The organism is Paraburkholderia sp. BR10872, assembly GCF_040965835.1.
Taxonomy (GTDB): Bacteria; Pseudomonadota; Gammaproteobacteria; order Burkholderiales; family Burkholderiaceae; genus Paraburkholderia; species Paraburkholderia nodosa_A.
The window spans coordinates 54,071-110,798 of the sequence record NZ_JBFRCN010000007.1 but is presented as its reverse complement, the minus strand read 5'-3'; the positions used below and the strand labels follow the sequence as shown (position 1 = coordinate 110,798).

General features: G+C 61.0%; 53 protein-coding genes and 2 pseudogenes (2 of these 55 cut by a window edge). 33 read left to right on the top strand and 22 right to left on the bottom strand.

The genetic code is table 11. The features are described from left to right. The 3 genes from AB4Y43_RS08300 to AB4Y43_RS08290 form a co-directional block, all read left to right on the top strand. Window positions 1-435, top strand: partial view of a D-glycero-alpha-D-manno-heptose-1,7-bisphosphate 7-phosphatase gene (locus AB4Y43_RS08300; RefSeq protein WP_368727455.1) — the 3' portion only. Its footprint begins 96 nt before the window's first position; 435 of the gene's 531 nt are visible here — the last part of the coding sequence; the start codon falls outside the window, past its left edge; its stop codon occupies window positions 433-435. Beyond that, window positions 432-1,148 (top strand): transaldolase, encoded by a 717-nt coding sequence (locus AB4Y43_RS08295; protein ID WP_368727454.1) that lies wholly within the window; start codon window positions 432-434, stop codon window positions 1,146-1,148. The genes AB4Y43_RS08300 and AB4Y43_RS08295 overlap by 4 nt, the downstream gene beginning before the upstream one ends. 263 nt (window positions 1,149-1,411) lie before the next feature. Continuing rightward, the gene (locus AB4Y43_RS08290) at window positions 1,412-3,700 is read left to right on the top strand and encodes a hypothetical protein (protein ID WP_368727453.1); all 2,289 of its coding nucleotides are present in this window, start codon (window positions 1,412-1,414) and stop codon (window positions 3,698-3,700) included. Between the two features lie 451 nt (window positions 3,701-4,151). On the opposite strand, the gene AB4Y43_RS08285 is transcribed toward AB4Y43_RS08290, so the two are convergent. Together AB4Y43_RS08285 and AB4Y43_RS08280 are read right to left on the bottom strand one after the other, a co-directional pair. Next, entirely contained in the window at window positions 4,152-6,416 is a 2,265-nt protein-coding gene (locus AB4Y43_RS08285) for a hypothetical protein (protein ID WP_368727452.1), read from the bottom strand. A gap of 503 nt (window positions 6,417-6,919) precedes the next feature. Further along, window positions 6,920-8,002 (bottom strand): class I SAM-dependent methyltransferase, encoded by a 1,083-nt coding sequence (locus tag AB4Y43_RS08280; RefSeq protein ID WP_368727451.1) that lies wholly within the window; start codon window positions 8,000-8,002, stop codon window positions 6,920-6,922. A 367-nt stretch (window positions 8,003-8,369) separates the two neighbouring features. Here AB4Y43_RS08280 and AB4Y43_RS08275 point away from each other — a divergent pair, with 367 nt between their 5' ends. The 3 genes from AB4Y43_RS08275 to AB4Y43_RS08265 all read left to right on the top strand — a co-directional run bounded on the left by AB4Y43_RS08275 (window position 8,370) and on the right by AB4Y43_RS08265 (window position 12,574). Then, window positions 8,370-9,353: an NAD-dependent epimerase/dehydratase family protein gene (locus AB4Y43_RS08275; RefSeq protein ID WP_368727450.1), complete on the top strand. Its 984-nt coding sequence runs from the start codon at window positions 8,370-8,372 to the stop codon at window positions 9,351-9,353. Next, on the top strand, window positions 9,350-10,372 hold the full coding sequence (locus AB4Y43_RS08270; RefSeq protein ID WP_368727449.1) for a glycosyltransferase family 4 protein: 1,023 nt from the start codon (window positions 9,350-9,352) through the stop codon (window positions 10,370-10,372). The genes AB4Y43_RS08275 and AB4Y43_RS08270 overlap by 4 nt, the downstream gene beginning before the upstream one ends. 318 nt (window positions 10,373-10,690) lie before the next feature. Beyond that, window positions 10,691-12,574, top strand: coding sequence for a polysaccharide biosynthesis protein (locus AB4Y43_RS08265; protein ID WP_368727448.1), 1,884 nt, complete (start codon window positions 10,691-10,693; stop codon window positions 12,572-12,574). 41 nt (window positions 12,575-12,615) lie between these two features. Here the strand turns inward: AB4Y43_RS08265 and cysC are convergent, their stop codons facing one another. Beyond that, a complete protein-coding gene (gene cysC / locus AB4Y43_RS08260; protein WP_368727447.1) occupies window positions 12,616-13,224 on the bottom strand; it encodes an adenylyl-sulfate kinase in 609 nt (202 codons plus the stop codon). A gap of 285 nt (window positions 13,225-13,509) precedes the next feature. Here cysC and AB4Y43_RS08255 point away from each other — a divergent pair, with 285 nt between their 5' ends. Continuing rightward, window positions 13,510-14,532 carry a class I SAM-dependent methyltransferase gene (locus AB4Y43_RS08255; protein WP_368727446.1) on the top strand — a complete coding sequence of 341 codons (1,023 nt, stop codon included), beginning with the start codon at window positions 13,510-13,512 and terminating at the stop codon, window positions 14,530-14,532. A gap of 177 nt (window positions 14,533-14,709) precedes the next feature. On the opposite strand, the gene AB4Y43_RS08250 is transcribed toward AB4Y43_RS08255, so the two are convergent. Beyond that, complete coding sequence (locus tag AB4Y43_RS08250; protein WP_368727445.1) at window positions 14,710-16,107, bottom strand: O-antigen ligase family protein; 1,398 nt, start codon at window positions 16,105-16,107, stop codon at window positions 14,710-14,712. Window positions 16,108-16,479: 372 nt separating this feature from the next. Here AB4Y43_RS08250 and gmd point away from each other — a divergent pair, with 372 nt between their 5' ends. Then, window positions 16,480-17,514: a GDP-mannose 4,6-dehydratase gene (gene gmd / locus AB4Y43_RS08245; RefSeq protein ID WP_368727444.1), complete on the top strand. Its 1,035-nt coding sequence runs from the start codon at window positions 16,480-16,482 to the stop codon at window positions 17,512-17,514. Continuing rightward, window positions 17,514-18,413: an NAD-dependent epimerase/dehydratase family protein gene (locus AB4Y43_RS08240; protein ID WP_368727443.1), complete on the top strand. Its 900-nt coding sequence runs from the start codon at window positions 17,514-17,516 to the stop codon at window positions 18,411-18,413. The genes gmd and AB4Y43_RS08240 overlap by 1 nt, the downstream gene beginning before the upstream one ends. A gap of 115 nt (window positions 18,414-18,528) precedes the next feature. Here AB4Y43_RS08240 and galE read toward each other — a convergent pair whose 3' ends face one another. After that, on the bottom strand, window positions 18,529-19,560 hold the full coding sequence (galE, locus tag AB4Y43_RS08235; RefSeq protein WP_368727442.1) for a UDP-glucose 4-epimerase GalE: 1,032 nt from the start codon (window positions 19,558-19,560) through the stop codon (window positions 18,529-18,531). A 32-nt stretch (window positions 19,561-19,592) separates the two neighbouring features. Further along, window positions 19,593-20,711 (bottom strand): glycosyltransferase family 4 protein, encoded by a 1,119-nt coding sequence (locus tag AB4Y43_RS08230; protein ID WP_368727513.1) that lies wholly within the window; start codon window positions 20,709-20,711, stop codon window positions 19,593-19,595. Window positions 20,712-20,985: 274 nt separating this feature from the next. On the opposite strand from AB4Y43_RS08230, the gene AB4Y43_RS08225 reads away from it, so the two are divergent. Further along, window positions 20,986-21,357, top strand: a complete 372-nt coding sequence (locus AB4Y43_RS08225; protein WP_069267653.1) for a CidA/LrgA family protein — start codon at window positions 20,986-20,988, stop codon at window positions 21,355-21,357. Continuing rightward, a complete protein-coding gene (locus tag AB4Y43_RS08220) occupies window positions 21,354-22,097 on the top strand; it encodes an LrgB family protein (protein ID WP_368727441.1) in 744 nt (247 codons plus the stop codon). Before AB4Y43_RS08225 ends, AB4Y43_RS08220 begins: the two co-directional genes overlap by 4 nt. Window positions 22,098-22,405: 308 nt before the next feature. Here AB4Y43_RS08220 and AB4Y43_RS08215 read toward each other — a convergent pair whose 3' ends face one another. Continuing rightward, window positions 22,406-23,227: a hypothetical protein gene (locus AB4Y43_RS08215; RefSeq protein ID WP_368727440.1), complete on the bottom strand. Its 822-nt coding sequence runs from the start codon at window positions 23,225-23,227 to the stop codon at window positions 22,406-22,408. Next, a complete protein-coding gene (locus AB4Y43_RS08210) occupies window positions 23,224-23,997 on the bottom strand; it encodes a cobalamin biosynthesis protein CobQ (RefSeq protein ID WP_368727439.1) in 774 nt (257 codons plus the stop codon). Before AB4Y43_RS08210 ends, AB4Y43_RS08215 begins: the two co-directional genes overlap by 4 nt. Window positions 23,998-24,979: 982 nt before the next feature. Between AB4Y43_RS08210 and AB4Y43_RS08205 the strand changes: the two genes are divergently transcribed. Both AB4Y43_RS08205 and traI read left to right on the top strand, forming a co-directional pair. After that, on the top strand, window positions 24,980-25,345 hold the full coding sequence (locus tag AB4Y43_RS08205; protein WP_342921499.1) for a hypothetical protein: 366 nt from the start codon (window positions 24,980-24,982) through the stop codon (window positions 25,343-25,345). Continuing rightward, window positions 25,314-27,155, top strand: coding sequence for a TraI/MobA(P) family conjugative relaxase (gene traI, locus AB4Y43_RS08200; RefSeq protein ID WP_368727438.1), 1,842 nt, complete (start codon window positions 25,314-25,316; stop codon window positions 27,153-27,155). The genes AB4Y43_RS08205 and traI overlap by 32 nt, the downstream gene beginning before the upstream one ends. A gap of 777 nt (window positions 27,156-27,932) precedes the next feature. On the opposite strand, the gene AB4Y43_RS08195 is transcribed toward traI, so the two are convergent. Continuing rightward, window positions 27,933-28,379: a hypothetical protein gene (locus AB4Y43_RS08195; protein WP_083245517.1), complete on the bottom strand. Its 447-nt coding sequence runs from the start codon at window positions 28,377-28,379 to the stop codon at window positions 27,933-27,935. A gap of 22 nt (window positions 28,380-28,401) precedes the next feature. Beyond that, window positions 28,402-28,917: a hypothetical protein gene (locus tag AB4Y43_RS08190; protein ID WP_368727437.1), complete on the bottom strand. Its 516-nt coding sequence runs from the start codon at window positions 28,915-28,917 to the stop codon at window positions 28,402-28,404. Window positions 28,918-29,004: 87 nt separating this feature from the next. Between AB4Y43_RS08190 and AB4Y43_RS08185 the strand changes: the two genes are divergently transcribed. The 6 genes from AB4Y43_RS08185 (at window position 29,005) to AB4Y43_RS08160 (ending at window position 31,924) form a co-directional block, all read left to right on the top strand. Further along, window positions 29,005-29,394, top strand: coding sequence for a helix-turn-helix domain-containing protein (locus AB4Y43_RS08185; protein ID WP_368727436.1), 390 nt, complete (start codon window positions 29,005-29,007; stop codon window positions 29,392-29,394). Between the two features lie 298 nt (window positions 29,395-29,692). Then, on the top strand, window positions 29,693-30,052 hold the full coding sequence (locus AB4Y43_RS08180; RefSeq protein ID WP_368727512.1) for a helix-turn-helix domain-containing protein: 360 nt from the start codon (window positions 29,693-29,695) through the stop codon (window positions 30,050-30,052). 97 nt (window positions 30,053-30,149) lie between these two features. Continuing rightward, window positions 30,150-30,680 carry a hypothetical protein gene (locus AB4Y43_RS08175; RefSeq protein ID WP_368727435.1) on the top strand — a complete coding sequence of 177 codons (531 nt, stop codon included), beginning with the start codon at window positions 30,150-30,152 and terminating at the stop codon, window positions 30,678-30,680. A gap of 93 nt (window positions 30,681-30,773) precedes the next feature. Beyond that, window positions 30,774-31,106 carry a helix-turn-helix transcriptional regulator gene (locus tag AB4Y43_RS08170; RefSeq protein WP_368727434.1) on the top strand — a complete coding sequence of 111 codons (333 nt, stop codon included), beginning with the start codon at window positions 30,774-30,776 and terminating at the stop codon, window positions 31,104-31,106. Between the two features lie 240 nt (window positions 31,107-31,346). Next, window positions 31,347-31,631, top strand: a complete 285-nt coding sequence (locus AB4Y43_RS08165) for a CopG family ribbon-helix-helix protein (protein WP_368616910.1) — start codon at window positions 31,347-31,349, stop codon at window positions 31,629-31,631. Further along, window positions 31,631-31,924: a type II toxin-antitoxin system RelE/ParE family toxin gene (locus AB4Y43_RS08160; RefSeq protein WP_083245514.1), complete on the top strand. Its 294-nt coding sequence runs from the start codon at window positions 31,631-31,633 to the stop codon at window positions 31,922-31,924. Before AB4Y43_RS08165 ends, AB4Y43_RS08160 begins: the two co-directional genes overlap by 1 nt. Before the next feature lie 96 nt (window positions 31,925-32,020). On the opposite strand, the gene AB4Y43_RS08155 is transcribed toward AB4Y43_RS08160, so the two are convergent. After that, window positions 32,021-32,227, bottom strand: coding sequence for a hypothetical protein (locus AB4Y43_RS08155; RefSeq protein WP_368727433.1), 207 nt, complete (start codon window positions 32,225-32,227; stop codon window positions 32,021-32,023). Window positions 32,228-32,256: 29 nt separating this feature from the next. Here AB4Y43_RS08155 and AB4Y43_RS08150 point away from each other — a divergent pair, with 29 nt between their 5' ends. Next, complete coding sequence (locus tag AB4Y43_RS08150; RefSeq protein WP_368727432.1) at window positions 32,257-32,517, top strand: hypothetical protein; 261 nt, start codon at window positions 32,257-32,259, stop codon at window positions 32,515-32,517. Between the two features lie 405 nt (window positions 32,518-32,922). Here the strand turns inward: AB4Y43_RS08150 and AB4Y43_RS08145 are convergent, their stop codons facing one another. Further along, entirely contained in the window at window positions 32,923-33,759 is an 837-nt protein-coding gene (locus AB4Y43_RS08145) for a glycosyltransferase (RefSeq protein WP_368727511.1), read from the bottom strand. Further along, the gene (locus AB4Y43_RS08140; protein WP_368727431.1) at window positions 33,759-35,021 is read right to left on the bottom strand and encodes an oligosaccharide flippase family protein; all 1,263 of its coding nucleotides are present in this window, start codon (window positions 35,019-35,021) and stop codon (window positions 33,759-33,761) included. The genes AB4Y43_RS08145 and AB4Y43_RS08140 overlap by 1 nt, the downstream gene beginning before the upstream one ends. A 247-nt stretch (window positions 35,022-35,268) precedes the next feature. On the opposite strand from AB4Y43_RS08140, the gene AB4Y43_RS08135 reads away from it, so the two are divergent. The 4 genes from AB4Y43_RS08135 (at window position 35,269) to waaA (ending at window position 40,369) form a co-directional block, all read left to right on the top strand. Continuing rightward, entirely contained in the window at window positions 35,269-36,663 is a 1,395-nt protein-coding gene (locus AB4Y43_RS08135) for a phosphomannomutase/phosphoglucomutase (RefSeq protein ID WP_368727430.1), read from the top strand. Between the two features lie 183 nt (window positions 36,664-36,846). After that, window positions 36,847-37,848: a lipopolysaccharide heptosyltransferase I gene (waaC, locus tag AB4Y43_RS08130; protein ID WP_368727510.1), complete on the top strand. Its 1,002-nt coding sequence runs from the start codon at window positions 36,847-36,849 to the stop codon at window positions 37,846-37,848. A gap of 243 nt (window positions 37,849-38,091) precedes the next feature. Then, window positions 38,092-38,976, top strand: coding sequence for a Kdo hydroxylase family protein (locus tag AB4Y43_RS08125; RefSeq protein ID WP_368727429.1), 885 nt, complete (start codon window positions 38,092-38,094; stop codon window positions 38,974-38,976). Between the two features lie 85 nt (window positions 38,977-39,061). Further along, complete coding sequence (gene waaA / locus AB4Y43_RS08120; protein WP_368727428.1) at window positions 39,062-40,369, top strand: lipid IV(A) 3-deoxy-D-manno-octulosonic acid transferase; 1,308 nt, start codon at window positions 39,062-39,064, stop codon at window positions 40,367-40,369. 148 nt (window positions 40,370-40,517) lie between these two features. Here waaA and AB4Y43_RS08115 read toward each other — a convergent pair whose 3' ends face one another. Then, a complete protein-coding gene (locus tag AB4Y43_RS08115) occupies window positions 40,518-41,630 on the bottom strand; it encodes a glycosyltransferase family 9 protein (RefSeq protein ID WP_368727427.1) in 1,113 nt (370 codons plus the stop codon). A gap of 217 nt (window positions 41,631-41,847) precedes the next feature. Further along, window positions 41,848-42,519 carry an isoprenylcysteine carboxylmethyltransferase family protein gene (locus tag AB4Y43_RS08110; RefSeq protein ID WP_368727426.1) on the bottom strand — a complete coding sequence of 224 codons (672 nt, stop codon included), beginning with the start codon at window positions 42,517-42,519 and terminating at the stop codon, window positions 41,848-41,850. 219 nt (window positions 42,520-42,738) lie between these two features. Between AB4Y43_RS08110 and AB4Y43_RS08105 the strand changes: the two are divergent. The 9 genes and pseudogenes from AB4Y43_RS08105 to AB4Y43_RS08065 all read left to right on the top strand — a co-directional run. Beyond that, window positions 42,739-43,120: pseudogene (locus AB4Y43_RS08105) on the top strand (3-deoxy-D-manno-octulosonic acid transferase); the annotation flags it as partial. A gap of 66 nt (window positions 43,121-43,186) precedes the next feature. Further along, entirely contained in the window at window positions 43,187-44,203 is a 1,017-nt protein-coding gene (locus tag AB4Y43_RS08100; RefSeq protein WP_368727425.1) for a glycosyltransferase, read from the top strand. Between the two features lie 123 nt (window positions 44,204-44,326). Then, window positions 44,327-44,651, top strand: a pseudogene (locus tag AB4Y43_RS08095) (3-deoxy-D-manno-octulosonic acid transferase); the annotation flags it as partial. A gap of 235 nt (window positions 44,652-44,886) precedes the next feature. Beyond that, on the top strand, window positions 44,887-45,735 hold the full coding sequence (locus AB4Y43_RS08090; protein ID WP_368727424.1) for a protein-L-isoaspartate O-methyltransferase: 849 nt from the start codon (window positions 44,887-44,889) through the stop codon (window positions 45,733-45,735). 400 nt (window positions 45,736-46,135) lie between these two features. Continuing rightward, complete coding sequence (locus tag AB4Y43_RS08085) at window positions 46,136-46,543, top strand: VOC family protein (protein WP_368727423.1); 408 nt, start codon at window positions 46,136-46,138, stop codon at window positions 46,541-46,543. Between the two features lie 101 nt (window positions 46,544-46,644). Next, window positions 46,645-47,052, top strand: a complete 408-nt coding sequence (locus AB4Y43_RS08080; RefSeq protein ID WP_368727422.1) for a VOC family protein — start codon at window positions 46,645-46,647, stop codon at window positions 47,050-47,052. 749 nt (window positions 47,053-47,801) lie between these two features. Next, on the top strand, window positions 47,802-48,851 hold the full coding sequence (locus AB4Y43_RS08075) for a YncE family protein (RefSeq protein WP_368727421.1): 1,050 nt from the start codon (window positions 47,802-47,804) through the stop codon (window positions 48,849-48,851). A gap of 174 nt (window positions 48,852-49,025) precedes the next feature. After that, entirely contained in the window at window positions 49,026-50,057 is a 1,032-nt protein-coding gene (locus tag AB4Y43_RS08070) for a crosslink repair DNA glycosylase YcaQ family protein (RefSeq protein WP_368727420.1), read from the top strand. A 3-nt stretch (window positions 50,058-50,060) separates the two neighbouring features. Further along, complete coding sequence (locus tag AB4Y43_RS08065; RefSeq protein ID WP_368727419.1) at window positions 50,061-51,329, top strand: MFS transporter; 1,269 nt, start codon at window positions 50,061-50,063, stop codon at window positions 51,327-51,329. A 362-nt stretch (window positions 51,330-51,691) separates the two neighbouring features. On the opposite strand, the gene ureG is transcribed toward AB4Y43_RS08065, so the two are convergent. The 7 genes from ureG to AB4Y43_RS08030 form a co-directional block, all read right to left on the bottom strand. Continuing rightward, the gene (gene ureG, locus AB4Y43_RS08060) at window positions 51,692-52,336 is read right to left on the bottom strand and encodes an urease accessory protein UreG (protein WP_342947844.1); all 645 of its coding nucleotides are present in this window, start codon (window positions 52,334-52,336) and stop codon (window positions 51,692-51,694) included. A gap of 16 nt (window positions 52,337-52,352) precedes the next feature. Next, complete coding sequence (locus tag AB4Y43_RS08055; protein ID WP_368727418.1) at window positions 52,353-53,033, bottom strand: urease accessory protein UreF; 681 nt, start codon at window positions 53,031-53,033, stop codon at window positions 52,353-52,355. Continuing rightward, window positions 53,020-53,673, bottom strand: a complete 654-nt coding sequence (gene ureE / locus AB4Y43_RS08050; RefSeq protein WP_368727417.1) for an urease accessory protein UreE — start codon at window positions 53,671-53,673, stop codon at window positions 53,020-53,022. Before ureE ends, AB4Y43_RS08055 begins: the two co-directional genes overlap by 14 nt. Before the next feature lie 9 nt (window positions 53,674-53,682). Beyond that, entirely contained in the window at window positions 53,683-55,389 is a 1,707-nt protein-coding gene (gene ureC / locus AB4Y43_RS08045) for an urease subunit alpha (RefSeq protein WP_368727416.1), read from the bottom strand. A gap of 41 nt (window positions 55,390-55,430) precedes the next feature. Next, on the bottom strand, window positions 55,431-55,736 hold the full coding sequence (locus AB4Y43_RS08040; RefSeq protein ID WP_368727415.1) for an urease subunit beta: 306 nt from the start codon (window positions 55,734-55,736) through the stop codon (window positions 55,431-55,433). A 17-nt stretch (window positions 55,737-55,753) separates the two neighbouring features. Further along, window positions 55,754-56,056: an urease subunit gamma gene (locus AB4Y43_RS08035; protein WP_069269271.1), complete on the bottom strand. Its 303-nt coding sequence runs from the start codon at window positions 56,054-56,056 to the stop codon at window positions 55,754-55,756. A 251-nt stretch (window positions 56,057-56,307) separates the two neighbouring features. Next, a protein-coding gene (locus tag AB4Y43_RS08030; protein ID WP_368727414.1) for an urease accessory protein UreD crosses the window boundary here: on the bottom strand, window positions 56,308-56,728 show its end. 485 nt of this gene lie beyond the right edge of the window; 421 of the gene's 906 nt are visible here — the last part of the coding sequence; the start codon falls outside the window, past its right edge; the stop codon is at window positions 56,308-56,310.

Here is a 56,728-nt window from a genome sequence, read left to right as displayed (position 1 = left end):
GAGATTCTGCCTGGCGTCGCGGATGCGCTCGTATCGCTGCGAGGCGCTGGATACCTGTTGATCGTAGTGACGAACCAGCCCGATGTGGTGCGCGGTACGACGTCCAAGGCTGCGGTCGAGGCAATCAACGACCATCTGAACGCGCATCTGGCGCTCGATGAGTTTCGGACGTGCTATCACGACAGCGGCGACGAGTGCGACTGCCGCAAGCCTCGCCCCGGATCACTGCTTTCGGCTGCTGCGCAGCATTCGATCGATCTGGCGCGAAGTTACATGGTTGGCGACAGGTGGCGAGACATTGAGGCGGGAACTCGCGCAGGCTGCAAAACGATATTTATCGACTACGGCTACGAAGAGAAGCAGCCGGAATCACCCGATTTCACGGTGACGTCTCTGCTGGAGGCGTCAAAAATTATCTTGAGGGAGGCATTATGAGCAAAGTTAACGATCTGAAGGTCAAGATCTTCGCGGACGGTGCAGACAAGGCCGGCATGCTTGAGATGTACGACAAGTCATTTATCAAGGGCTTGACCACCAATCCGACGCTGATGAAGAAGGCGGGCATCGCAGACTACAAAGCGTTCTGCAAGGACATCCTCGTCTCCATTAAGGACAAACCGCTGTCGTTCGAAGTCTTCTCCGACGATTTCGCGGAAATGGAGCGCCAGGCTATGGAAATCGCGAGCTGGGGCGATAACGTGTACGTCAAGATCCCGGTGACCAACACGAAGCAGGAAACTTGCTATTCGCTCGTGAAGAAGCTTGCGGCGCAGAAGGTCAAGCTGAACGTGACTGCGTTGATGACGCTGACTCAGGTCCGTGATGTGGTGGCTTCGCTCGATCCGAATGTGCCGAGCTATGTGTCGGTGTTCGCGGGACGTATTGCCGATACAGGGCGCGATCCCGTGCCTCTGATGGCGGCAGCCGTGGAGCAATTGAAGGTGGCGCCGGCGGCCGAGCTGATCTGGGCGAGCCCGCGCGAACTACTGAACATTTTCCAGGCGGATGCGGTTGGGTGTCAGGTCATCACGGTTACCAACGACATCCTGAAGAAGTTGTCGCTGGTTGATTATGATCTCGACCAGTACTCGCTCGACACAGTGAAAATGTTTTATAACGACGCGGTGGCGGCTGGGTTCAAGCTTTAAGTGTCATGGAACCACAGTGTTGCGGTCGCATCTTGTCAGCCGACGGGTTGATAGTCTTGGCCCAACAGCGTTCAATCGGTCCCAAGGCATATGCTAGTGCCTTTTGAAACAGCTGCGAAATGATCTGCGTGATTTAAATCGCGTAAGCAACCCGGAGCAACTTGGACCAGTTGCAGTTCATTGCGCTGGTCCGTTCACCCGTATGTTGAATCTTCCCTAGTTCATCAATATGAGTTTCGAGTCAACCTGAAAATAAATCTAAGATGGTACTAGCGCACATTTGGAGCATCGCGACAGGGACCTGCGCCGGTTTGGCTCTCATTGTCTGGCTTTACGCCCTATGCATCGCCTTGACGCCGTCGCGGCTGCATTCAGCGGTTCGTTCTGTGCCCCACGCAGTGGTGATAGGGGCATCGCTGGCTGTTATGTGGTTCTGGTACAGCCTCAAGTTCCATATTCCCGGGTCCACGGCCGCGAAAGTTCTGTTTGTCTTTACGATCATATTGTTGCTCTCTCGCTATAAAGCGATTTCGCGGTTTTTTGATCCAAAGATCGTCATCAACAGAGATTCTCTGTCTTGGGTTGGTCTTTATGTGATTTTTTATTCTGTAAACTACCTTTTTTTAATTCCACCCGTTACGCATGATCTACTTCCAATCTCCGGTATTGGCAATAATGATATATTTAACTATATTATAATATCGCAACGCCTTCAACATCTTGGGTCGCTTAGTGGTGCTGGGCTTCGTTTTGTAGATCCGTTCTCGACAGTGGTGCCTTTTACCCCATCTGCTTTTAACATCATCAACGGATTTGCAGTATTCTTCAATGCGGAGACGATGCGCGCAGCCATGCCAGCGATCTTTGCAATGGCGGCCCTCGCCAGTTGCACGACCGTGTGGATCGCTGGCCGCTATTTTCAGATACCGCGACTTCTGGCTGCGGGCGTGGGCATTGTTTTCGTTAGTGGACCGTTCCTTCGATACATTGTCGGAAACTATTTTCTTTCTAGCATTGTCGCCGAATTTTTTGTTCTTTTGCTTCTTGGTAAAACGGCGGAACTCGTCTTCTCAACTAACCAGCGGAAGTGGACAAACTTGGTATGCATCTTTGCTCCATACCATTTTTTGCTCTTCTTTTCGTATCCCCCGCTATACGTGATAGGTACAGGCTTGCAAGTCTGTTTCGTCCTGCTTTCGCTGATTTTGTTCAGCAGCAACAAGCAAGCTTCGAGCAATTCGTGGTTAATGAGAGCTCGGATCAGTAGCAAGTGGATCATGGCCATCGCAGCGTCGTCATTGATTCCGATGATTCTTGATCCGCAGCATACTCGCCGCATGCTGCAACTCCTCTTTTTTATATCTCAACCAGGGGTGGCTGGTTGGCCGCTCGACTTCATCGCCCCTGCGGCGATCATGGGGTTACCGACATCCATCGAAATCCACTCCCGTCACGCACAGATTAATAACATCATTATATCGGCGACGCTTTTCGTAATTGTTTTTTTTGCGACGCGCGCTGGAAAACCATTGAAAGGTGGGCGAGTTTTTCTGTTGTTGTCTGGATTGTCATTTTTATTGTACTTCGCATATTTTCTTCGGTCTGGTTCCTCGTATCAACAATGGAAAATCGCGTCGTATATTCCGCTATTTCTCGCGCCTTTTTTTTTATCTTCGGTGGCGAGTGCCATTTCAGAACAAGATGGTATGAGTCGACGTTTATCGCACCTCTTCATCTTTTGTCTCGGTCTTGTCATTGCCGGGAAGAACATGGCGTTTCACTGTAATGTCGAGCGGACCCCGAAAGAATTCCCGGCGAGCTACGCAAATTTGCGTGCGCTCGACATGCTAGGGGGAATCAAAGAAATATATATTGAGATGTCGACTTATTCGTCAACGTTTTTTCCGGTCTATTACCTGCAATCCAAAACTCTGCATCTGCTAAGTCCCAGCTACTATTCTCAGGAAACGTTCTCTCCACAAAAGATTACGGCAACAACGCCACTTTTTATTGAAGGTGATGCTTGTGATGCCAAGGCTTATTCAGTAACCATTGCAGGCGTCGGCTGTCTGCATTTCCAGACTCCGGGTCTCGAATTGAATATCCATTACCCTTTTAGTAAAAAAATTTCGGCGCTTTTCGTTAAATATGGGCTTAGCTTCGTCGAGCCCTGGGGACGCTGGAGCGATGGCAAGCACCTGAAAATGAGCATGCTAATGGACGGCGGGATTGCGGGCGCAGATAATGTGCGGTACTTAAATTTGAATGTTGTTCCTTTTGTCACACCCACTTCGGGAGTTCAAGACGTCACTGCGATTTGGGGGCGTGGAAAAAAATCGGAGACGAATGTTCGGGAACAGGAGTGGATCAGTATCCCGTTTCGGAAAAGCGATCTGTCCGGGTTTCAGAATCGGGAGCTGGTTCTGGAATTGGAATTGCCAGGTGCTATTTCACCCCATTCCGTAGAATCGACGAGCGAAGACAAACGGCAACTCGGTTTAGGGTTCAACGATCTTTCTATAACGGAGGTGCCGCTGGGCAGTGTCATTTAGTTCATCTCTTTATACACAAGTGTTGTTACCACCGTCATCGCGCGCCAAACGCATCGTTTCTACGGTGATATTAACTTTCGTGAGTCCCTTCCAGAAGGGTTCGGCGTCGCCCATGCGCGTGAGGAACGCGCTCACGCGTGCAACCAACTGCGACACTTCGTGTCTTGCGACAATTGCTCCTTCGGTAGCGACAACTAGATTTGCCGGATTCCAAGGGCCGAGCTGTTGAGGTTCAGGGCGTTGCTATCATGCGGCTCCTTCTGGAGCCGGTGTAGTGACTCAGCGAAACCTACACAGGTCAAGCCGCTTCACAGGTTCGGCCGCAAATGGGCGGGGGAAATACAAGCTACGACCTCGCGCGCAAACATCAGAATATCCACTGGCGTCCTTCGGGCGTCTAGCGGGAGGCTAAACACCAATCGAAAGGCCCAGGTTATTGAGCGGCCGCGCGCTACTGCCTGATAGCAAAGCTCGATATTGATAGCCCCAGTACGCGCGAATCTCCGGGAGGCGATATCGCATCCGGCAGCTCTATCTTTACGGAGATCTTTCCCGCCTCGCCGACACACGGCGGGGCTTCCAAAAGTATTTCGCTTTTGGCCATAGAAGCTAGGATTTTCGATTGCACAGGGGATCCGTTGACGATGAAGTTGACCCGCTGCCGGTCTACTTTCCCGGGAAGAAGATATGTTCCAGCGCTGAAAACAAGCTTGGTATTCTTTTTTGTCAGGTCGCAATCACACCGTAGCTCAAGGGATGCAGATTTTCCGTCTGTCCATCGACCCCAAGGCTCCGCCCCGGAAAATCCATGCAAAGTAAAGCAACTGGAATCGGGAGCCGACAGTGGAATGTCAACGCCGACCGGGACCGCGGCCCGCAGGGAAATTGTAGGGGCTCCAGTTGACAATGAATAGGAGGGCTCCTGTCTGGAGCTCGGACACGCTTCTCTGAAGACGGCGACCGTCTCATAAGGCAACGATTCACTCTTCGTACCTTGCCCGTAATTTGTCGGCCCTGAAAAGATGATTGGTTTGTTGTCGACATAGATCGCAGCGGCCATTTTCTCGATAATTTCTGGAACGTCGATATACACTGCTTGAGCGTTCTGAGCATTTTCGGCCTTAGCGACATCGCGAAGTCCTTCATGAAATGCGAAAGCTGGGACACTCCATTTGTTGAAATATTGCTCGATGTTCCCTCGGATGCAAACGAGTGCAGCTACGCAAGAGCAGGCTATCAAAATTCTGCGTGTGGCCAAATTACTTTGTTGTAGCATCGCAAATAGGGCATATGCGAGCACGACGAAGCCAAAGGGAGCAACGAGCGTAGTCGCGAACTTCCATTGTCGGTAAGAGGCGCCGTAATAATTCCAAGCCACAAGATATAGCAAGACGCCGGTCAGGAAGCAGATCAGAACGTATAGTCTCTGAGGCCGCGCCGGGAAGCGATCATATCGGCAGGCCACAGCCAACCAGACGATCCCAATCACCAACACAGGTATAACCTGCCCCGCTGCAGCTATCGCCGTCTCAGGTGTGTGCCAATCGCCTGGAAGCCCAAGAAGAAGTGTCAAGTTCACAAACGGCATAGGCCAGCCAGCGACCCCGTCTGCCGCGGCGAACATTATTTTTCTTGCGGCAATGATGTACCGGCTCGACCCTATCGCGAGATCGAAGATATTTGCAGCAAGAAAGATACTCACGAACGCGGACGCAGCACGGAGAAGGTTGCTGATCTTGATTGATCCGTTTCTGGCGATTAAGGCGGCTCCTAGAGCGGCTGACGTCAGCGCAAGATACTGCAAGAACCAGGGATGGTAGACGAACATCACGCAGACTGAGGCGAGAAGAATCGCCGCGACGGCCGCACGGAGTGAGCGCTCCGACTTTTCAGCCACTTCAGCTATATGCAGGAAGGACGCGAGAAGAATACCGATGAAGAGGATCTGCGCGAGGAAATAGTTGAGGACTATGTAGGAAAACAGAGGGGACGAAGTCAGCAGTGTGGCGACGATAATCGATAGCCAGGCGGGTAGCGCAAAAACGCGCTGGCAAAAATTCACCACGCAGAGGCTGATCAACCCAATGCCGAATCCCAACACCGGGATAGCGCATTTCTCGACCCCTGTTCGCAGGATAAAGGAAGATAAGGAGACAAGGTTGAATGAGCCGAAGACATCATCGCCTATGAAATCCCTCAGATCCGTCGTGCTGATTTGCGTAGCGGCGGCGGGCAGGTGCAGCAGAACATCCCCGAGCTTCAAATAGGCCAAGAGATCACCATTGCCGATTGTAAGCAATGGCAAAGTTCCAGTCCTGATCTTCGCAAAGCTCAAGAGGCTATATACGAACACGGGCGCGATAAAAGCCACTGACGCCATTGCGTAAGGCAGGACGACCGTCCGTCTAAACTCTGCGAATCCACCGCGCACGAGCAAAGCGGCAGAAAGAGCGGTGCCTACCGCGAGGAGAAACGAATAAACCCATGAGACTGGCATGCCGAAACGAAAAGCATACCAAGACAAGACACTCGCGCTGAACAATCCACAAATCAACTGAAGCGCTGGTATCGGAGTGGCGTCTTTGAAGTTGCAAGAGAGCATCTTTGTGACGGGGGCACCCATGACGAGCAGTGTGATCGCGATGATGGTGGACCGGACTGTGCCGGTTGCGGCATTGAGGACTAAGGTCCCTGCAGCCAGCCAATCAATAGTCATATGAAGTTCCGACCCACGGCGGTCGCATTATTTGAGATTGGGGTTGCGATAAAGATGGACCCCATCGACGGTAAATACTGGCTTAGCCGAATCGAGATTTGCCAAGGTCGGCTGCACTTTTCCATCAATCATCCGGCGTCGGTAAAGAGTTTGACGAGCTGGCCTTCAATGGATCGGGAGTGCGAGCCGACCAAGATGCCCGGGTTCGATAGTTAATCGCGCAAGCACCGGATTTTATTGATCTCGATTTTAAGAGGCGCCACTACAACAGCGCGAGCTGTCGCGGGGCGACCGGCTTTTTCACGTTCAGTGCATTTAGCACCTCGGATTGTTCGGCGCTGATGGTCGAGATGTCATAGGGTAGTGAATACGACGCACGGAGCAATCTTGCCCCTGAAATCTTTCACGATACCTCGGTCTTGTGTAAGCCGAGATATTACCTCATGGCGAAAGGGGGGCAGATTCTGTTTACCTTGACGCTGGCGCACGGTCTCATTGATGTGCTATCGCCTCAAAAGTTTGACGATTGCGCGTAGAGGTGCTGTGATCCTCCACGAAGTGGAGTTACGGAACGCTTCGATTAAGGCTTGCCGGTTGGCAGCAACTTCCGCAATCCCAGCGATTTGCAAAGCCTGTTCGGAAAGTTGCGCGTCTTGCGCCGTTATGCGGGCACGCTGCTGATCTACTTCGGCTCTCAACGCCAGCACTTCTGGATTCGGTATCTCGACAACCTTCGGATCGGTCTTGACGGCTTCCCACACGTTTGAGCCAAAGAAGTCGTGCGACTCATGTTTTGTCACGGCCCAGCCGCTGCGTGCCAATGCTTCGACGAAATAGCTTTCGGTGAACCCAAGTTCCAGCCATCCGTTCTTGCGGATAGCCCAAAGCGATTCGCCATCGAGACGGAGCCCCCACGGGATCGGAAAGCCCTCTGTGATTGGCTCGCCGCCGAAGTAGATTCGCCCTTCATCCTTGACTGCGTTACGGAGCGCCCGCAACAGCCGCATGTGATCGTCGCAGTGATGGAAGCACTCGAAGAACACGACAGCGTCGTACGGCACTGTGACTTGCTCGGCCCACATGAAGTCACTGTTTATGACTTCGATGTCGACGCCGTTGTGCGCGGCGCGGCGTTTGATCAGATCGCAATAGCGCGGTTCGATATCGACGGCGGTCACTTTGTATCCCGACATTGCCATCGCGAGCGTCGTATTGCCCCATCCCGGTCCGAACTCCAGGATTCGACCACCTAGCGGCACCTGAAGGCGTCGCAGCAGTGCGCCGATAGACATCAACTGATTGCCGACGACGCTTGAGCTGTCGGTCACATACGGGAACGGACGTAATACGGCAGCATCGACATCGAACGGCGTCATTTCATTGGTTACGGCATATGTTTTGCCAGCAACCCCTTCGTACAAGGCCATCTGTGCCTGGCGATACTCCGGGCTGAACGGATCGCCGGCAGCAATGATCGGCGCCATGCTGAACCGGGTGAACACATCGCGCAGTTCGGCGTCCGATCTCGCCGCGTCACACTCTTTAATCTTCTCGTCGAGTTCTTCGATGGTTGAGATTACTAGCACTTCGCCTCCATGATGTGAAACATCGAGCGGGCCGCTGGTCGGCGAAATCTTACCTCATAAACCTCGCGGTTCTGTAGGCTAGCCCGGCACACGTGGCCGGTGGTCGGCGAGATATGCTAAATACAATTCGCCGATCCTGTCGGCGTTTCTATCTTTCCGTTCAAAACACCGTTGTAAGTCATTGATCGCTTTGAAGCGAGACAGTGTGCGCGATCACGGTTCCGCACCCAGTACGATTTGCAAGTACTCCCCCGAGCGCGGGATCCGAAGAGGCGCTAACCACGCGTTAAACTAACGCCTTCCGCTGATTGAGCGTCTGATCATTGGGCGCATTTTTTTCTAGCCAACTTACCTGGAACTAACACCAATGCATGTCGTGGTAACGGGCGCGAATGGCTTCGTGGGCCGCGCCCTATGCCGTACCCTGATCGAAAACGGACACCGCGTAACCGGTATCGTCCGCTGTGCCGGCACAGCCCCGGCTGGCGTCGTGGAATGGGTTCATAGCACTCCGGAATTCGCCGATATCGACGTGCATTGGCCGGCCCCGACCGGCGATGTCGATTGTGTCGTGCATCTTGCCGCGCGCGTGCACGTCATGAATGAAGCGGAGAGCGACGAGACGCAGCGAGCCTTCAATGCGACCAACGTCGAAGGCACCCTGCGCGTCGCGCGCGCCGCGCAGCGCCATGGTGTGGGGCGTTTCATCTACGTGAGCAGCATCAAGGCAATCGCGGGGAGCGGGGGCACGCGCGAACCGCTGCGAGAAGACGCGCTCGCGCAACCCGACGACGCCTACGGCCGCTCGAAGCTTGCGGCGGAACGGTCACTGGCCGAGTTGCGCAGCAAGACGGGGCTCGATGTCGTGATCGTACGGCCACCACTCGTCTATGGCCCGGACGTCGGCGCCAACTTTCGCAAGATGCTCGATACCATCTGGCGCGGGACACCCTTGCCGTTGGGCGCCGTGGATGCCCGGCGCAGTCTGCTGTTCGTCGACAATCTGGCCGATGCGCTCATGCATTGCGCATCCGACGCACGCTCAGCAAACGGTTGTTTTCATCTGGCAGACGATGTCGCGCCTTCCGTCGCGGACCTGTTGCGTGCCATTGGCAGGCATCTCGGCCGCCCGACACGGCTCATACCGGTGCCCGTGTCGCTTCTCAAACTCGCCGGCAGACTCACGGGAAGAACCGCGCAGATCGAGCGTCTCACGGAAAGTCTGGTTCTCGATGCATCCGCGATCCGGCGACAGTTGTCGGGCTGGCACCCGCCGTACACGCTGGACGAGGGACTGCGCGCGACGGCCGACTGGTATCGCGCATGTCGCAAGGAGCAGGGGCGCGCATGAGGGAGGTTTTTGACGTAATCGCAACATCCGGTTGGATCGTGGTGCTTACGGCCGCGGCATCGGCTCTGGCAAGTTTTCTGATCCTGCGGGGCTTGCTTTCGAGCGGTCTCGCCTGGCGTATCGCGACGGATGTGCCGAATTATCGCTCGCTTCACGTCAAGCCGATTCCGCGCGTGGGCGGTTGGGGGATCGTACCGGTCGGCCTCGCGGCGCTTTTATGGCACGTATCGCAGATGTGGTTGATCGCGGCGGGAGCGGCGGCGCTCGCCGTGGTATCGCAGATCGACGATCGTCGCGATTTGCCCGCGCGCATCCGGTTTGCCGTCCATTTCGCAGCAGTGGTCGCGCTGGTCGTCATCTGGCCGGCGGACGCACCTTGGTGGCTGCTCGCAGGCATCGGCTTCCTGATGCTCTGGCTGATCAACCTCTACAACTTCATGGACGGCGCCGATGGCCTCGCGGGCGGCATGGCACTGTTTGGTTTCGGGGCCTATGCGGCGGCGGCGCTGGCTACAGGGCATCCTTCGCCGGCGTTGGCGCAGACCGGCGCCGCCCTCGCCGGGGCATCACTCGGCTTCCTGTTCCTCAATTTTCACCCGGCGAAATTGTTCCTGGGTGACGCCGGCTCGATCACGCTCGGCTTTCTGGCGGGCGCACTCGGCTACTGGGGCTGGCGCGGCGCCGTCTGGCCGCTCTGGTTTCCAGCCTTGATTTTTTCCCCGTTTATTGCGGATGCGTCGATTACATTGCTGAGGCGTGTGTGTCGTGGGGAAAAATTCTGGCAAGCGCATCGGGAGCACTACTATCAACGCATGGTGCGCTCGGGCATCGGTCACAGCCGCACCGCAATCTGCTGGTATGCCGTGATGTTTGCCGGTGTCATCGTCGCGCTATGGGCGCTGGGGCGGCCGATGTGGGAGCAATGGCTGATTTTTGCGGCGTGGTACGGCGTTCTGGGGTGCTGTGCCGTCGTCATCGATAGGCGTTGGCGAAGCTTTCAGAATTCTAACGAGAAATAGCCGAGCTTTGCGGTTGATTCTTCCCTTTAAATGCTGACGCATCTGTAACACGGCTGAGACGTTTGTTTCTTCAGGAAAATTCCTGCGGCGCGGCACAAGCATTAAGATCAGCGCGGTGCGCTGCGATCGTTTGGTACCCCGTCAGGCTTGCGGGCATAATAACTGCTGCGGCGCCGCGGCATGGAGCGGGTCCCTGTGGCAGCAATGGCCAAGTTTAGGTGCGTGGTATGGAGATTTGCCTCCCGGGAGATCGTCATCGATCTTCATAGGGAAGGCTCCCCAGAATCCGACGCGAAATAATTTCGAGGTTTGCCGCCAATGTTGCGATCCAAGGCATCTTGGTTGTCGTTCGGTGTTTTCTTCTTTGACATGCTAGCCGCAGTGGCGGCGTGGCTCGTCGCGTACGTCGTCCGCTTCAACGGTGAAATACCGGTTGCCTTTTTTAAGGGCGCATGCGTTGCGCTCCTCTGGGTCCTTCCCGTCTACGGCGCGATGTTTCGCACCTTCGGCTTGTATCGTGGCTTGTGGGTCTTCGCGAGCCTGCCCGACCTGATGCGCATTGCGAAGGCGATCGTGGTCGGTGCGCTCGTCGTCATGATTGGCGCGGTCATGTTTCAGCCGAAGCCGATCATTCCGCGCTCCGTCCTCCTGCTTACGCCGATGCTGCTGTTCCTCGCAATGGGCGGCGCGCGAGCGATCTACCGGGCCAGTAAAGAGTTCTATCTGTACGGCGGCCTTGTCGGTCGCGGCAAGCCCGTGCTGATTCTCGGCGCAGGGGGCGCTGGCGCGAGCCTCGCGCGTGAGCTGTCGCGCTCGGGTGAATGGCGCCTGGTTGGTCTGCTCGACGACGACGTTGCGAAGCGGGGCCGCGAGATCTATGGCTACAAGGTCCTCGGCACGATCGACGAGATCGCGCACTGGACGGAGACGCTCAAGGTCGAGCATGTGATCATCGCGATCCCGTCCGCGCCGATGGAGACGCAGCGACGCCTCGCTACGCTCTGCGTGCGCCTTGGCGTCAAGGCGATGGTCTTGCCTTCGCTCACGGCCCTGATGCCTAGCCAGGGTTTTCTTTCCCAGATTCGCCAGATCGACCTGGAAGACCTTCTTGGCCGCGAAGCGGTCAACATCGACACCGCCCACGTCGAGGCGCTGCTGCGAGACCGCGTCGTGATGGTCACGGGTGCGGGTGGCTCGATTGGCTCCGAACTCTGCCGCCAGATCCTGAAGTTCCAGCCTGCGCAACTCATTGCATTCGACTTGTCCGAATACGCGATCTACCGCCTCACCGAAGAGATCCGCGAGCGCTTTCCCGACCAGGCGATGATCTCGTTCATCGGCGATGCGAAGGACTCGCTGCTCCTCGACCACGTGATGTCGCGCTACGCCCCGCATATCGTCTTCCATGCGGCGGCATACAAGCATGTGCCGTTGATGGAGGAGCTCAACGCATGGCAGGCCTTGCGCAACAATGTGCTTGGCACGTATCGCGTCGCGACCGCGGCGATCCGCAACAACGTGCGCCATTTCGTGCTGATCTCGACTGACAAGGCCGTGAACCCGACCAACGTCATGGGCGCGAGCAAGCGCCTCGCCGAGATGGCGTGCCAGGCGTTGCAGCAGACGAGCGAGCGCACACAGTTCGAGACCGTTCGCTTTGGAAACGTACTGGGTAGCGCGGGAAGTGTCATCCCGAAGTTTCAGCAGCAGATTGCGAGGGGCGGTCCCGTGACCGTCACGCATCCCGAGATAACCCGCTTTTTCATGACGATTCCCGAGGCGGCGCAGCTCGTGCTCCAGGCATCTAGCATGGGGCAGGGCGGCGAGATTTTCATTCTCGACATGGGCAAGCCGGTCAAGATCGTCGACCTGGCGCGCGACCTGATCCGGCTTTATGGCTTTGCCGAAGATCAGATCCGTATCGAGTTTAGTGGCTTGCGTCCCGGCGAGAAACTCTATGAGGAGTTGCTGGCCGATGACGAGATGACCGCGCGTACGGCGCACCCGAAGCTGCGCATCGCGCGGGCGCGCGAGGTGCCGGTCAATCTGCTGGACGAACTGTTGCCGTGGCTGATGCAGCACCGTGTTCCAGGCGACGACGAAGTGCGCCGCGATCTTCGCCGCTGGGTGCCTGAATACCAACCGTCGAGCGTGTCGAAGCTTCAAAGTGTGAGTGGAACGTCGGTGAGAGCCGCTGGCTGATACCGGGGGCGAAGCCGCAAAAGCGCCTCGCCGGACATTGCTTATTTTCCACCGATGCCCGCGCGAAGATTAGCGACCTTGAGCGATCGTTCTCTGACGCGGCCAATCGCAAATTGGCGGTCGCGCACCAGGTAATCGACGATATGGTCGACACAAGTTTCGACCGAATTGTCTTGTGTGTGCAGTGTGAGATCGGGATGAGCCGGCGGGTGATAGGGTGAAGCGATACCAGTGAACTGTGCGATCTCACCGCGGCGGGCGCGTTGATATAGCCCTTTGGGGTCGCGCTTTTCGCAAACTTCGAGCGGCGTGTCGACAAACACTTCGACAAACGCAGATTCGCCGACAATGCGCCGTGCATTTTCGCGGTGCTCGGGCTCGGGCGAAATGGTCGCCGTGACGGCTACAAACCCCTCATTGCAAAACAGCGCCGCCACATGGGCGACGCGCCTGAGATTTTCCGTACGCTCGGCGTCACTGAAACCAAGATCTGAATTGAGGCCCGTACGCAGCACGTCGCCGTCGAGCATTGTTGCTCGAAAGGCAAACGTTTGCAGTCGACTGACCAACGCGCGCGCGACTGTCGACTTGCCCGCTCCGGACATGCCGGTGAGCCAGATGACAACTCCAGCTGACGTTGCTGTATTCACTTCTTACCGCCTCGATCAACGTAAACCTGATTCTCATTCTAACGTTTCGAAGCAGTTCATGTAACGCGGATGTAATAAACCGCAACAAATCTGCAGGCTTGTAATTCTGTGTAATGATCGATGTGTCGAGAATCCGTCAGGGCTGGAGTAACAAAAATCTTTACTTTCAACAGGTACTATTTGCACGATCGGTTAGATTTTTGGATTGCAGGGGCCAAGTGACGGACTAGCGCACGTGCGCCGATTCTAGTGATGCTGCACCGGACCTTTATATAAGGAGAGTGAATGACCATCATGAAAAGCCTCGGCCGTACGATCGGCCCCTTGCGTCGGCTGCACGACAACCGTAACGCTCTAGCGGTGGCGCTGCTGTCTGCCGAGGAGCGTGTCCGTAGTCTGGAAGGTCTTGTCGAGGCGAGTCACAACTCTCCCTTCTTCGCCTACTTCGCTAGTTTCGATGCGCTGGCGTGCATGCGACGACACGAGGTACAAGATCGCAAGCCTACGCCGGGATTCCAGACAAACTGGCTCGGGGTGTTAGTGGACCCCAAGATGTTTAGCTTTCTGGCCGACCAAGGCGGAAAGCTGGAGCAGTTTCCATTGCCGGCTAATTGGCATGCCGACATCGCGGAGTGGGCGTCGGCACTGCATGCGGTGGAGCTGGCTCGGCCCGACAGCTTCACAATGATCGAGTTGGGTTGCGGCTGGGGTTGCTGGATGAACAACATGGGCGTGGCTGCGAAGCGCACCGGCCGGAAGGTCCATGTCATCGGCATCGAGGGCGACGAAGGTCACGTCGAATTCGCTCGTGAGGCATTAGTGCGCAATGGCTTCACCAGCGATGAGTACACCCTCCATCGCGGCATTGCAGCCGCCAGTGACGGAACCGCCTTATTTCCGCGCCAGGAGCACCCTGGAGAGGGTTGGGGATCGTCGCCGGTATTTAGCGCCACGCAAGCGCAACAGGATCAGGCCGTGGCGAGCGGCAGTCACGACCTGCTACCCATGATTTCCCTGGAAGCGGCCATTGGGGGACGCGACCGCATTGATCTTCTGCACATCGACATTCAGGGTGGAGAAGCTGACTTGATCGAATCGTGCCTGCCGATACTCAACGAGAAGTTTGCCTATTTGTTAATCGGCACCCACTCGAAACACATTGAGGGGAGGCTGTACGACATTCTCTCGTCCACCGACTGGGTCATCGAGATGGAGCGGCCTGCCTTCTATCAGGTCAAAAACCGAAAGCCAGAACTGGCCGTGGACGGCGTGCAGGCATGGCGCAATCCTCGTTTTATCCCGATGTAGCGCTTTGCCGCGATGGCTGGCCCCCAATTCTGGGGCTAGCTGTTTCTTTTTCTGCCTGGTCACCTGTTACCGGTATTGACCGCGCAAACCGCCCCCGCTCATGCGCGCGCAGCATTTTCGTGAAGCGCGAAATTGCCTAAAGTCGAACGGATACAGAAAACCGGGCAGTTCGCCGCCCTACAAACGGTCCGATTTAACATCCGACCGTTCCGCAATCGCCGCGAGGACGGCCAGCATGGTCGCGTAGAAAGACACGGTGCTCTTCAGGTCGAACGTCTCGACGGTCAGCCCAAAAACGAAAAACATCAGGACGAAGGACAGCCCCATGAGCGCTGTGCGCCGTGTTGTCCTCGATGCGGACTTGAGTTTCGCCGCGAAAAAGATCGCGGGCACGATGTAGATCGCCAGCAGCGCGAGGCCGCCCACAATGCCGTAGTTGGCCATATAGGCGAGCAGCTGGTTATGCACTTCGCCTTCGCCGAATGCGGCCGCCTTCGGGGTGAGCGCGCCTTGCTTGGCCATCGAGGTCATCTTGTCGCGGAACCCATCGCCACCCAGGCCCAGAACTGGATGTTCGGCGATCAGTGTCGAGGCTGCCTCATAGAGCTGCAGGCGGATGCCGACCGAAGTGTCGCGGTGGCCCTGCGTGTACTGCGCGAGGTCGGATGACACGTCGCCGACGCGCTGGCGTACCGTCCCCGACAGCCCGTACACCATCCCGAGCAGCAGCGCAACAGTCACCGGCATCAGCACCTTCCAGTGAAGCGGCTTCCCGCGGCCGAGTTCCCACACGATCAGTACGGCAACGAGAGGGATCGCAGCCCAGCCACCACGCGAGCCCGACAGCAGCGAAGCGGCAAGGCCGGCAAACAGGCCCGCAAACTTGAGCGCACGCATGAACGTCGAGTCCTTGCGCCACCAGTTCAGTGCAATCGCCGACAGCACGCCGAGTGCGACGGCGAGATCGCCGAAATGGATCGGATTCAGGAACGCGCTGCCGATGCGTCCGTCGCCCCAATCGCGCGGCAGGATGACGGCAATCACGAGCGAGGAGAGCGCCCCAAGCGTAAAAGAGAGATCCGCCCAGGCGAAGGTCCGCAGCGGCGCGCGCCGCAGGACGAGAAAGATCGGGACTGCAAGCAGGAACCGCGAGGGCGAATCCCAGGTGCGGAGCAATGGATGGTCGTGCGAGAGCGTGCTGAGCGCCACGGCGGCAACAGGGGCGCACAGTGCAATGCACAACGCCAGCCCGAGACGGTCGGGACGCGCGTAGCCATACGGCCCGCCAACCGGCCGCCAGCACAACGCCGCCAGGGCTATGACACCCGCGCCGATCGATACGGCGCTCGAGGCGCCCTGCACGAGCATTGCAATAGAGGGAAAGCCGAGCAGGAAAGCCGCGGTCAGCCAGTCGCCGGGCTCGGTGCGTCGGGAGTCAATCGTCACTGCTGTCTGCATCGCTACACTGCTCTTGTCGGTAAGGGCGGGACTGACTACGTCTCCCGCATTACGTCCCCAAATCGTACCCTCTCGGTTACGAAGTATGACGGGAAACCTGCCATTGTACGCACACATTCCACCCACTCGCGTTTTACCCAAAAAATGCCCACATCAGGACCGTCAACGCGCTCAAAATAAGGGCGCGAATAGCCGTTGAGCTTGACATAAGCCTGTCTGCGCTCCAGGATCGCACCGCCGGGCACCAAGCTGCACAAGAATAAATATTATGCGGATGCAGGCAGACTTAAGCGCTCCAAATGCGATTGCCCGTCGCGGGCACGGTGAACAATCAGATTTTTGGAAGACACTTCGATTCGCCCATCGGGCAAAGGGCGCCGATGGGGAACCTGCGCCCCGCATTTTGAATCCCGGATTAATCGATGTTTCAAAACCGCTCGCGAAGAACCCGCGCATGGCATCATTCGCATACTTGAGGGAAAGAACATCGTGAAATCAGCAATCATTACTGGCATTACCGGCCAGGACGGCGCCTATCTGGCGGAGCAGCTTCTAGAGAAGGGCTATGTCGTCTACGGCACTTACCGCCGGACGAGTTCCGTCAACTTTTGGCGTATGGAAGAGCTTGGCGTCGCGCATCATCAAAACCTGCGCCTCGTCGAGCACGATTTGCTCGATGCGGGCAGCTGTATTCGCTTGGTGGAGCGCGCCCAGCCTGACGAGGTATATAACCTCGCTGCGCAAAGCTTCGTTGGCGTGTCGTTCGAGCAGCCGGCGCTCACCGCGCAGGTGACCGGGGTCGGCGCGCTGAATCTGCTCGAGGCGCTTCGCATCATCAATCCGAAGGCGCGTTTCTATCAAGCCAGCACATCGGAGATGTTCGGCAAGGTGCAGGCTATTCCTCAGACGGAATCGACGCCGTTCTACCCGCGCAGCCCGTACGGCGTCGCCAAGCTCTACGCACACTGGATCACGGTGAACTACCGTGAAAGCTACGGCATGTTTGCGTCGAGCGGCATTCTCTTCAATCACGAGTCGCCGCTGCGCGGCCGCGAGTTCGTGACGCGCAAGATCACCGATTCGCTCGCGAAAATCAGCCTCGGCCAGCTCGACGTGCTCGAGCTCGGCAACCTCGACGCACAGCGCGACTGGGGCTACGCGAAGGAATACGTGGAAGGCATGTGGCGCATGTTGCAGGCCGGTCAGCCCGATACTTATGTGCTCGCAACCAACCGCACGGTAAGCGTGCGCGATTTCGTCAACGCGGCAGGGAAGTGCCTTGGCATCGAGATCGAATGGCAAGGCACCGCGGAAAATGAAATCGGACGCGATCGCAAGAGCGGCAAGACGATCGTGCGCGTGAACCCCGCGTTCTACCGTCCGGCCGAAGTCGATCTTCTCATTGGCGATGCGCAAAAGGCCCACGACGAGCTTGGCTGGGCGCCGAAAACGTCACTTGAAACGCTGTGCCAGATGATGGTTGAAGCGGATGTCGCGCGCAACAAGAAGGGGACGTCGTTCTAATGGCTTCAGTGCTGATTACGGGAGCCGAGGGCTTCACGGGGCGTTATGTTGCTCAGGCATTGCGTGCGCGCGGCCATCGGATTTCGAGTCTCGTGCGACGCTGTGATGAGCCCAAACCTGACGTGTACGCGTGCGATCTTCAGGATCGCGCGGGGCTTGCAGAGGTGGTGGCGCGTGTGCGACCCGACTGGGTCGTGCATCTGGCCGCCATCTCGTTCGTCGGGCACGGCAATCCGGGGGAAATTTATGCGACTAACGTCGTGGGTTCGCGCAATCTGCTCGAGGCGCTCGCCGCCGGCGAAAAGAAACCTTCGGCGGTGCTGCTTGCAAGCAGCGCGAACATTTATGGTGCGGGCCCGCTAGGCCTGCCGATCCCGGAGACGGCGCCGTATCACCCCGCGAACGACTACGCTGTGAGCAAGGTCGCGCTCGAATACATGGCGCAACTCTGGACGGACCGGTTGCCGATCATCACGGTGCGCCCGTTCAATTGCATCGGCGTTGGCCAATCGCTGAGTTTTCTCGTTGCGAAGATGGCGGATCACTTCCGTCGGCGTGCGCCAGTCATCGAGCTGGGCAATCGCGATGTGGCTCGCGACTTCTCCGATGTGCGCTGGGTGGCCGACGTGTATTGCAGGCTGCTCGAAAAGGCGCCAGTCGGCGAAGTTTTCAATGTGTGTTCGGGCCATGCAGTTACGCTGACGCACGTACTGCAGACGATGTCCACGATCACCGGTCACGACATCGAAGCGCGGACCAATCCCGCCTTTGTGCGTGAGCATGAGGTGAAATCGCAGTGTGGCGATAACCACAAGCTGTTGAGCGCGATCGGCCAGCTCGATGCGCCGACGCTCTACGACACGTTGCACTGGATGTTGTCCGATAGCATCGCCGCCTGATCGAGGCGGTCAGAGTGCAGTCTGCCCGCTACCAATTGCGTCGCGCCGAGGCACTGCGTTCGTGTCATTTGTTGCAGCCGCGCTTGCCCGAAAAGCAGCGCGGCTGCATTCAGCCTTACTCAAACCCCCGCGGATTCTTCTCCTGCCAGCGCCAGTGATCCACGCACATGCGCTCGATTCCGAACGCCGCTTTCCAGCCGATGACGTTTTCCGCCGCGACCGGATTCGCATAGCATTCGGCGATGTCGCCGGGCCGGCGCGCCACGATCTCGTAGGGCACAGGGCGCCCTGAGGCCTGTTCGAACGCCTTCACGACTTCCAGTACGCTGTAGCCGCGCCCGGTGCCGAGATTCACGACCAGGCCTTCGCCACGCGAGGCAAGCGCGTCGAGCGCCTTGAGGTGGCCCTTGGCGAGATCGACCACGTGAATATAGTCGCGCACGCCCGTACCGTCCGGGGTCGGATAGTCGCCGCCGAACACCCGTAGCTTTTCGAGCTTGCCCACCGCCACTTGCGCGACATAAGGCATGAGGTTGTTCGGAATGCCGGCCGGGTCTTCGCCGATCAGCCCGCTTTCATGCGCACCCACCGGGTTGAAATAGCGCAGCACGGCGATGCGCCACTCCGGGTCCGAGATCGTGACGTCGCGCAGGATCTGCTCGGCGATGAGCTTCGACTGGCCGTAGGGATTCGTTGCCGAGAGCGGAAACGTTTCGTCGATCGGCGAGCGCTCGGGCATGCCGTACACCGTGGCCGAAGAACTGAATACGAACTGCTTCACGCCGTGCTGGCGCATCACGTCGAGCACCACGAGCAGGCCGTCGACGTTATTGCGGTAGTACTCGATAGGCTTCGCCACCGATTCGCCCACGGCCTTGAGCGCCGCGAAATGGATCACGCCGGTGATGCGATGTGCTTCGAAAACGCGCGTAACGGCGGCGGCGTCGCGCACGTCGGCTTCGTAGAACGCCACGGGCTTGCCGGTGATCTGCTCGACGCGCTTGAGCGATTCGCTGCTGCTGTTCACGAGATTGTCGATGGCGACCACCTCATAGCCGCCATTGAGCAGCTCGACGCAGGTATGCGAGCCGATGTAACCCGCGCCGCCGGTGACGAGGATGGTGCCCTTTGAGTTCGTCGCAGTCATGCCGTGTTCGTTCCCGTGAAATCCAGACTCGATCAAAAAGTCGACCCGGTGATTTCCCGGATCAGTTCCCGGTAGCGTTGTACCACAACGCGCTCATCGAATTCTTTCTCGATTTTTTTTCGGCCGCGCCCGGCCATGGCAGCGCGCGCCGGTCCGTCGAGGTCCAGCATCTGCGCGAGGCTGGCGGCGAGCGAGGCGGCGTCGCGCGCTTCGCACAGCAGGCCGTTCACGCCATCGGCAACCACTTCGCGGCAGCCGGGCACGTTGGTCGCCACGATCGGGCGGCCCATTGCGCTCGCTTCCATCAGCGTGCGCGGCACGCCTTCGCGGTACGAGGGCAGCACGACGCAGTCCGCATCGGCGATAAAGGGGCGCACATCGGCCGTTTCGCCCAGATATTCAATTACGCCTTCGCGTTCCCAGGCCGCGACTTCTTCGCGCGAGATCGCGCTCGGGTTGTCCACGCCCACCGGGCCGAGCAGCCGGAAACGCGCGTGCGGATAGCGAGCGCGCAGCGAGCGCGCGGCCTCGACGTACTCTGCCACGCCCTTGTCCCAGAGCAGCCGGCCAATCAGAACGAAAGCAAACGCTGCGCGCTCCGGCAGGGGCGTGAAGGGGAAATCGTCGAGATCTACGCCCTCGCCGTGCAGCAGCCTCGCGCGTTCGGGATGCGCGAGCAGATTGCCATCCTTGAAAGCGGCCTCGTCATCGCGATTGAGGAACCACACTTCACGCGGGAAGCGGAACGCGAAGCGATACAAGCGCTTGGCGACCTGCGCAGCGCGGCTCTTCTGGATGAACACGTAACCGAGGCCCGTCGTGACCGCCACCGAAGGCGTGCGCGCGAGCCAGGCGGCAATCGATCCGTAGATGTTCGGCTTGATCGTGTAGTGGAACACGACGCACGGCTTGAGCGCGCGATAGTGGCGATAGAGCGCGAGGAGCGTGCGCAGGTCGTCGAGCGGATTCGTGCCCTTCGAGGCGACCGGCAGTTCGACACAGTGGCAGCCCATGGCGGTGAGCGGCTCGAAGGTGCGGTCGCGCGGCGCGATCACGGTGACTTGCGCGCCCGCCTGCGTGAGCTCGCGCAGCAAGCCGCGCCTATAGGTATAGATCGCCCAGGCAGTATTGCAGACGAGGGCGACGTGCAGCGGATGCCGATGCGCGGCGGACTGGGGCGCGCTGGCGGCAGCGGTTCGGGCGGGCGAGGAGTTCACGAAAGCGGGGGGCGTCGTTGGCAGGCGATGGCGGCAGCGGCCGGGGCGCACATTTTAGCCGACGGGCGCCGAGACCCGTCCGACCGAAGCGGAGCGCGCAAGGTGCGTGCGCGCTGCACGCTAGCATGAAGATTCGCTGCGCCTCGCGCCCCATTGGGCTACACTGCGCGCGCCGCGCATGTTTCCAGCCCCCGCCATAGTCTCAGCCATGCTTCGTTCCCTTGCCGCCCTCCTGATCTTCCAGTGTCTCGGCGAGAGCGTGTCCTACGTGTTCTCGCTGCCCGTGCCCGGTCCCGTGATCGGCATGCTGCTCCTGTTCGCCTTCGCGTTGATGCGGCCCGCCGCTGCCGAGGCCATCGAGCCGACCGCGCTCGAATTGCTGCGCCATCTCTCGCTACTCTTCATTCCGGCGGGCGTGGGCATCATGGTGTCCGCGCAGGCCGTGCGCGGCGAGGCGCTCGCCGTGATCGCGAGCCTCGTCGTGAGCACGACACTCGGCATCGCGGTGACGGCGCTCGTCACGCGTGCGCTGCTGCGTCGCCAGCGGCGCAACCCAACGGCCGGGGAGGGCGCATCGTGAACAGTCACCTGCCGATCACGAAGCTCGACGCGATCTGGGTCTATCTCGCCGCCACGCCGCTGCTCGGCTTGACGGTGACGCTCGTCGCCTATCTCATCGCCATCAATATTTACGCGCGTGCGAAGCACAATCCGCTCGCGAACCCGGTATTGATTGCCGTGGCGCTCGTCGTCGCGGCGCTCAAGATTACTGACACGCCGTATCGCACGTATTTCGAAGGCGCGCAGTTCGTGCACTTCCTGCTCGGTCCCGCCACGGTCGCGCTCGCACTGCCGCTCTATCGTCAGTGGGACAAGCTCAGGCGCGGCGCGCTGCCCTTGCTCGGCGGGCTCGTTGCAGGCTCGCTCACAGCGATCGTGTCGGCGGTTGGCGTCGCCAGGCTCTTCGGCGCTTCGCATCAGACCATTGCTTCGCTCGCGCCGAAGTCGGTCACCACGCCGATCGCGATGGCCGTGGCCGAGAAGATCGGCGGTATTCCGTCGCTCACCGCCGTGCTCGTGATTTCGACGGGCGTGTTCGGCGCGGTGAGCGCGCGCTGGATTCTCAACGTGATTCGCGTGCGCGAGACCGAGGTGCGCGGCTTCGCAATCGGCGTGGCCTCGCACGGCATTGGAACCGCGCGTGCGTTTCAGGTGAGCGAGGAGATGGGCGCGTTTTCCGGGCTTGGCATGGGGCTAAACGGTGTCTTTACCGCGTTCGTCGTGCCTGTCCTGCTGCCGGTGCTGTTGCGGTGGTTGTAGAGCGTTTCGGGTGCGGGGTGGCTGGTCCGTTTCGGCTGCTCCGGATTTGCCGCGTTCAGCCTGACGGACGGTAGAGGTGCGATCTGCTGCGCAAGGCAGTGCAGGGCCCGACAGGACGTGCCGGATGCCGGACGGCCGACGATAGCGCTGTTGACTGGCAGGGGAGCTGATCGGGGCATCGACGACATGCACGGACGGAATCCGATGTGCTGCCCGAACGCTTCTCGTTGCCGGTGCTGTCCATGCCTCTTTTTACCTGTTGTGCTGGGCGCGGCGCGCCCCGAACTCTCGGTATTCAACGTTGTGTGTCAACGTTGCGTCGCCGCTTCCGGCCCGGTTCTTCGGGGGCTGGCGTGATGTGGCATCGGGGAGACGGGTCGTGTTGCGGGCGATCCTTCGCGAGGGCCGGCGGGCGGCTGTGGGACGCTGCACGTTGCCGGGACGGCAGGCTCGGTAAACAGCTGATGCCGGGTCCAGAAGATCACGAAGGCCGGCACCGCGAGCGCATGGAGCAGCAGAACGCCCATTGCAAGCAGTGCCGTGCCTTGCACGCCCCGGCGCATCGAGCCTGCCGCCTTGCCAGCCGCCTCGTGCACTTTGGGCACGGCCGCATCGATGGAGGCAACGAACCGCCCACGGGCCTCTTCGAGCGCCGCGGCGTGGTCAGTGGCGCTTCGCACAAGCATGCCGTGCTCACCTGTCAACTGGCGGCTGACGTCCTGCGCAATACCATTTGCGCCTTTTTCGATCAGCCGGCTGATCGTCTGCGCCGAGAGTTCGGCCAGCAGCTTCTGGTATCGGGCGGTTGAATTCCGCTCCAGGGTGTCCAGCGTATCCTGGTGGCTTTTTAGTGCTGCTGACTGCGCTTCGGCCATGCGCTGGACCTGGGCGCTCACAGACTGCGCGCTGTTGCCGATCTTGCGCAGGGCGCGGTCGGCGGCCTGCCCGATTTCCTTCGCCGCGTCCGCCGTCTGCATTTTCAGCTCGTCCAGGGTCATCTGCGTGATCGCAAAGGGCACCCATGACGGATCGTCAAAGCTCAGGCCGTACGCAATGGCCATTTCGTGGATACGTTCGCGCTCTTCGTCGTCGATGCGCGAAAGCAGCCGGTCGAATGCCTCCGTGCTCACTTCTTCTTCTCCGTGAGCCCCAGCCACTGCGTGGCCTCATCCAGCTCGCCGTCAAGCGCCTGCATCCAGCGGTGCAGCCGCGAACGCTGGGGCGTCGTCAGCCGTCTGTCCTCGCGCGCCTGCGAGAACGTGAGCATCAGGTCGTCTATCGCAACAAGTACGCCCGCCTGAAGCTTCGGCAGGGTGATCTCGATTCCACCCGCCTCGCTGAGCATCGCGCGCCCGGGACTGGCCTCGGCATGCGTGCCGCCATACCACATGAAAAAATCCTCGCGATCACCGAACCACTGGTTGATCGCCACCACATAGTCGGCCTGTTTGCCGGCGAGTTCGATCATCTCGCGAACCGTGCGGGTGCTCGAGCTGAATGGCGAAAGGACGTTGACGAGCGTAGGCCGGTAGCCGCAGCGTGCCAGTTCCGCAAAAAAGCCGGTATCGCGATCGAACGCGCCGAGCTGCGTGAGCGAGGCCGCAGGCAGGTCCGCCAGGATGAGCGCGCGTCCGGGATCGATGGCGGCGAGCAGCTGGTCGCGCTCACGCTCCGTGCCCGTAAAGCGCAGCGGCACGACGCCGTCCCTGACCTGGTCCGAAAGCGGTGAGCCCGCCTCATCGAGCCTGGCGTAAAACTGGAAGAGGTTGCCGACCTCCCCGTCACCGTCAATCATCAGCACATCGCGTTGCTCACGTCGCAGGCGATCAGCCAGTGCCCGCGTCATGAGGCTCTTGCCCGTGCCACCCTTGTCACCGCAAACCATCACGAACCGTTTCATCGCTGTCCTCGCTTCGTTGCCCCCGGGGTCAGCGTTGTACCCAGGGCGGGGGTGTCCCCGGCGTGCTGCGCGTGTGCGTTTTGCTGCGTGACGTGCGCCGCGGTCTGCGTTGGTGGTCCAGCCTGTGGCGTTGCGATACGGCTGGTTCCCGCCGTTTTCCTAACGGCGTGAGCCGATGCAGTCTTGGGCCTGGGACGTTTTGCGCGCGCCCGGCGCCTGTCGGACGTCGCGTCTTCCAGCGCCCGGCGTAGCGCCGTCTGGATCGTGTTGGGCGACACATCGATGCCTGCGGACTCGCGGAAGAATGCGGAGAGATCGCGCAGGCGCCAGCCCGAGTGCAGCGCCTCACGCAGCACGTCGGCGCGCCGCGCGATCTCGTACGTAAGCGAGCGCGCAGGCTCAGGCGGCGGGCGCTCATGCAGACCCTGAAGGGCTGCGTCCAGCTTTGCCCACTGTTCAGGCGTAGTCCGCTCACCTTTCGTGCTCATTGTGCGGTCCTCCCGATGTCGTTTCCCTCAGGGCGTGACTGAACCATACACAGATCCCGGCGCGCCATCAGTTACGCACAGACACGCTTTACTTCACGGTTGCCGCCTGGATACGCCGCGGTTGTTCGTGGTTATCCATACCTGAAATCTTCGCTTACCAATTTTTCCTTCGCAGGCGCGTGCACCGGATGCACACTGGTTTCGCGCCCCCGTCTCACCGGCACTTCATGAGCACAGCTCACCGGCTGCTCGCCGGCATCCCGGCGACCTCGCCAGGCGCGAGGTGTCATCCATGGCAGTACCTGGCAATCCGGCGCCCAGCCGTCGCCTGTGCAGCTCTGCCGCAGGCGATGCATGAGCGATGTATCGATGATGTGCTCGCTGCTGGCGCCCAGAGCGTGGCCGCTAACGGCGTTTGCCAGGCTGTGCGCGGCGAGGTTCTGCGCTCGTGCGGGCTCGCGCATGGTACTGGCAACATCCATGGAGGTAACAGCATGTCCGCCAGCGAGCAAGCCACGCAGTACACGAATGTCAGGTCGCGCCTGACGCGAGATGAGCACAGCATCCTCGTCCAGAAGGCCGCCGACTGCGGCATCACGCTTTCCGAGTATCTGCGGGCCTGCGCTCTCGGGCGCAGGACACGCAATGTCAGCACAAGCCGCATGCTCGATGCGCTGGTCATGCTTGGCCACGAGCAGCGCCGCATAGGCGAACTGGTTACGCGTCTTGGTGACGCGCAGATGCTTTCAGTTGTGGAGCGTGCGGTGCTCGTGGCGCAAATCGAAGCCGCACAGCAGGCTGTCATCGACGCAATCCGCGGGCTCGACGATGCTGGCAAGGGTGCTGACCAAAGGGCGTGACGCGGGGCGCGGGTGTCGCTCGCTGATCAGCTATGTGATGCGCTCCGCTGAGGAGGGCGAACCCGAAGTCGAGCTGCTCACCAACTGCCTGTCGCTTGAGACCGCGCATCTGGAGATGCGCGCCGTGGCGCACCGTAACGTCCGTGTGCGCGGACCGGTTTTCCATTTCGTCGTTGCCTGGCGCGAGGGTGAGCAGCCGCACAGCGCCCAGGTGTTCGAGGCAGGCCGCTGCGCACTCGAAGCACTGGGCATGCCGCACGGGGAGCATCAGTACGTATTCGCCGTTCATCGCGATACTGCCAGGGTACATCTGCACGTCGTCGTGAACCGCGTGAACCTGCAAACGGGCCACGCCGTGCATCCTGGCCTGAGCTACCTGAAACTCGGTCGCTGCATGCGCGAGCTGGAACTGCGTCAGGGCTGGGAACACGATCGTGGGCCCTTTGTGGTCGTTGAGCGTGACGGAGAACCCGTCGTTGAGCGCGACCTTCCATCGCCGGGCAACGCGCGACACAGCCTGCCCGCGCGGGCGCGCGACATGGAGAGCTTCAGCGGAATCGAAAGTCTCGCCACGTACATTGGCGGGGCGCCACTGCGCGACGTGCTGGCTGCGCTGTCCCGACCCGGCGTCACCTGGCAGGATCTCCACGAGGCGCTCGCGCAACACGCACTGGAGTTGCGCATCAGGGGGCGCGGGCTTGCAATCCATGCGAAAGGGCGCGATAGCCTCGCGCCAGTCAAGCCCAGCAGCCTGGATGAGCGCCTGGGCCGGGGCAGCCTGGAAAGGCGCCTGGGGCCGTGGGTTGAGCCCGCGCGCGTGATCCGGGTCTCGGAGGCGGCGCACCACTACGGTGAGCGTGACATCGACGAGACAGATGCGGCCAGGCGGGAGGCGCGTGCCAGCAGCTGGGCCGCCTTGCGCGCGAGGTATGCCGATGAAAGGCGATGCCAGGAGCACGCGTTCAAGGCCGGAATGCAGGAAATGCGACGCCGCCACGAGACGCAATATCGCGAGCTGCTCGAACGGCACCGTCTCGTGCGTGAGCATATCCGCCACGGTGAGCTCTCATCGATTGCACGCCGGGCAGCCTCGTCCGTGGAGGCATTCGAGCGCGCCCGTGAACTCGAACGCCTGCGTGAAGAGCAACGGGCGGAACGCGACACGCTCACGAGGGCGCAGACCTATCGCCAGTGGGTGGAGATGCAGGCGCAGCAGGGTGATGAGGCAGCCATCGCGCAACTTTATGGCTGGGCGCGGCGTCGCGCGCCAAGGCACGTCACGCAACCGCCGCGGGGCAACTGGATTTCGGCAACGCACTCACCGCACGCCTACCCGTTCCCGCCGGGGCGCGCGCACGTCATGGAAAACTGGACGTGGCGCGTCGATACGGAAAATGGCAATGTGCACTATCTGCGCCAGGGCGAGCAGCGGTTGACAGACGAGGGGTGGCGCGTCGTGTTCGAATCAAACGATGCGCACCAGGATGCCATGCTCACCGGCCTGTTGCTCGCGCGTCAGAAGTTCGGGCCGCGCGTCGACGTGACGGGCAGCGAGCATTTTCGTGAACGTACCGCCGTGCTCGTGGTGAAGTATCGCCTCGACATCCAGTTCGGTGATGCGGCGCTCGAGGCAACGCGACAGGCGCTCGTCCGGGAGCGGGAGGCGCAGGACATTGCGCGTACGGTTCGAGAGGCGCCCGATCGGGCGGCGCCGCGCGCACCGGTGGTAGATCAATCCATCAATCGATCGCGAGAGCGCGAACCTCAACCGATGCCCTCGCAAGCACCGGTGAACGGGCCAGAGCGTTAGCGAACGGCAAACATCGTTCGTGTCCGGACGACGCTGTGGTTCGGAAGATCGCTGTGCGATGCGCTGGATGCGCAGCGCACATGAAGCCCGCGACGCGGGCTTCATGTGTGGTGGGCGTGGCATACCCCGCCCCGTCGGGGCCGCAGAGCGTGACTGATTGTCACAGGTCGTACGTGACTGGTCGCGGGCGCCGGACTAGCACGCCATGTTGATGCCGGTTTCTTGTCGAATGCGCAGAACTGGACTATAAAGACAGGGACAACCTGATCCGGTCAACGTGCGAAGCACGACCGAGTACGCGTTAGCGGCCCGTTATATCGATGTGCAAATGCGCGCCGTGACGTAGCAACATTCGAAAGCCTGCGCGAGCAGGCTTTCGGCTTTTCAGGTTGCGGTTTTCCTCGCTGGCCTCAGCCTCTGTCAGGTGGTGTCACAGGTCGCCCAATTGCGCCGTCGATATTCCGGGCCTCATGGAGACGGAGGCTGCACGTGAAATTCTCGCTGTTCAAGCCAGACGCGGTCCATACCCGGCTTGCGCCCTCGGCCGCTCACTGGTGCTGGTGGCGGCGATTCGAGAGTCTGGTTCCCGCCTGATCGCGCTTGCGGCACGCCTCAAGCGTCTTTTTCGGCCACGGATACCGGAAAGGCTGTTGAGGGCGCAACGACCGGGCGGCCCATGTCAAGGCGATTCTGCACCGGGCAGCAGGGAAGAATACTGCCCAACATCGGGAGGCGCGGCCCGTGATGAGGGGTGGCGCCTGGCGACGGGTCGACCTGTCACGTCGTCATCGAAACGCACATGAGGGGCTGGCCGCGGCCGTCGGTGTTGTCGCCGGGTGGCTCAAGCCGCACGACGAAGTCGAGTTCGCGTTCCACGAGCCTTGCGAACTGTTCCTGCACGGCATCGAGCTTGAGGAGGCACTGCACATGCCAGTTCAATCCAACCATGAGCCAGTCCGACAAACCATTCCATTCGCTCAGGAGGATGGCGCCGGCGGTGCCGTTTTCTTCTGCGAACTTCTCGATGCGCCGCTCGATGATGCGCGCGTCATCCCGCAGCATCGTGCCGGAAACATTCAGCGAAACGGTATGCGCGGTTTGATCGTGTGCGAGATACACCGTGGCGAAGCCCTTGAGGTGCCGCCTGACACGGTCTATCTGGTCAGCTTCCAGGTCGTCGTGAACGGGCAACGAGCCCGACAGGACGTAGGTTCCCTTTTCCATGACAGTCATCCCTGTACACTTGTCACGCGTCGACGATCGCTTCGGCCAAGGCTTCCTGGTCCGTTGCGCCGAGCTCGCCGAGTATGAACGCCTGGCGACCCAGCAGCGATTCCATCTGGAGATGCAGGTCAGCAAGTTCATCGAGAAGTTCGACGTGGGGAGAAAGCCCGAATGCTACGAATGACGGCTCGCCATAGCGTCGCCGGCTAAAGATTGCACCGGCGGCCGCCCACTTCTGCGCGAAACGTGCAAGCGTGTCCTCGATGGATTGCTGCTCGTCCGGCGAGAGGGCGCCACGCACGCGTATTACGAGCGAATGGGTCACGGTATCGGTTGCGAAGTAGACGTCCGCTGGCCTGGCTAGACTTTCAGCGAGTTGCTGGGCGTGGGCATGTTTGAAGCTGGCGCGGACCGGAAGGGCGCCGCAGATTTCATAGTTGAACGACATGGCATCTCTCCTTTCGGGTAGAAGCAAAACGTCTGCTGAGACATGAACAGATTCGTGATTCATATCGTGACTGACGGCGTCCTTGAGCAACGGCCGGCTTTTGCTTGGCCGGGATGTATCCGATCTGATGACGTGCCCGGGGCTTCGGTACAACCACATTAGTCAACAAATTCATTCATGTCAATTGAAAATCCACATTCGAGTTCCTTCTTTTCTGCTCGACTGAAACAGGAGCGTCGCCGCCTTGGCATGAATCAATCAGACTTCGGGAACGCAGGTGGTGTGCTGAAGCAGGCGCAGTCCAACTACGAGAAGGGATTGCGGTATCCGGACGCAAGCTACTTGGCCGGCATTGCGCAGGTCGGCGTCGACGTCCTATACCTGCTGACTGGGCGGGCATCGGATCCCGCAACACTGGCCCTCGATCCAGATGAGGAGCGGCTGCTCGCCGGATACCGCCAACTGAAGCCCCGGGAGAAGCGAGGCGTGCAGGGGCTGGTAGCGGCAATTCTCGGTTCACCCGAGAGCGGGAACACCGGTGAGACTTGCGATAGCGTCGCTGGCTAATGTGTACGCCACGCACCCATATCGCCGGCAAATGGGCCACCGTCTCGCTTGCGAAATGAATGTCCGCCGGCGGCGTGAGACTTTCAGCGAGTCGTTGGGCGTGAGCAGGTTCGAAACCGGGGCGGACCGGAACGACGCTGCGGATTTCGTCATTGGCGGACATGGAGAATTCCTCCGCAAGTGTGAAGAAGCAGGCCGAGGGCCGACGTTCGGCGCATGGGCACTACCGTTGGTACTCGAACGCGTACATTTGGCAGATTAGTAATTAAAAGCGTCTATGTCAACAAAAATTACGCAAATGGATAATTTTCCGATCCGTCTGAAACAGGAGCGGCGACGTTTGAGCATGAACCAGACAGAGTTCGCCAATGCGGGCGGCGTCCAGAAGCAGGCGCAATTTACCTACGAGAAGGGTATGAGATATCCCGACGCGAGCTACCTGGCAGGAATCGCCGAGATTGGCGTCGACGTCCTGTACCTGCTGACCGGGCGCGCGTCGGATCCTGCAACACTGGCACTCGAACACGATGAGGAGCGCCTGCTCGCCGGATATCGCGAACTGAAGCCCCGGGAGAAGAGGGGAGTGTTGGCATTGGTCGCGGCGATGATCGGTGCGGCGGAGGGCGAGGAAAATGGCGGAGAGGGGCAGCCCGGGTAAGGGCGCTGCGTTCGTGCGACGTGGCCGACGGCCTCAATTGCGAGGCGTTGCAGGTGGATTGCTGATTTTCGCGCCGGGAGCCTGACGTATTTTCATCATGAGCGAGATTCCCTGTTCCCTCGAACTGCAATTGCGCTGTTGCACGAGCGACGCAGGTGCCCTGTCCGCCCACGCGATTGGCATGTGCTGCGAGGGGTTTCGCCAGCATGTGAACAGGGAAACACGCCGGTGGCGCTTTGCGCCTGCCGTAGTTATCGGGCCGTTTGTCCTGCTCGTTGCTCTCACATTCCTGTTCGCCCTCCACTCCTGGCGCGGCCCCACGTTCGATTGCTTCGCAGGCGTGCTCGCCTGGATCGTGATTCTTTACGGACTGTCCGGGCGGATGTATGCGCAGCAGATGCGCTCGGTGAACCGGCTGGAGGCCGCGCGTATCGATGCGTGGGCAACCATGCTAGGTCGGCTCACGCTTTCATTGCGGCATGTCGTTGAGCTGCACGCGCGGACCATGCTCAACAGGCTGCCGGTCATTCTCTGTCGGCTGCGAGGCCGTCTGCGACTGCGGCTTGGCTTGATCGATCACACGCTCACCGCCTCGCGCCTCGTTCCGCCCGGGGCCGCGCACGCCTGAGCGTTGCGCGGATTCCTCCGCCTCTTGCCGCGCGCGCCGCGTGCTTGTCCTTACGACCGTAAAAGAGGCTGCCTGCGTTCAGGAGGCAGTCCTGTGGCCCGCAAAACTTCCGTTCCAATTCCGACCGCGCCGCTCGTCCCCGGTTACCTGCTGCGTTTCGTTGACCTTCGCCCTCACGTTCGCCTCTCCCGGCAGACGGTCCTGACGCTGGAGAACGCCGGTCGCTTTCCGCGTGCTGTCCGCTTTGGCCCACGCTGCACCCTGTGGCGTTCGGCCGACGTGATCGCGTGGCTGGACAATCCCGAGCACTACCGGGCGTCTTGGCTGGAAGAGGGCGGTGAAAGCCCCCGCGCTGCGGCGACGGAGTCTTGGCCCTCTGCGACACGGTGCTTTCAGTGCCCCTACGGCATCAACCAGTACCGCTGATTCAAATCGGGTCACACACTGCGTTATCGTCGAGCAAGACATGAGGGTAGTACACAAGTGCACGGCACTCGGCGTCACGAGGCGAGCGCGGTCGGCTGTCGCCTATTTGTGCACAGCAACGTGGCGCCTTGACTAGGGTAGACCGGGCGGCGCGGCATCTTCGCCTGCCGCATGCGACCTGGCATCGGCGTAGAATATATTAATCGTTTTGATTACTCTCGATTAGGGGACTTATTGGATATGGAAAACGCCACGAAGACCTTTACCGCGCATGTGCCTGTTGAGCTTGCCGAACAGGTAGATGCGCTGGCTGCGCGCTGGGACCGTCCACGCGGCTGGATCCTGAATCGCGCTCTTGCTGATCTGGTAGAGCAGGAAAACGAGCGTGATCGACTGACGCGGCAAGGCCTGGAAAGCGCGCGCGGGGGCCGCACGGTCGCGCACGAGCGCGTGCGCGCCTGGGTGCACTCCATCGCAGCGGGCAAGTTCTCCGCTCTTCCGCAATCCACGGATCGCGATGCCTAATGCTATTGCGAATCGAATGGGCCGACGAGGCGCTTCAGGACCTGGAGCGTCTCGTCCTGTTCCAGCTCGTCCATAACGGAGAGCGTGCCGCGCAGGGCGTCGCGCAGGGCCTCTACGATTTCGTTGAGCAGTTGCCCTTAGCGCCGCGTGTATGGCGTCAGTTGCGCCAGTTCGACGGCGACGTACGTCGTGCACTCTGGTCCCGCTATGAAGTGCGTTATGAGGTAGACGAAGGCATCGGCGTCGTCCGGGTCGTCCGTCTCTTCGAACAGCGGGAAGACCGCGAAGTTTGATATTACCGTTTCTCATGTGAGCCGGGCGATCTGATGATGCGGGACGGAAGCGCTTCGCGCTCACAGCCGGATAGGCCATGCGAGCGCGGCCAGATTTTACCGCTCCCAACCGCCCGACTTCACTTCAAAAGTGCCGACAGCGCTGCCCTCGTCAATGGGCCCCGGGTTGCCGGCTTTGTGAACTTTGAGCAAGTCGCCATGCGCAGGCTTGCGATGCCCAATCGTGCGCAGGCGTTGAATGACCTGAAGGTGCTGCCGCGCAATGAGCTGGAAGCGCTTGGGCGTGATCGGGTTGGTCAGCACAACATCAGGATCAACGACCCGTATCGAGTGTGTTTGCGCTTCATGCGGGCAACGTATTTGAAGTTGAGATCGTCGACTACCCCAGGAGGTGCTGCCTATGTCGCGCGACGTTTCCTATCCTGAAATTTCTGTCGGAGCAATTCACGCTTCCGATGGATATCGCAGCGTACCGGCTCGCGAAGGAAATCGGCGTTGAGCAAACGCGCATCGGCGAAATCGTTTCAGGCCGTCGCGCCATTACGGTAGATACCGGCCTGCACCTCTCCCCGCTTCTTTGGCACCAGCGATGAAATCTGGACGACACTTCAACTGGGCTTCGATACCGCTCGTATCTAAGATGAGTTGGCTCGTCAACTCGACGCGATTCACCCGTTCGATCCGGCCTGATCCATCTCTGCTTCGCAACAAGCCGCCTGCGCGGACTGCACCGCCGAACGCTAGACGCAAATCCAGCTTTTGGGCTGTTTTTCTAGAAACGCCCGGGTTTTCCTGACACTGTCCAATGTTAGTCTTCGACGCCGATTGATCCGCCTTGATTTTCTGGAACCATCCGGGAAGAGCTTTTCGGGCGTTTCGGGTCAAGATGGACCCGGCGAAAGCACATCTTGACGGGCAAGCCCAGCCGGTGCAAAGACCTTGAGAGCGGAGTGAGGACGCCTCTCGTTGATCGCGGAGGCGACTGTGCTTTTGCCTTGCTATGTGCCGCGCGCGAACAGCGCACGCTTCATCCTGTGCAGGGTGCGGTACGGCGTCACGAAGTGCAGCAGGCTCTTTGCAACGCCTGCCCAGTCGCGCCAGTTCAGCACGTCCAGATAGCGCAACTGCAGGCGCAAGGTCGATACGATCTGCCGGCGCCGCTTTGTCGCGCTGATCCCGCCTTCATTGAGTTCGTAGTACAGACCGAGTTCAGGCAGGTTCGCGCACTCGTAGTGCTCCATGAGGCGCAGGAACAGATCAAGGTCCTCAGCGGCTGGATACTGGACGCGATAGTTGCCTACAGCGAGCACGGCATCAATACGCAGCATCACCGAAGGATGCACGAGCGGCGAGCGCAAGAGGCGCGTACGGCGCAGCGCGCGCGCATCGCTGCTCGGGCGCAGCATGAAGAGCGGCTCGCCCGCACGATTGACCACCTGGGTCCACGTGCCGAGCGCGGCAAGCGCGGGCTCCGCTTCCATACGCAAACGCTGCTTTGCGAGGCGCTGAGGCGCGGCGAGATCGCCTGCATCGATACGCGCCGCATAGCGAAACCCGCGCGCCGCGAGCGCCTCGACACCCGCTTCCAACGCGCGCTCGATACCGCCATTCTTCGCCATCCGCAAGACTTCCACGCACATGCCCGGCACCTCGGGCGCGACGATGGGCGGCGTGCTGCCGTCGTCGACGACGAGCGCATAGATGTTTGCGTCCTCATCGAACGAAGCGAGCGTGCGCGCAACGTCGTCCTGGCCGTTATACGCGGGCATGAGCACGGCGACGTCGGCAAGCGCGCCTTCGCGTGCATCGCGCAGTGGAAGCGCGGCGGAATTCATCATGAAACGAGTTTGAAGCGGATGTAGTAGAGGTTCACGCAGGCCGCCGCGAGATAGCCCGCCGCGAGGCCGCACAGCGCGCCATACGAGCCGAGTCGCGGTATCGCCACGAGATTCACGGCGAACGCCACCGCGAGCGCGAGCAGCCATTTCGCGAGCAGCACAAATTTCGCCTGATATTTGAGCACGACGAGGTTGCCGATGGCTTCGAGTCCCGCCGGCACCGAAAGCCAAACAGCCCAGCGAAAAATGCCGATCGCGCCTTCATAGTCTGGCCCGAACACGCGGCCGATGATGAAGCCCGCGAGCGTATCGAGCACGAGCGCGCCGGCCACCATCAGCACGGCCGTCATCGCGAAGAGACGCACGAGGTTACGGCGCAGCTGCGCGGTCTGCTGCACGCGGTAGACGAAGGCGGGCGCGATGGTCTGCGAGAGCATGAGCGCGAGCGTGATCCAGTTCTCGTTGAGCTGCTGCGCGGCCGAGTAGCGGCCGAGATCGGCGAACGAGATCGTGCGCTCGAGCATCAGGCGGTCGAGCTTCAGAAACAGGTACATGCAGATGAGCCCGAGCCAGAACACCGTGCCTGCGCTCGCGAAATGCCTGAAAAGCGAGCGGTCCACGTGCCAGCCGAGCTTGCCCCCGTGGCGGCGCCGGAAGTAGAGCACGAGCGCCGCACCAATCGCCGCCGATTCGAGCGCCCAGAGCCAGCCGAAGGTGGCGGGCGCGAACGCCGCGCGCGCAAGCAGGTACACGAGCAGCGCCTTGATCACCGCCGTCGTCATGCTCGCGAGCAATTGCGGCTTGCTGTACGTCATGCTCTGCAGCCAGGCGTTGATTACGCCAACAAATGGCTCACGAAACAGCATCGTCACGGCGAGCCCGGCGAGCATCGCGCCGACCATCGGATCGGTCACGCCGAGCACAATGCCGGCCCACGTGAGGAGCAGCGCCGCCGCCGACACGCCGATGCGCAGCGCGAATGCGCTCCCGAGCACAGTGCCGAGCTGCTCCAGCGGCCGGTTGACAATGGTGGGCACGAGAATCTCGGCGCCGCACACCCATGTCACGGGCGCGAGCACGAGCAAAAGCGTGTTGGCGTACTGCCACTTGCCGAAGATGTCAGGGCCGAAATAGCGTGCGAGCACGCCGCTGATGACGATGGCCACCGCGATCTGCGTGACGCGCTCGAGGCCGAGCCACACGATGTTCGCAAACGCACGGGCGACGTCGGGGTTGCCAAAGCGCTTGAGGCTCAGCATCGCGCCTCGCGGTGGCGGGAGACGCTAAAAAAGGGGCAGGCACGCGGCATGCGCGATCTTTCCGCCATTTTTGACGAATATTTTGGCAATAAAAGGAAACGGCGAAGCATTAAAATGGGTGCATACCACTGCCGAAAAACGGCAATTATAGTTTGTAACGGTTCCCACTTTTCGTAACGCGAAAGGCTTTCAACTGCCTGTCCGTGTTACGAATAGACCCGAATCCCATCAGGACGTGAGCCCCAACATGATTTCGAAATCGATTTTCAAGGCATATGACATTCGCGGCGTGATTGGCAAGACGCTCGACACCGACACCGCGCGCGCCATCGGCCGCGCCTTCGGCAGCGAAGTGCGCGCGCAGGGCGGCGACGCCGTGGTGATCGCGCGCGACGGCCGGCTCTCGGGTCCCGATCTCTCGCGAGCGCTGGCTGACGGCCTGTGCGAGGCCGGCGTGGCCGTGGTCGACGTCGGCATGGTGCCCACGCCCGTGGGCTACTTCGCCGCGAGCGTGCCGCTCAAGCTCGCGGGCGGCGAGCGCAACGTGGACTCGTGCATCGTCGTGACGGGCAGCCACAATCCGCCCGACTACAACGGCTTCAAGATGGTCCTGCGCGGCAAGGCCATATACGGCGACCAGATCCTCGCGCTGTATGACCGCATCGTTGCAGACCGTTTCGACGCGGGCGAGGGCAGCTACACGAAGTACGACATCGCCGACACCTATGTCGATCGCATCTTGAGTGACGTGAAGCTCGCGCGCCCCCTGAAGATCGTCGTCGACACCGGCAACGGCGTGGCGGGCGACCTGGCGCCGCGTCTGTTCAAGGCGATGGGCTGCGAGCTGGTCGAGCTCTTCACGGAAGTGGACGGCAATTTCCCGAACCACCATCCGGACCCGGCGCACCCCGAGAATCTGCAGGACGTGATCCGGGCGCTCAAGGAAACGGATGCGGAAATCGGCTTTGCGTTCGACGGCGACGGCGACCGTCTGGGCGTCGTGACCAAGGACGGCCAGATCATCTATCCGGATCGCCAGCTCATGCTTTTTGCCGAGGAAGTGCTCTCGCGCAACCCGGGCAAGCAGATCATCTACGACGTGAAGTGCACGCGCAATCTCGCGAAGTGGGTGAAGGAAAAGGGCGGTGAGCCGCTCATGTGGAAGACGGGCCACTCGCTCGTGAAGGCGAAGCTGCGCGAAACCGGCGCGCCGCTCGCGGGCGAAATGAGCGGCCACGTGTTCTTCAAGGACCGCTGGTACGGCTTCGACGACGGCCTGTACACGGGCGCGCGTCTGCTCGAAATCCTCTCGCGCGTGGCCGATCCGAGCAAGCTGCTCAACGACCTGCCGAATTCGCACGCCACGCCCGAGCTGCAGCTGAAGCTCGAGGAAGGCGAGAACTTCGAGCTGATCGGCAAGCTGCAGAAGAACGCGAAGTTCACGGGCGCGGACGAGGTCATCACCATCGACGGCCTGCGCGTGGAATACCCGGACGGCTTTGGTCTTGCCCGCTCGTCGAACACCACGCCCGTGGTCGTGATGCGTTTCGAGGCCGACAACGATGCCGCGCTCGCGCGCATCCAGGCCGACTTCAAGCGGGTGATTCTCGCCGAGAAGCCGGACGCGAAGCTGCCGTTCTAAGCCTCCAGGGGCCGCTGCGCCCCTTGCTGCTCCTTGCGTTCATATGACGCGCCTAACGGCGCCGCGCCAGTTACAGCGCGGCGCCGTTTGCATTCCTTTCCGCGCATTTCCCCGGTTTTTCTTTGCATTTGCGTGCGGCGCGCTAAAATTGCCCACCTTTTTAATCTGTCCGCACAAAGTACCCTGAGCGTGCAAAAGATCCTCATCGTGCGCGTGTCGTCGCTTGGCGACGTCGTCCACAACATGCCCGCCATCGCCGATATCCGGCGGCGGTACCCCGACGCGCAGATCGACTGGCTCGTCGAAGAAGGCTTCCAGTCGCTCGTCGAGCTCGTGGAGGGCGTGCGCCGCGCGATCCCGTTTTCGCTGCGCCGCTGGCGCAAAGGCCTCTTCTCTGCCGCCAACTGGCGCGAGATCGGCACGTTCCGGCGCGCGCTCGTGGCCGAGAAGTACGACCTCGTGATCGACTGCCAGGGGCTCATCAAGACGGCGTGGGTGGCGAGCTGGGCGCGCGGGCCACTCGTCGGCCTGGGCAACCGCACCGATGGCGCGGGCTACGAATGGCCCGTGCGCTTCTTCTACGACCGCTCGATTCGCATCGAGCCGCGCACCCACGTGGTCGAGCGTACGCGCAAACTGGTCGCCGGCGCGCTCGATCTCGCCCCGCCGTCGCCCACCGACGACATCGAGTTCGGCCTCGACACCTACCGCGCCGCGCAGGCGCTCGCGGGCGTTGGGCTGAACCTGCCAGTCCCCTACGTGGTGTTCGTGCACGCCACGTCGCGCGCCGACAAGCAGTGGCCCGACCAGCACTGGATCGAGCTTGGCCAGGCGCTCGTGAGGCGCGGCGCGTCGCTCGTGCTGCCCTGGGGCAGCGAGGCCGAGCGCGCCACGAGCGAGCGCCTCGCGCGCGAATTCGGCGAAGCGGCGGTCGTGCCTCCGAAGCTCCCGCTGCCGGCGGTGGTGGGCCTGATTGACGGCGCGGCGGCCACGGTGGGCGTGGACACGGGGCTCGTGCACATCGCGGCCGCGCTGAAGCGCCCGACCGTCGAGTTGTACAATTTCGCGACCGCCTGGCGCACGGGCGGCTACTGGTCGCCGAACGTCGTCAATCTGGGCACGGCAGGCCAGCCGCCAACGCTTGCGCAGGTGAAGGGCGCGCTGGCGAGCTTCGGGCTGCTGTAGCGGCGCGGCGCCGCAGCGCAGGCGCCTGACAAACTGAGGGGCTGCGGCGCGTCAAGGCGCACCACTGAGGCTGCGGGTATAAGAATCGGCGCTCGCGAGGGTGCACAAATGTGCACGAGCGAGCGCCAGGGCTTCGCCGGCATGAATCGCGCGAGATGGCAACGAAGCGGGCAACAGCGCACACCACGCTCGCACCGCGCCACACCGGCAGGCAATCAGATCCATCGCTTCCAGGGGCGAACAATGAACGAATCCCAGATCATCGAAATCACGTCCGCAGACTGGCACGGCCAGCAGCTCTCGCAACCGCGCGAGACGCTGCTCGACGCCGTCGAGCAGGGCAAGGTGCTGTATTTTCCGAATCTGGCCTTCGCGATCGAAGGCGGCGAGCGCGCGCTGCTCGACCCCGCGATCGCCGACCCCAAGCGCAAGAACATCAGCCTCGACCCGAACGGCGGCGCGCTGCACGGCGTGCTCGGCGACACTGTCACGCAGACGGCCGTGCGTGCGTTGATCGCGCGCTACCAGACGTGCGCTCGCACGCTGGTGGGCGGCCTCTTTCCCGAATACACCGGCAAGCTGCGCGTGGCGCCTACGAGCCTGCGCCTGCATCAGGTGGAAACGCGTGAGACCTCGTGGCGCAAGGACGATTCGCGCCTGCACGTGGATGCCTTTCCCTCGCGTCCGAACTACGGCGAGCGCATCCTGCGCGTGTTCACCAACGTCAACCCGAACGGCGTGCCGCGCGTGTGGCGCGTGGGCGAGCCGTTCGAGGACATGGCAAAGCGCTTCCTGCCCAACATCAAGCCGCAGTTTCCGGGCTCGGCGTGGCTGCAGAACCTGCTGCACATCACGAAGTCGCAGCGCAGTGAGTACGACCATCTGATGCTCAATCTCCACGACGGCATGAAGGCTGATCTCGATTACCAGAAGGCGTGCCCGCAGGAGACCATCGGTTTTCCGCCGGGCAGCGTCTGGGTGTGCTTCTCCGATCACACTTCGCATGCCGTGATGTCCGGTCAGTTCATGATGGAGCAGACCTTCTTCCTGCCGGTGAAGGAGATGGTGCATCCCGAATGGGCGCCGCTCGGCATTCTCGAACGCCTCAAGGGCAAGGAACTGGTTTGAATCCACGTGCGATGAGCTTGCCGATCCACGCCTCCTGCCGCGCGGCCGCGGCGTTTCGCATGACCGTGGCCGACGCGGAGGCACGATGCTGAGAGCGATCTATCGCGCGGCCTGGTGGCTCATTGCCCCGCTCGCGGTCCTGCGGCTATTCATTCGCTCGCGCCGCGAGCGCGGTTATCGAGAGCATATCGACGAGCGATTCGGCTATGCGGCAGGGCGTTTGCCCGAGGACGATGCGGCGCTCATCTGGGTGCATGCCGTCTCCGTGGGCGAAACCCGCGCGGCTCAGCCGCTCGTCGACGGGCTGCTGGCGGCGCGGCCTGACGCGCGTATTCTGCTCACGCACATGACGCCGGGCGGCCGCGCCACCGGCGAGCAGCTTTTCGGCAACCGCGTGTTGCGCTGCTACCTGCCGTACGACATGCCGCACGCCGTGCGGCGTTTCCTGCACGCATGGCGGCCGTCGCTCGGCCTCGTGATGGAAACCGAGGTCTGGCCCACGCTCATCGACGAGTGCAAGCGTGCCGACGTGCCGCTCGTGCTCACCAACGCGCGCATGTCGGCGCGCTCGTTCAAGCGCGCGGCGAAGTTCGGCGCGGGCGCGCGCGAGGTGTTCGGCGGTTTCACACGTGTGCTCGCGCAAAGTCCCTCCGATGCGGAGCGCCTCACCTCGCTTGGCGCGCGCAACGTGGCGGTGCTTGGCAACCTCAAGTTCGACATGGCGAGCCCGCCGGCGCTGATCGCGCGGGGCCGCGAATGGCGGCGCGCGATCGGCGAGCGGCCGGTGTGGGTGGCGGCGAGCACGCGCGAAGGGGAAGAGGAGCTCGTGCTGCAGGCCTTCGCGGCACTCGATGTGCCCGACGCGCTTCTGATCCTCGTGCCGCGCCATCCGCAGCGCTTCGATGAGGTAGCAGCACTCGTGGAGCGCAGGAACTACAAGCTCGAACGGCGCTCGCGCTGGGCGCCCCCCGCGACTGCGGCCGCTGCGGCGCACGCGGGCGTGCGCGTGTTGCCGCAGGACGTGAGTGTGCTGCTCGGCGATTCGATGGGGGAGATGGGCGCTTACTACGCTGCCGCCGATCTCGCGTTTATCGGCGGCAGTCTCCTGCCGCTCGGCGGGCAAAACCTGATCGAAGCGTGCGCCGTGGGCGTGCCGGTGCTGATCGGGCCGCACGTGTTCAACTTCACGCAGGCCACCGCCGACGCCACGGCCGCGGGCGCGGCCTTGCAGGTTCAGGATCCCGCCGATCTCGCGCGCGCCTTGCACGAACTCTTCAACGACAAGCCGCGCCGGGTCGCGATGGGTGCGGCTGCCGCCGCATTCGCCTCGCGCCACCGCGGCGCAACGGCGCGCACGGTGGATGTTGTAGAGGCGCTCGTCTCGGATGTATGAATTCGCGCGCGGTAGCGCGTAGTTCGCTCAGTTCCACCGCGCTCGCCGCACCTCAACGGCAGGTTGTGCGTACACCGCTTGCCGACCTGAACGAGCTTTGATTGCGCCAAGCTCGAACAGAGCATGGCAATCGGTCTGCTCGCGCGGTTCACCCAGGCAGAATATCTTTCATGACATTCACCACATCATTTGGCTCAATGCTCGTCACATCACTGGCCCCCGTCAGTGGAGCACATTTAAAAAAATCGTTCTCGACGTAGCGGGTTCTCGGGTCAATGTCATTGCTAAACAAAGCGATGGTCGGCACGCCGGCCGCGTGCGCAATATGCAGAAGCCCGCCGTCCGCCCCTACAAATAGCCTGCTCTGGCTTATCAGGGAAAAGCATTCATGGATCTTCAACTTGCCAACCAATGAGGTGAGCTTCAGATTCGTGAATTGCATGCCGATCAGATCGTTTGCTTCCGCGAGTCCATTATCCGATCCGACCAGGACGAACTCATAACGCGACAACCCCGCATCATCGTCGAGCCGAGCTAGAACCTCTGCCCACTTACCGTAGATACGGGGGGATTCCCTGCCGCCCACCGAAATGGCGACTCTCCCGGCGCAACCCTCCGATGGAAAATCATCGCACCTGGGAGCGTCGAGGACGAGTCGGGCACTTTTATACAGGTCCATCTCGGCGATCCCGCATTTCAGAATCTTGTTGAACGCGTAGTAGCTGAACTGTATGTGATTGAAATTGCGCCCTGCATACCATCCGATCAGGCTGGTAAATCTGGATTGGCTCGCATGCCTGATTTTTTCTTTTATTACGCGAATTCCAAGCTTGTTCAGTATGATGAAATCGTATTCGCTGAAATTGACTTGACGATAATCCGTGTAGATTTTCGATATGTACCGGTCATGCCGAAAGAGCTCGGCCAGTGACGGATCGAGCACAACATCCAGCTTGTACGGGGTGCTGCCAATTAATGCCCGCCCGGAAAGATCCATCAACGCGTCGCCGATGTTGTTGACGCCGCTGTACGCCAATAAAATCCGGGCGCCATCATGCAAGTCCGCGGCTTCCGTATACAGGCCGAGCTGCCGGTTAAATGAAAGTATCGACCATTTATGCAACTGCTTTTTCAGAAGCGAAATCTTCTTATAAAAAGAGAGATTCTCGACCTCATCCTGAATGATTCCCGGATGAGGAACGCGAAGGCTTCTATCTATAAAACCATGGACCGGTTCGACTTTCCTTTTTTCACTCTGCATGAGCCTGCCCGCAACGTCCTTATCCTATGACCGAAAGCCTATTATGCCACCGTGTGTCTGATGTACTCGCGCTCCGGCGACGCCTTGGAATCGCTAGCGCAAGTCGCCCACGAAACGTGAACAGATAACTGCAGCAGCGAGGGACGCCTAAGGTAACCGGCGGCGAAGCCGTCCGGGTTGAACGGAATGTTAGGCCGCCCATCGACAGCATGCGCGACTACCAGAGAAGCGGCGCCAGCCGGTAACGTACCCGGCTTCGATAGTCGCAGTAGCCCGCGAGGTTGGCCGCCAGGTAGACCTCCTCGCGCGTCAGCCGCCACACGATGACCGGGACGATCAAGGCAGCCGGGATAAGCGCCCACCACGAGCCCAGCGCAAGGGGTATTCCGGCGATCATGATCAGCGCGCCGGCGTACATGGGGTGGCGCACGATGGCATAGGGACCGGTGTCGATGACGTGCTGGCCCTCGGCGATCTCGATCGTGCTGGCGGTGAAAGTGTTCTCGCGGAAGGTAAGGAAAACAATCAGGAAGCCGATGGCGATCATAGAGTCGCCAGCGAGCGAAACGGCGGTGGGCACCTGGGACCAGCCGAGGCGTCTGTCGAACCCCGACGCGGCGAAGATGGCCAGAAAGACAAATCCCGCCAGCCCCTGGACGACGTTCTGCATCGGATCGGGCTCCGAGCCAGGTACCGCCTTCACTCGCCTCTCCAGCAGCGCCCTGTCGCGGAACCAGAGCCAGACGGTGATGGCCCCGGCGCATACAAAGAACACCGCCAGCATCGCCCACGCGCGCCCATCGTACAGCGTCCCCGCCGAACCGAAGAGCACGCCGGCGATGACCACGAACAGGAAGATGAAGCCCCTAAAAGCGCGCATTAGCAGCATAAGCAAAGCCCATAAGTGGCCGAATGCAGCACAAGAGTATAAACGCGGCGCAAATGAAGAACCGGCTGTCTCGAAGGATTTCCGTTTGCTGGCGCATGAGTATGTTCATTTATTCGAGCCGCCGACCTTCTCTCAATAAATGAGTACCATATCATTGCGCACGTGCGGACGATCCGTTTGGATGCGGTGGCCTTGGCGCATGCGGGTGTGTGGTTGTTCCCTCAGGACGTAAGCGTCCTGCGCGGCGACTCGATGGGTGAGATGGGCGCTTACTCCGCCATCGCTGACCTCGCATTCATTGGTGGCAGTCTGTTGCGACTCGGTGGGGAGAAACGGGTCGAAGCGTGCGCAGTAGGCGTGCAGGTATTGATCGGGCCGCACGTGTTCAACTTCACGCAGGCCACCGCCGACGCCACGGCCGCGGGGGCGGCCCTGCAGGTTAAGATCCCGCTGATCTCGCGCGCGCCTTGCACGAACTCTCTTCAACGACAAGCCGCGCCGGGTCGCGATGGGCGCGGCTGCCGCCGCATTCGCCTCGCGCCACCGCGGCGCAACGGCGCGCACAGTGGACGTTGTGGAGGCGCTCGTCTCGGATGTATGAATTCGCGCGCGGTAGCGCGTGCGCCAGTCGCACAACGACAACATGGACACGGTTGGACAAGCGCCAATGACGAAGACGATCTCGCGAATCCTCATCGCGCATCCCCGCTTTCCGCCCTTGGCTGACGACTACGCCGATGCTTTCGAGAAGGCTGGCGTGAAGGCGAAGACCTTCATCATCGAGGATCAGATCCACTGGGTCTCACGCTACATTTTTTGCAGAATCAACAAGCTCGCCCGTACGCTTCGCCTCGTCCCGAGAGGCACGGACTTGTTCCGCAAGCACCACCAGAGTGAGGCCAACCATCTGGCGACACGGCTCAGTGAAGAAGTGGCTGCCTATCAGCCCGATGTCGTACTGTGCATTCATGGCAAAAGAGCCGAAATCTTCCGGTTGCGGGAATCAAGAGTCACGAAGGCAGGCAGGTGGGTCGAGAAAAACGACAACTGGTCCGAACTGGAAGCGGCCACGCGCGACTTTGACGTCTACTTCGCATTCGCACCCGCTGTCGTCGCCGCGATTCAGTCGCATGGTCGTGAGGCTCGCTACCTGCCGCACGGTGCCAATGTTCGTCAGCATTATCCGATTGCTGGCACTGCCAAAGAAATCGATCTGGTATTTCTCGGCGCCTGGAGTCCGTGGCGTGACCAGGTCATTGCTAGCGCGTTCCAGGTGACGCAGGACATCGCGCTATATGGGCATTCGTGGATCAAGAAAAGCCGGCTGCCACGCGATATGCTGCGCCGTATCCACAAAGGAGACGTCATCCTCGGTGCGCCTCTGAATGCGCTTCACAACAAGGCACGCGTGGCCCTCAATGCGGACCGGACGGTCAGGCTCGGCCTGAACATGAGGTATTTCGAAGTGCTTGCCAGCGGGTCATGCCTGTTGACGGATAAAGCCGAGGATCTTCACGACTATTTCACCGACAACGAGCATTTGTGCGTCTATCAGGATCTCGAGGACAAGCAGCGAAAGCTGCGATGGCCCTCGACAACGAGGACGAGCGTCTGCGAATCAGCGCGAATGGTTTGCGCGAAGTTTCACAGCACCATACTTGCGACCACCGGGTCCAGTCGCTGATGGCGATGATTGGATCGCCGCAATGACGCGGCCAGTGATAAGCCGCCTTCGAACGTTGCAGGTGGAACGTCGTTGTGCTGCTCGTGTTGTAGTCAGCACCGCCTCTCCTCCTGCTGGAGGAGAGGCGCGGTTACTCACGCTGGCGACGATTTCGCTTTCATCGGCGGCAGTTTCTTGTCGCTCGGCGGGCACAACCTGATCGAAGCATGCGCCGTAGGCCTGCCGGTGCTGATCGGGCCGCACGAGTTCAACTTCAGCACCTTCGACGCCACGGCCGCGGGCGCCGCCCCGCAGCTTCAGGTCCCCGCCGATCTCGCGCGCGGCTTGCGCGAACTCTTCAACGACAAGCCGCGCCGGGCCGCCATGGGCGCGGCTGCGGCGGCATTCGCCTCGCGTCACCGCGGCGCGTACGGTGGACGTTGTACAGGCGCTCGTTCCAGATGTATGACTTTGCGTGCGGTAGCGCGTAGTCCGCTCAATTCCACTGCGCTCGCCGTATCTCAATGGCAGAGTTGAACGTTCACCGATCGCCGCGATGGGTCGAACTCCGTCAAGTGTGGCCAGCGTTCAGCATGATCGCCTCGGACGCTCCACTTAAAAATCTCGCGACCCTGTCCGAACAAGCGGCGCCACCTCTACTCTACCTGTTACGATAGGTCCGTCCCTTTATGGAGAAGCGGTCGATGACGAACACAGAATTGCTTCGTGACTTCTACGCCCGATACATAACAGCCAAGGGCGAGTGCAAAGACCCGAGAATCCAGCAGGCATTTGCGACGGTCGAAAGGGAGAAGTATCTCGGTCCCGGTCCATGGAATGCATACACGCAGGCAGGATACGTCTCGACCGGCACGTCCGACGCTGCAGTTCTCTATCAGGACATCCTAATCGGGCTCAAGACCGATCAAGGTATCAACAATGGTGAGCCGAGCCTCCATGCACGTTGTCTGGATGCTGCAGCCATCTCGCGAGGCGAAACCATCACACACATCGGTTCAGGAACTGGCTATTACACAGCACTTCTCGCGCACCTCACCGGTGGCGCAGGTCAGGTGGTTGCGTATGAGATAGACCCGGATCTGAGCGCGCATGCGACGTCGAACCTTGCTCACCTGGAACACGTCCGGGTGGTCGAAGAAAGTGGAACTAGCGCTGAGCTGCCGCGATCGGATTTGATTTACGTGAGCGCAGGGGCGACGCACCCATTGAATAGCTGGCTCGAAGCACTCAATGATAGAGGCCGTCTGATTTTCCCATTGACGCCGCCAAACCGGGGCCTAGGCGGCATGCTGCTTGTGACACGTGTCGCCGCCAACTCATACGCGGCGAAGTTCATCTCCCCGGCGAAGTTCATCGAGTGCATCGGCGCTCGCGATGATGCGACCGGGGAATCATTAATCAGTGCGTTCGCATCAAATACAACTGCCGCAGTCAGGTCGCTAAGACGTAAAACGCCTGCGGACCAGTCTGCGTGGTTCGTGGGGGCCGACTGGTGGCTATCGACCTCCGGGCCGGACGATTTCGCTGCTTGATATGAGATCGAATTCTCACTTTTTTCGCATGCGACAGGCGCGAGCAGGGTGCGTGACGGCTTTCGGTACGAGCGAATGTCGCTTCCGGGTCGTCGATCGCGTCGGGCAACAAGGCGGCCGGTTTGAGTCATTCGACACATCAGCGCCAAGATTGTCGACAACCAAACGCAGATACCACAACTCCACGCAAAACGCTGAGAGACCGATGCGCCCGAGTAGCCATCTCGGGGGAAATTTCCACTCGCTGCCGATGTGCCCAAAGATACGCGACGTTGGACTTGCGACATTAGGTTGACGCGGTGGACAACTCCTGGGCGCCGACGGCAGGAACGATGCTATTCTGATTTTTTGGAAGCTCCAAGAATAGCAATCTCTGAAAGCCGATTGAGAGGGAGAAGCGATGAGCAATCATTCGGTGTCGCTCGACGTTGTGGCTTTGCGCCCCTTTGTGCCAGCAAAAGATTTTGATATCAGCGCGAGCTTCTATAGGGACCTGGGCTTTGCCTCGTTCCAGCTTGGTGAGGGGCTCGCCTCCATGCACCTCGGCCCGTTCGCCTTCCTGCTGCAAAAATTTGACGTTGAAGGTTTCGCTAGCAATTTTATGATGCATTTGCTGGTGAATGACGTCGACGCGTGGTGGTCGCGAATCGATGCCCTTGACCTCGCCGGGCGTTATGGCGTCGAAGCCCCGCGCGCCCCGAAACTCGAACCATGGGGCCTGATGGTCACTTATGTCTTCGACCCTTCTGGCGTGCTGTGGCACATTGCACAGATGACAGAAGATCCCGACTCAGACTCGGCGGTGTAATTCTGAGGTCCAGAGGGGGTCTTTAGCTGCCTCCGACAGCAATGCCTTGCATGTATGGACTAAATTCGCATTGACCACCTGACTTACGGAGAGGGAACGCCGTGAACAATCTCGATGCTCGGGCTGTATTCTTTGTGAAGGACGCCGAGCGCTCACTTCAGCATTACACGAAGACGCTAGGTTTCTCGTTGGATTGGACGCACGAGGAAGAAGGTCGTGCATTCGTGTGCCAGGTTAGCCTGCACGGTTTCCAGCTTATCTTGAATCAGACGGAGTCCTGGACTGAGCATCGGGTCGGTCACGGCCGCGTTTTCATTGCGATCTACGACGATCAGGTCGATGAGTTTCGCAGCCACATCAGGAGATTGGGTATCAAGACAAGCACCATATACTGGGGTGCTCCAACGCTGGTGATCCGGGACTCGGATGAGAACGAGCTGTTTATCTGGCTGCCTGAACGCGAACACGCCAGTCTGGAAACGTTCGCTGCCGAGGCCAAGGCGCCGTGATCGCCGAGCTATTCGATCGCCGTGCCGCGAACGCGGCGCTGCTGCACATGGCTTGGAATCACTAGGGCGGAAAGTAAGTCCTCGTCAACACGGTATCGGCGCAGCGCTTACTCCGCAATCAAGCCTGAGCCAGAAGTGAATGACCGTTTTAGGCCAGATCGAAAGACCGCTCCGGGTCGATACCGGAAGTTCGTAGGTGGTGGCGACGTGCTTGCCATAGGCGTATCCGAGTGCCACTCCGCCACCGGGCCGGGTGCCCGGCGCGGGGTGACAGATTTATTGTCGCAACGGTTGACAGTTTTATTTTGTTCTACGGCACAAGACGCGCAATCTTCTCCGTGATTACCACCGCCTGTTCCTGCGCTATTCGGTGTCTGTTCCTCGTGCTTCATCGCCGCCTTCGCGAGCGTTGCGACGAGTGCGAGCGGACAGCTATTGCGTCCGCTCGACGATACGCCGCCAAAGCGAAAATTTCCATTTTACGGGTTTGACATCATCAAAATTTGTTTGACGGAACTTTTTTAATCAATTACTTTGATCCTGCGAATACACAGGTGGGCTAATCCATGCTCCGTGATTTCAATGGCGAATGAGGTGGCCTATATATTAAGCCGCCCATCAGGGGATTCGTATATTCTAATTTTATGCAAAACAAATATCCTCAAAAGGAGTGATATCGGAATATAAGCTCGCCCTCCGTTTTTCTCGATGATTATCTTATAAACGTAATTCAAGGAAAGGAAAATGCAATGAGCGTCGAATTTTATTCCACGGACACCGACCAGGGCACCATCTCCGTCATCCGCAAAGAGGGCCATGCGTACGAGGTCGTCAAGCAAATCCGCATCGGAAACGCGCCGCGAGGGTCCGTGAAGTTTACGCAAAACGGGCGAGGTTTCGTTTCAAATACGAGCGGCAATACTATTTCCGAGCTCGACGCTTTCGAGCATAAAGAGGTCGGCCGGATTACAGTGGGTTTTGGTCCGCGCGGTATCGGCATCGTGCCGGGCGACCGCTATGCACTGGTATCCAATTCCGGTTCCGATACCGTATCCGTAGTCGATCTGCAAGCCCGAAAGGAATTGACGCAAATCGCGGTTGGCGCCGATCCGCGACATATGGCGATTACAAAAGACGGCAAAGCGGCTTACGTCAGTATTTGGGGCGGTGGGCACATTGCGAAGCTCGATATTTCCGGTCTTTCTCATGGCGAAGTGGACGGTATCCGCCAGATCGCGACGATCGTCCTGGGCGAGAATTCGAACCCGTACAGCCTCAACATCGAACCGGGTGGCCGGTATGCATTCGTCGCCTGCAATGCTGCCGACCACATTCCGGTGATCGACCTCGCGTCCGACGAGGTGAGCCATCGCATTCCAGTCGATTGCGACGAAGGCGCATGCGGCGCACGCGCCGTCGCGTTCTCCGCCGACGGCAAGGTCGCGTTCGCGACGCTGGAGCGCACCAACGCCGTCGCCGCCATCGCGATCGACAGCATGTCGGTGATTCGCTATATCCAAGTCGGACCTGCGCCGCGAGGCATCATTCAGGACGCGGACGTGCTGGTGATCTCCAATTTCTCCCGCAGTCCCGGAGGCGCGCCGATGCCTTCGTTGAAATTGATCCCGCACTCGGTCACGTTCGTCGATGTGAACGGCGTCGATCTGAAGGCGCCGCTGCCGGTAGAGTGTTATAACCAGGTCCGTGTCGGACACGGCCCGTGCAGCGTGTCGATGTTCGATCCGTCGAAGGCGACCGGGCGTTCGGCCACCACCACGCTCTACACGGCAGCCGTGTAAGCCATATAGAGCGTTGGGCTGAAAGCAGGGCGGATCGGCTGAAGATCCGCCTCTTTCGCGCGTCTTTTTTATTGTTCAATAACGCATGTCATCCCAGTGCCGACTACCCTCACACTCGACGTTGCGCGGACTATCGCGGTTGCAAGCCAAGGATTCGAGCACCAGAGCCAATCGTTGGAACAGGTATTCAATCATGTGAAGTGCGTTCAGCTCGACCCGTTGAAAGCGATCCGCGAATCGCACGAACTGGTCTGCCTGTCGCGCGGCGTGCCACTCGAACGAGCGAAGTCGCTGCTGACGGCGGATAGCCCGTTCCAAATCTTTACCTATCCGGGCCATGCGATGGCTATCCTGCCGCTGGATATGTGGCCCTGGTTCGCATTCATGCGCCGGCATCTGCTGGCCAAAGGCTGGCGCGGTCCGGCGGTCGACGCCGATACCGTCTGTTCGTTGCGAGCGTTGCTGCGCGAGCGGGACGTGATTACCGTGAAAGACCTGCCCAAGGGGACTGGGACGGGCTGGAACCGCTCGTCGCAATGGCGCATCGCCGCCGAATGGCTGTTGTGGACCGGCGAAGCCGTGTCGACCACACGCAACGGCACGCATCGCGAATACGCTTTGACGGGCAAGGCGATTCCCGAGGCGTTGCTTAGGCTCGAGCCGTCGGACAACGATTGCATTGACCATCTCGTCGGTGAAGTCGTCGAGGCGCTAGGCGTGGCGACCTCCGACGACATTGCCGATTACTTCCGGCTTCGGCGGGACAGGGTCGAGCGCGCGCTTCAAGCCATCGACTGTCCCAAAGGGACGGTCGATGGGTGGATCGAACCCGTATGGCTATCGCGGCGCGCGGAGTCGCTGGCGAGGACGAAACTCGACTGCGTGACGCCGCTTTCTCCGTTCGATTCGCTCGTCTGGTATCGGCCAAGACTGCAGCGGCTGTTCGGCAAAGCGTACACGCTTGAAGCCTACAAGCGGGCTGATGAGCGCGCCTTCGGCCACTACTTCATGCCGATCCTGGCCGGCGCGGAGATCGTCGGCCGGGTCGCGCCGCGCCGGAATAAACATCAGGTTTCGATAGAAGCGTACGAATTCGATGCGTGCCTCGACCTGGCCGTCACCGAAAGAGCGCTGCATCTATTGCAGGCGTGGAGCGAAGCCGCCGTGTTCGAATCCCCAACGCAACATCTTCTGATTGCCGAATGACGCATGGCTAACTCCTCGGTTTCCTATCGGGCGCTGCTGGCGAAGCGCGGATTTGTCGGCTTGCTGCTGGCGGTTTGCGTCAGCCGCTTGTCGTCGGGGTTGTTGCCGTTCGGGCTGACGGCGTTGTTCGTGCAGGGGGACCGATATCTTTCGGCGGGCATCGTTTCCGTGTGCTTCATGTTCGCAACGTCGGCAACGGCGCCGTGGCGCGGCCGTTATATCGATCGTCATAGCGCGCGGCGCGCACTGCCGAGGTTCGCGCTCATCTCGATCGCCTGTGTGGCCGGCGGCTTCGCAGTGCTCCATCTGTCGCATGCGAAGCTGATCGGCGCCGCGCTCGTGACAGTCGGCGCTGCATTGACGCCGCTCAATAGTGTGGTGCTACGTTCCATCTGGTCCAGAATCGCATCCGACGAAGGCGAGCGTCAGGCGCTGCATGCCATGGACTCGCTGCTGGAGGAAGGGATTTACGTGCTGACGCCGTTGCTGGTGTCGGCCATCTGGGCGCTGGTCGGTCCCGACTGGGCGATTCTGCTGGCTGGTATCTCGATAGGCGGCGGCACGTTCCTGTTGTTCAGATTCGCGCGATATGCCGGTGCAACGGTCGGCGCCGTGCTCGACGAGACGCATGATGTACCGGCCGGCAGCGCGGATTCGAAACGCAGAACGCGCCGGCTACTCGTTTTCACGCAGCCCGGTTTAGCGCTGGCCGTGCCGATGTTCGGCTTCTCGCTGACGATGGGTGTCGGCTCGATCGCCTATGCCGCGTGGTCGAGCGCGCATTACACGGCGTCGCTGACGGGCGTGTTCGCGTCGCTAGGGTCGGCGGGCGGACTCGTGGGAGGCCTCGTCTACGGCAAGCTCAGAATGTCGAACCCGATGGCGTCGAAGCTGTATTTAGCGATGCCGGCGTTCGTCGGGCTCTGCACGTTGCCGATGCTGTGGACGACGTCGGCCGCCGTGGCCTGCTGCGTCGCGTTCGTCGCGGGACTGGTGATGACGCCGATGTTCATCGCGGCGTTCGTTCGCGTGCCGCTCACGTTCGACAAGGCGTACTTCAACGAGGCCAATGCGTCGATCGGCGCGACCTATAACGTCGGCTCCGGTCTTGGATCGCTGCTTGCCGGCGCGCTGGTGCAGCGTGGGTTGCTTCACGCCGCATTCGGTTGCTCGGTGCTGGTGCCGGTCGTGGCGGCGTCGGTTGCGTTTCTGTTGTCGAGGCGTTTCGACGGGCGTCCCGCAGCGATGGGCGCGCCGGAATCGTCGCATTGACGCGGAGCCGTGGGCACGGCCTTTGTGCCGGCGTGATTCTGTGCACAATTCGCGTCCCACAAGCTACTGAATTTGAATGTGATTTCTGGATTGCGGCGCGTCGGACCTCGGCGGCGACACTTTTACGGCCCACGCGGGCGGACCGGCTGGGCGACGGCTAAGGGACCGGTCGGATCACCGAGGTCCCCCGCGCTCTCGTGGTGACACATTTATTGTCGCAAAGGTGACACTTTTAATGCGTTCTACGCCATACGAAGCCGTTGCCCGCGTATCTGTTCGATAACGACGAATGCGACGTGAGGCTCGTGAAGTCGGTGCAGGACGGGTCGCTTTACGAGTGGGGCGCTTGCCGATGAGGCGTTCTACGCAGTCTTCAGCAACCCTTGCTTTTCAATGAACGCGATCACCTCACCGAGCCCCTCGAGCGCCTTCAAATTGCACATCACGAAGGGCCGTTCGCCGCGCATCTTTTTCGCGTCCGAGGCCATGATGTCGAGGTTCGCGCCCACCAGCGGCGCGAGGTCGGTCTTGTTGATGACGAGCAGGTCCGACTTCGTAATGCCCGGGCCGCCCTTGCGCGGAATCTTTTCGCCGCCCGCCACATCGATCACATAGATCGTGAGGTCCGAAAGCTCGGGGCTGAAAGTGGCTGCGAGATTGTCGCCGCCCGATTCGATGAAGACGATGTCCGCATCGGGAAAGCGCGTGAGCATCTGATCGACGGCTTCGAGGTTGATCGATGCGTCCTCGCGGATTGCCGTGTGCGGGCAGCCGCCCGTTTCCACGCCCATGATGCGCTCGGCGGGCAGGGCGCCCGCGACGGTCAGGAGGCGCTGGTCTTCCTTCGTGTAGATGTCGTTGGTGATGGCGACGAGGTCGTAGCGCTCGCGCATCGCCTTGCAGAGCATTTCGAGCAAGGTCGTCTTGCCGGAGCCGACCGGTCCGCCCACGCCGACGCGCAGCGGCGGCAGCTTCTTGGTTCGTTTGCTGGGTGCGTGCGAATTCATGGTTCGTGTGTGTGTTTCAGGAGCGGAAAAGCCGCGAATACTGCGATTCGTGGCGTGCAGAAAGAACGCCAAGCTGTGGCGCAAAGGTGTTGAGCGCCTCGGGGGGCGTCGCGAGCGCGCGCGCCACGGCTTTTTCGATGGCGGCCCGCAGCGCAACGATGATGCGCTGCCCCGCGAGCTGGCCGAGCGGCACCGCCTTGAGTGCGGCGGCGGTCTGATTCTCGATCCAGCTGAATGCATAGGCGGCGAGCGCGGCGTCTGGCGCGGCCGCGTGGGCCCACGCGGCGAATGCGAAGGCCGTGGGCTGCGCAATGGGTGTCATGCGCTCGAGCGTGGCGCGCCGCTCGGCATCGCCCCATTCGAGCTGCGCGCAGAGCTGGCGCAGCGACCAGCCCATTTGCGCGGTCTCGCGCCGCAATTCCGCCGATTCGCGGCTCGCGACGAATTCCTCGTTCGCAACGATCAACGCGTGCTCGTCGTGCATGCGCCAGCGTTCCATCTGATGCGCCACAAAAGGTAGCTCGCCGCAGGCGAGCACGTTCGCGAGGCCGCCGGCTATCCAGTGCGAGGCGTCGTCGGCGTTCGTCACGAGCTGCGCATCGATTGCGGCTTCGAGTCCCTGCGAGTAGCTGAACGCGCCGATGGGCAGCGCTGGCGAGGCGAGATGCAGCAGGGCGGTGAGCTCAGCGATGTTCATGGCTGTGGTCGTGCGCGTGGCCGTCGCAGTGACCGTGATCGTGTCCGCAATCGTGGTCACGCGCGTGATCGTCCCCGTGGGCGTGATTGTGCGAATGACCGTGTGTATCGTCGTGCGAGTGCGCATGCCCATGGTGTTCGTCGTACACGCGCTGCGCGAGCGCGTAGTCGTCGGCGAAAGTTTCGTCGTGGCCGTGGCGGTGGCCGCCGCCGTATGCGCCCGATTCCGGCTGGAACGGTAGCTCCACGCGCTGCACCTGCGCGCCCAGGCGCTTGAGCATGTCTTCGAGCACGGGGTCCGCTTCGAGCGTGAGTTCGTCCGCCCCCACTTCCACCGGCGTATGGCGATTGCCCAGGTGATACGCGGCGCGCGTGAGCGTGAGGCGGTCGGGCGCGCGTACACGCAACACGCTCTCGGCCGCCGCGATCACGCGCACGAGGCCGCCGTCGTCGGCCACGAGCAGGTCGCCATCGCGCAGCACCGTGCCGCGAGGCAGCACGACGCCCACTTCCTCGCCCGTGTCGAGCGTGGCCGCGAGGCGGCTCTTGCAACGCGCGTCGTAGGGCAGCGTGAGCGTGGGCGCCCGCTTCACAAGAACGGGCGCGAGCTTCGCATTGAGTCGTTTGTCGATCGTGCGCATGGCTAAACTTTAGAACAGGAAGTAACGCTGTGCCATCGGCAGCACCGTGGCGGGCTCGCAGGTGAGCAACTGGCCGTCGGCGACGACCTGGTACGTTTCGGGATCGACGCTGATCGTCGGCTGCCAGGCATTGTGAATCATGTCGGCCTTCGTCACGCTGCGGCAGTTGCGTACCGCGACCACGCGCTTTTGCAGGCCGTAGCGCTCGGGCATGCGCTTGTCGAGCGAGAGCTGCGAGACGAAGGTGAGCGACGTTTGTGCAAGCGCCCGCCCGCGCGTGGCAAACATCTCACGGTAATGCACGGGCTGGGGCGTCGGAATCGAGGCGTTCGGGTCGCCCATCTGTGCGAGCGCGATCATGCCGCCCTTGAGAATCAGCGAAGGCTTGATGCCGAAGAACGCCGGTTCCCAGAACACGAGGTCGGCCCATTTGCCCGGTTCGAGCGATCCCACTTCGTGCGCGATGCCATGCGTGAGCGCGGGATTGATCGTGTATTTCGCCACATAGCGCTTCACGCGGAAGTTGTCGTGGCGCGCACTGTCTCCGGGCAGGGCGCCGCGCTGGACCTTCATCTTGTGCGCGGTCTGCCACGTGCGGATGATCACTTCGCCCACGCGGCCCATCGCCTGGGAATCCGAGGAAAGCATCGATAGTGCGCCGAGATCATGGAGGATGTCCTCGGCGGCGATGGTCTCGCGGCGGATGCGCGACTCGGCAAACGCAATATCCTCGGCAATCGACGGGTCGAGGTGATGGCACACCATCAGCATGTCGAGATGCTCGTCGAGCGTGTTGATCGTGTACGGGCGCGTGGGGTTCGTCGAAGAGGGCAGCACGTTTGCTTCGCCGCACACCTTGATGATGTCGGGCGCGTGGCCGCCGCCCGCGCCTTCGGTGTGGTACGTGTGGATCGTGCGGCCCTTGAAGGCGGCTACCGTCGCTTCCACGAAGCCCGACTCGTTGAGCGTGTCGGTGTGAATGGCCACCTGCGTGTCCGTTGCCTCCGCCACGCTCAGGCAATTATCAATGGCGGCGGGCGTCGAGCCCCAGTCCTCGTGCAGCTTCAGGCCGATCGCGCCCGCGGCGATCTGTTCTTCGGCGGGTTTCGGCAAACTCACGTTGCCCTTGCCGAGAAAGCCGAGATTGATCGGCCAGCCGTCCGCGGCCTGCAGCATGCGCTCCATATGCCACGGGCCCGGCGTGCAGGTGGTGGCGTTGGTGCCCGTGGCGGGGCCGGTGCCCCCGCCCAGCATGGTCGTCACGCCCGAGGCGAGCGCTTCGTCGATCTGCTGCGGGCTGATGAAGTGGATATGCGTGTCGATGCCGCCCGCCGTGACGATCTGGCCTTCGCCCGCGATCACTTCTGTTGCGGCGCCGATGGGAATCGTCACGCCCGGCTGCACGTCGGGGTTGCCCGCCTTGCCGATCTTCCAGATGCGGCCGTCCTTGATGCCGATGTCGGCCTTCACGATGCCCCAGTGATCGACGATCACGGCGTTCGTGACCACAGTGTCCGCGACTTGCGCGTGCACCTGCTGCGACTGGCCCATGCCGTCGCGGATCACCTTGCCGCCGCCGAACTTCACTTCGTCGCCGTAGACGGTGTAGTCGCGCTCGATCTCGATGATGAGTTCGGTATCGGCAAGACGCACGCGGTCGCCGGTGGTGGGGCCGAACATCTCCGCATACGCGCGGCGGCCGATCTTCAATGTCATGTCGGATTCCTGATGAATTCGCCTGAATTCGCCGGCCGCGCTCAGAGCGGGCCCATTACCTGGCCGTTGAAGCCGTACACGGCGCGCTCGCCCGCGAGCGCCACGAGTTCCACGGTGCGCTCCTGCCCCGGCTCGAAGCGCACGGCCGTGCCCGCCGCAATGTTCAGGCGAAAGCCGCGCGCGGCTTCGCGGTCGAACGAGAGGGCGGAGTTGACCTCGTAGAAGTGGAAGTGCGAGCCGATCTGCACGGGGCGGTCGCCTGTGTTCGCCACCTTTACGGTGACGGTCTCGCGGCCCGCGTTGAGTTCGATTTCGCCGTCGTCGATCAGCATTTCGCCGGGGATCATGGCTGGCTCCTCCCGGCTCAGGGGATCGGATGGTGGACGGTGACGAGCTTGGTGCCGTCGGGGAAGGTCGCTTCAACCTGAATGTCGGGGATCATCTCGGGCACGCCTTCCATCACGTCCTCGCGTGTGAGGAGCGTGGTGCCGTAGTGCATGACCTCGGCGACGGTCTTGCCGTCGCGGGCCGCTTCCATGAGCGCTGCGCTGATGAAGGCGACCGCCTCCGGGTAGTTGAGCTTGAGGCCGCGCTCGCGCCGTCTTTCGGCGAGCAGCGCGGCGGTGAAGATCAGGAGCTTGTCTTTCTCGCGTGGCGTGAGCTTCATCGCGTCATCGTAGTGGGTCGGTTGGGGCAAGTCTGCCGACCCAGCTTACGGGAGCGAGGTTACGCGCAGCTTGCGACCTCGCGCGCGGCGCGCACGAATCGATGCAAGCTCTCAGCAAGGTGTGTGCCAATGAAGGGGACAGCGCGAATGCACCAATCACGAGGTACGTATGCACCGCGATGGAGATGCTGCGCTGCGTTATCGTGCGAGGAGGCGCCGATGCGCACCGTAGAGGTGCGTGTGACGTGCGCTCAAGTCGTCCACAAGCGCAGCGGCGCGGCCTTCACGCCATGCACGAACGGCCGCAGCGCCGTCCAGCACTGCGTGAGCGTGTTTTGCAGCGCTTCCATCGAACGCCCGACCACGCGCACGAGCACCACGCCCGGCGCGATGCAGGTCGCGCCCGAGCGCAGCGTGTCGTCGAAAGGCAGGATGGCGGCGAGGTCTTGCGCGAGCGCCTCGTTGCACGCGGGGCCGATCGCCCACAGCACGCCAAAAGCGGGGTAGCCAGCGAGCCCTTGCGGCGCGTCGCGCAGCGGGTCGTTGGCGTCGATGAGGGCGCGCTCGAGCCAGAGCAGTTGATCGTCGGCTTCGCCTTCGGGCGCCGCGCGCGTTACGCGCATGAGCGCTCGCACCATGCCCGCCGACCAGCGCTCGCCCGCGGCCTGGCGG

Bases quoted from the DNA above. Each gene is read 5' to 3' on its own strand.
- AB4Y43_RS08295 (WP_368727454.1), top strand. From the start codon at position 432: ATGAGCAAAGTTAACGATCTGAAGGTCAAGATCTTCGCGGACGGTGCA.
- AB4Y43_RS08290 (WP_368727453.1), top strand. From the start codon at position 1,412: ATGGTACTAGCGCACATTTGGAGCATCGCGACAGGGACCTGCGCCGGT.
- AB4Y43_RS08285 (WP_368727452.1), bottom strand. From the start codon at position 6,416: ATGACTATTGATTGGCTGGCTGCAGGGACCTTAGTCCTCAATGCCGCA.
- AB4Y43_RS08275 (WP_368727450.1), top strand. From the start codon at position 8,370: ATGCATGTCGTGGTAACGGGCGCGAATGGCTTCGTGGGCCGCGCCCTA.
- AB4Y43_RS08270 (WP_368727449.1), top strand. From the start codon at position 9,350: ATGAGGGAGGTTTTTGACGTAATCGCAACATCCGGTTGGATCGTGGTG.
- AB4Y43_RS08265 (WP_368727448.1), top strand. From the start codon at position 10,691: ATGTTGCGATCCAAGGCATCTTGGTTGTCGTTCGGTGTTTTCTTCTTT.
- AB4Y43_RS08255 (WP_368727446.1), top strand. From the start codon at position 13,510: ATGACCATCATGAAAAGCCTCGGCCGTACGATCGGCCCCTTGCGTCGG.
- AB4Y43_RS08250 (WP_368727445.1), bottom strand. From the start codon at position 16,107: ATGTGTGCGTACAATGGCAGGTTTCCCGTCATACTTCGTAACCGAGAG.
- AB4Y43_RS08240 (WP_368727443.1), top strand. From the start codon at position 17,514: ATGGCTTCAGTGCTGATTACGGGAGCCGAGGGCTTCACGGGGCGTTAT.
- galE (WP_368727442.1), bottom strand. From the start codon at position 19,560: ATGACTGCGACGAACTCAAAGGGCACCATCCTCGTCACCGGCGGCGCG.
- AB4Y43_RS08225 (WP_069267653.1), top strand. From the start codon at position 20,986: ATGCTTCGTTCCCTTGCCGCCCTCCTGATCTTCCAGTGTCTCGGCGAG.
- AB4Y43_RS08210 (WP_368727439.1), bottom strand. From the start codon at position 23,997: ATGAAACGGTTCGTGATGGTTTGCGGTGACAAGGGTGGCACGGGCAAG.
- AB4Y43_RS08205 (WP_342921499.1), top strand. From the start codon at position 24,980: ATGTCCGCCAGCGAGCAAGCCACGCAGTACACGAATGTCAGGTCGCGC.
- traI (WP_368727438.1), top strand. From the start codon at position 25,314: ATGCTGGCAAGGGTGCTGACCAAAGGGCGTGACGCGGGGCGCGGGTGT.
- AB4Y43_RS08195 (WP_083245517.1), bottom strand. From the start codon at position 28,379: ATGGAAAAGGGAACCTACGTCCTGTCGGGCTCGTTGCCCGTTCACGAC.
- AB4Y43_RS08185 (WP_368727436.1), top strand. From the start codon at position 29,005: ATGTCAATTGAAAATCCACATTCGAGTTCCTTCTTTTCTGCTCGACTG.
- AB4Y43_RS08180 (WP_368727512.1), top strand. From the start codon at position 29,693: ATGGATAATTTTCCGATCCGTCTGAAACAGGAGCGGCGACGTTTGAGC.
- AB4Y43_RS08175 (WP_368727435.1), top strand. From the start codon at position 30,150: ATGAGCGAGATTCCCTGTTCCCTCGAACTGCAATTGCGCTGTTGCACG.
- AB4Y43_RS08165 (WP_368616910.1), top strand. From the start codon at position 31,347: ATGGAAAACGCCACGAAGACCTTTACCGCGCATGTGCCTGTTGAGCTT.
- AB4Y43_RS08160 (WP_083245514.1), top strand. From the start codon at position 31,631: ATGCTATTGCGAATCGAATGGGCCGACGAGGCGCTTCAGGACCTGGAG.
- AB4Y43_RS08145 (WP_368727511.1), bottom strand. From the start codon at position 33,759: ATGAATTCCGCCGCGCTTCCACTGCGCGATGCACGCGAAGGCGCGCTT.
- AB4Y43_RS08140 (WP_368727431.1), bottom strand. From the start codon at position 35,021: ATGCTGAGCCTCAAGCGCTTTGGCAACCCCGACGTCGCCCGTGCGTTT.
- AB4Y43_RS08135 (WP_368727430.1), top strand. From the start codon at position 35,269: ATGATTTCGAAATCGATTTTCAAGGCATATGACATTCGCGGCGTGATT.
- AB4Y43_RS08125 (WP_368727429.1), top strand. From the start codon at position 38,092: ATGAACGAATCCCAGATCATCGAAATCACGTCCGCAGACTGGCACGGC.
- waaA (WP_368727428.1), top strand. From the start codon at position 39,062: ATGCTGAGAGCGATCTATCGCGCGGCCTGGTGGCTCATTGCCCCGCTC.
- AB4Y43_RS08115 (WP_368727427.1), bottom strand. From the start codon at position 41,630: ATGCAGAGTGAAAAAAGGAAAGTCGAACCGGTCCATGGTTTTATAGAT.
- AB4Y43_RS08110 (WP_368727426.1), bottom strand. From the start codon at position 42,519: ATGCTGCTAATGCGCGCTTTTAGGGGCTTCATCTTCCTGTTCGTGGTC.
- AB4Y43_RS08100 (WP_368727425.1), top strand. From the start codon at position 43,187: ATGACGAAGACGATCTCGCGAATCCTCATCGCGCATCCCCGCTTTCCG.
- AB4Y43_RS08090 (WP_368727424.1), top strand. From the start codon at position 44,887: ATGACGAACACAGAATTGCTTCGTGACTTCTACGCCCGATACATAACA.
- AB4Y43_RS08085 (WP_368727423.1), top strand. From the start codon at position 46,136: ATGAGCAATCATTCGGTGTCGCTCGACGTTGTGGCTTTGCGCCCCTTT.
- AB4Y43_RS08075 (WP_368727421.1), top strand. From the start codon at position 47,802: ATGAGCGTCGAATTTTATTCCACGGACACCGACCAGGGCACCATCTCC.
- AB4Y43_RS08065 (WP_368727419.1), top strand. From the start codon at position 50,061: ATGGCTAACTCCTCGGTTTCCTATCGGGCGCTGCTGGCGAAGCGCGGA.
- ureG (WP_342947844.1), bottom strand. From the start codon at position 52,336: ATGAATTCGCACGCACCCAGCAAACGAACCAAGAAGCTGCCGCCGCTG.
- AB4Y43_RS08055 (WP_368727418.1), bottom strand. From the start codon at position 53,033: ATGAACATCGCTGAGCTCACCGCCCTGCTGCATCTCGCCTCGCCAGCG.
- ureE (WP_368727417.1), bottom strand. From the start codon at position 53,673: ATGCGCACGATCGACAAACGACTCAATGCGAAGCTCGCGCCCGTTCTT.
- ureC (WP_368727416.1), bottom strand. From the start codon at position 55,389: ATGACATTGAAGATCGGCCGCCGCGCGTATGCGGAGATGTTCGGCCCC.
- AB4Y43_RS08040 (WP_368727415.1), bottom strand. From the start codon at position 55,736: ATGATCCCCGGCGAAATGCTGATCGACGACGGCGAAATCGAACTCAAC.
- AB4Y43_RS08035 (WP_069269271.1), bottom strand. From the start codon at position 56,056: ATGAAGCTCACGCCACGCGAGAAAGACAAGCTCCTGATCTTCACCGCC.